The sequence below is a fragment of the Neobacillus pocheonensis genome (assembly GCF_050477905.1).
Taxonomy (GTDB): domain Bacteria; phylum Bacillota; class Bacilli; order Bacillales; family Cytobacillaceae; genus Neobacillus; species Neobacillus pocheonensis_A.
On record NZ_JBCNAD010000023.1, the window covers coordinates 115,343 to 173,013 of the forward strand.

General features: G+C 39.0%; 43 protein-coding genes and 3 pseudogenes (2 of these 46 running past the window's edge). 8 read left to right on the top strand and 38 right to left on the bottom strand.

Annotated elements, in window-relative coordinates:
• The 13 genes from ABES02_RS13765 to ABES02_RS13825 form a co-directional block, all read right to left on the bottom strand.
• On the bottom strand, positions 1–2,677 hold the 5' portion of the coding sequence (locus tag ABES02_RS13765) for an AAA family ATPase (RefSeq protein ID WP_430135613.1). The gene continues 536 nt to the left of window position 1, outside the view; 2,677 of the gene's 3,213 nt are visible here — the first part of the coding sequence; the start codon lies at positions 2,675–2,677; its stop codon lies beyond the left edge, outside the window.
• On the bottom strand, positions 2,674–3,327 hold the full coding sequence (locus tag ABES02_RS13770) for a hypothetical protein (RefSeq protein ID WP_430135727.1): 654 nt from the start codon (positions 3,325–3,327) through the stop codon (positions 2,674–2,676). The genes ABES02_RS13765 and ABES02_RS13770 overlap by 4 nt, the downstream gene beginning before the upstream one ends.
• 4 nt (positions 3,328–3,331) lie before the next feature.
• The gene (locus ABES02_RS13775; protein ID WP_430135616.1) at positions 3,332–4,765 is read right to left on the bottom strand and encodes a hypothetical protein; all 1,434 of its coding nucleotides are present in this window, start codon (positions 4,763–4,765) and stop codon (positions 3,332–3,334) included.
• Positions 4,741–6,036 carry a DUF7281 domain-containing protein gene (locus tag ABES02_RS13780; protein WP_430135619.1) on the bottom strand — a complete coding sequence of 432 codons (1,296 nt, stop codon included), beginning with the start codon at positions 6,034–6,036 and terminating at the stop codon, positions 4,741–4,743. Before ABES02_RS13780 ends, ABES02_RS13775 begins: the two co-directional genes overlap by 25 nt.
• 951 nt (positions 6,037–6,987) lie before the next feature.
• On the bottom strand, positions 6,988–8,097 hold the full coding sequence (locus ABES02_RS13785; protein ID WP_430135622.1) for a CapA family protein: 1,110 nt from the start codon (positions 8,095–8,097) through the stop codon (positions 6,988–6,990).
• A 38-nt stretch (positions 8,098–8,135) separates the two neighbouring features.
• Positions 8,136–9,500 (bottom strand): amidase, encoded by a 1,365-nt coding sequence (locus ABES02_RS13790; protein ID WP_430135624.1) that lies wholly within the window; start codon positions 9,498–9,500, stop codon positions 8,136–8,138.
• A gap of 114 nt (positions 9,501–9,614) precedes the next feature.
• Positions 9,615–11,378, bottom strand: a complete 1,764-nt coding sequence (locus ABES02_RS13795; RefSeq protein ID WP_430135627.1) for a M28 family peptidase — start codon at positions 11,376–11,378, stop codon at positions 9,615–9,617.
• 154 nt (positions 11,379–11,532) lie between these two features.
• Positions 11,533–13,593 carry a sigma-54 interaction domain-containing protein gene (locus ABES02_RS13800; RefSeq protein WP_430135630.1) on the bottom strand — a complete coding sequence of 687 codons (2,061 nt, stop codon included), beginning with the start codon at positions 13,591–13,593 and terminating at the stop codon, positions 11,533–11,535.
• A gap of 130 nt (positions 13,594–13,723) precedes the next feature.
• Positions 13,724–15,085: an amidase gene (locus ABES02_RS13805; RefSeq protein WP_430135632.1), complete on the bottom strand. Its 1,362-nt coding sequence runs from the start codon at positions 15,083–15,085 to the stop codon at positions 13,724–13,726.
• Positions 15,086–15,102: 17 nt separating this feature from the next.
• A complete protein-coding gene (locus ABES02_RS13810) occupies positions 15,103–16,554 on the bottom strand; it encodes a sodium:solute symporter family protein (protein WP_430135635.1) in 1,452 nt (483 codons plus the stop codon).
• A gap of 175 nt (positions 16,555–16,729) precedes the next feature.
• Positions 16,730–17,974, bottom strand: a complete 1,245-nt coding sequence (locus ABES02_RS13815; protein ID WP_430135637.1) for a M20 family metallopeptidase — start codon at positions 17,972–17,974, stop codon at positions 16,730–16,732.
• A 413-nt stretch (positions 17,975–18,387) separates the two neighbouring features.
• The gene (locus tag ABES02_RS13820) at positions 18,388–19,590 is read right to left on the bottom strand and encodes an MFS transporter (RefSeq protein ID WP_430135640.1); all 1,203 of its coding nucleotides are present in this window, start codon (positions 19,588–19,590) and stop codon (positions 18,388–18,390) included.
• 220 nt (positions 19,591–19,810) lie between these two features.
• Positions 19,811–20,593 (bottom strand): aspartate/glutamate racemase family protein, encoded by a 783-nt coding sequence (locus ABES02_RS13825; RefSeq protein ID WP_430135643.1) that lies wholly within the window; start codon positions 20,591–20,593, stop codon positions 19,811–19,813.
• 131 nt (positions 20,594–20,724) lie between these two features.
• Between ABES02_RS13825 and ABES02_RS13830 the strand changes: the two genes are divergently transcribed.
• Positions 20,725–21,942: an MFS transporter gene (locus ABES02_RS13830; RefSeq protein ID WP_430135646.1), complete on the top strand. Its 1,218-nt coding sequence runs from the start codon at positions 20,725–20,727 to the stop codon at positions 21,940–21,942.
• A 67-nt stretch (positions 21,943–22,009) separates the two neighbouring features.
• Here ABES02_RS13830 and ABES02_RS13835 read toward each other — a convergent pair whose 3' ends face one another.
• The 3 genes from ABES02_RS13835 to ABES02_RS13845 are packed head-to-tail and all read right to left on the bottom strand — an operon-like array spanning position 22,010 to position 25,444.
• On the bottom strand, positions 22,010–23,758 hold the full coding sequence (locus tag ABES02_RS13835) for a M28 family peptidase (RefSeq protein WP_430135649.1): 1,749 nt from the start codon (positions 23,756–23,758) through the stop codon (positions 22,010–22,012).
• Positions 23,759–23,776: 18 nt separating this feature from the next.
• Positions 23,777–24,919: a M20 family metallopeptidase gene (locus ABES02_RS13840; RefSeq protein WP_430135651.1), complete on the bottom strand. Its 1,143-nt coding sequence runs from the start codon at positions 24,917–24,919 to the stop codon at positions 23,777–23,779.
• Positions 24,920–24,958: 39 nt separating this feature from the next.
• Positions 24,959–25,444: an Lrp/AsnC family transcriptional regulator gene (locus ABES02_RS13845; protein WP_430135653.1), complete on the bottom strand. Its 486-nt coding sequence runs from the start codon at positions 25,442–25,444 to the stop codon at positions 24,959–24,961.
• A 152-nt stretch (positions 25,445–25,596) separates the two neighbouring features.
• Here ABES02_RS13845 and ABES02_RS13850 point away from each other — a divergent pair.
• Positions 25,597–25,758: pseudogene (locus tag ABES02_RS13850) on the top strand (site-specific integrase); the annotation flags it as partial.
• A gap of 500 nt (positions 25,759–26,258) precedes the next feature.
• Here the strand turns inward: ABES02_RS13850 and ABES02_RS13855 are convergent.
• The 7 genes from ABES02_RS13855 to ABES02_RS13885 all read right to left on the bottom strand — a co-directional run bounded on the left by ABES02_RS13855 (position 26,259) and on the right by ABES02_RS13885 (position 33,579).
• The gene (locus tag ABES02_RS13855; RefSeq protein ID WP_430135655.1) at positions 26,259–27,047 is read right to left on the bottom strand and encodes an N-acyl homoserine lactonase family protein; all 789 of its coding nucleotides are present in this window, start codon (positions 27,045–27,047) and stop codon (positions 26,259–26,261) included.
• Positions 27,048–27,113: 66 nt separating this feature from the next.
• Entirely contained in the window at positions 27,114–28,730 is a 1,617-nt protein-coding gene (locus tag ABES02_RS13860) for a class I adenylate-forming enzyme family protein (protein ID WP_430135658.1), read from the bottom strand.
• Positions 28,731–28,819: 89 nt separating this feature from the next.
• The gene (locus tag ABES02_RS13865; RefSeq protein WP_430135661.1) at positions 28,820–29,587 is read right to left on the bottom strand and encodes an enoyl-CoA hydratase-related protein; all 768 of its coding nucleotides are present in this window, start codon (positions 29,585–29,587) and stop codon (positions 28,820–28,822) included.
• Positions 29,588–29,620: 33 nt separating this feature from the next.
• Entirely contained in the window at positions 29,621–30,796 is a 1,176-nt protein-coding gene (locus ABES02_RS13870) for an acyl-CoA dehydrogenase family protein (RefSeq protein ID WP_430135662.1), read from the bottom strand.
• Positions 30,797–30,835: 39 nt separating this feature from the next.
• The gene (locus tag ABES02_RS13875) at positions 30,836–31,429 is read right to left on the bottom strand and encodes a TetR/AcrR family transcriptional regulator (RefSeq protein ID WP_430135664.1); all 594 of its coding nucleotides are present in this window, start codon (positions 31,427–31,429) and stop codon (positions 30,836–30,838) included.
• Positions 31,430–31,623: 194 nt separating this feature from the next.
• Positions 31,624–31,824, bottom strand: coding sequence for a tautomerase family protein (locus ABES02_RS13880; RefSeq protein WP_430135667.1), 201 nt, complete (start codon positions 31,822–31,824; stop codon positions 31,624–31,626).
• A 63-nt stretch (positions 31,825–31,887) separates the two neighbouring features.
• The gene (locus tag ABES02_RS13885) at positions 31,888–33,579 is read right to left on the bottom strand and encodes a flavin-containing monooxygenase (RefSeq protein WP_430135670.1); all 1,692 of its coding nucleotides are present in this window, start codon (positions 33,577–33,579) and stop codon (positions 31,888–31,890) included.
• 494 nt (positions 33,580–34,073) lie between these two features.
• Between ABES02_RS13885 and ABES02_RS13890 the strand changes: the two genes are divergently transcribed.
• Positions 34,074–34,553 carry a LysR family transcriptional regulator gene (locus tag ABES02_RS13890; protein ID WP_430135673.1) on the top strand — a complete coding sequence of 160 codons (480 nt, stop codon included), beginning with the start codon at positions 34,074–34,076 and terminating at the stop codon, positions 34,551–34,553.
• Positions 34,554–35,394: 841 nt separating this feature from the next.
• Here ABES02_RS13890 and ABES02_RS13895 read toward each other — a convergent pair.
• The 13 genes and pseudogenes from ABES02_RS13895 to ABES02_RS13955 form a co-directional block, all read right to left on the bottom strand.
• Positions 35,395–36,579, bottom strand: a complete 1,185-nt coding sequence (locus ABES02_RS13895) for an ROK family protein (protein ID WP_430135675.1) — start codon at positions 36,577–36,579, stop codon at positions 35,395–35,397.
• Between the two features lie 174 nt (positions 36,580–36,753).
• A pseudogene (locus ABES02_RS13900) lies at positions 36,754–37,166 on the bottom strand (Gfo/Idh/MocA family oxidoreductase); the annotation flags it as partial.
• A 224-nt stretch (positions 37,167–37,390) separates the two neighbouring features.
• Positions 37,391–38,050, bottom strand: coding sequence for a YesL family protein (locus ABES02_RS13905; RefSeq protein ID WP_430135678.1), 660 nt, complete (start codon positions 38,048–38,050; stop codon positions 37,391–37,393).
• 25 nt (positions 38,051–38,075) lie between these two features.
• Positions 38,076–38,606, bottom strand: coding sequence for a hypothetical protein (locus ABES02_RS13910; RefSeq protein WP_430135680.1), 531 nt, complete (start codon positions 38,604–38,606; stop codon positions 38,076–38,078).
• A 168-nt stretch (positions 38,607–38,774) separates the two neighbouring features.
• Positions 38,775–40,073: an ABC transporter substrate-binding protein gene (locus tag ABES02_RS13915; RefSeq protein ID WP_430135683.1), complete on the bottom strand. Its 1,299-nt coding sequence runs from the start codon at positions 40,071–40,073 to the stop codon at positions 38,775–38,777.
• Between the two features lie 294 nt (positions 40,074–40,367).
• Positions 40,368–41,666 (bottom strand): ABC transporter substrate-binding protein, encoded by a 1,299-nt coding sequence (locus tag ABES02_RS13920; protein WP_430135686.1) that lies wholly within the window; start codon positions 41,664–41,666, stop codon positions 40,368–40,370.
• A gap of 120 nt (positions 41,667–41,786) precedes the next feature.
• Positions 41,787–43,418 carry a response regulator transcription factor gene (locus ABES02_RS13925; protein ID WP_430135689.1) on the bottom strand — a complete coding sequence of 544 codons (1,632 nt, stop codon included), beginning with the start codon at positions 43,416–43,418 and terminating at the stop codon, positions 41,787–41,789.
• Positions 43,419–43,420: 2 nt separating this feature from the next.
• Positions 43,421–45,160 (bottom strand): sensor histidine kinase, encoded by a 1,740-nt coding sequence (locus ABES02_RS13930; RefSeq protein ID WP_430135692.1) that lies wholly within the window; start codon positions 45,158–45,160, stop codon positions 43,421–43,423.
• A 69-nt stretch (positions 45,161–45,229) separates the two neighbouring features.
• On the bottom strand, positions 45,230–46,078 hold the full coding sequence (locus tag ABES02_RS13935) for a carbohydrate ABC transporter permease (RefSeq protein ID WP_430135695.1): 849 nt from the start codon (positions 46,076–46,078) through the stop codon (positions 45,230–45,232).
• On the bottom strand, positions 46,075–46,968 hold the full coding sequence (locus ABES02_RS13940; RefSeq protein ID WP_430135730.1) for a carbohydrate ABC transporter permease: 894 nt from the start codon (positions 46,966–46,968) through the stop codon (positions 46,075–46,077). The genes ABES02_RS13935 and ABES02_RS13940 overlap by 4 nt, the downstream gene beginning before the upstream one ends.
• Positions 46,969–47,186: 218 nt before the next feature.
• Entirely contained in the window at positions 47,187–48,287 is a 1,101-nt protein-coding gene (locus ABES02_RS13945) for a Gfo/Idh/MocA family protein (protein ID WP_430135698.1), read from the bottom strand.
• Between the two features lie 111 nt (positions 48,288–48,398).
• Positions 48,399–49,235, bottom strand: a pseudogene (locus tag ABES02_RS13950) (Gfo/Idh/MocA family protein); the annotation flags it as partial.
• Between the two features lie 15 nt (positions 49,236–49,250).
• Entirely contained in the window at positions 49,251–50,318 is a 1,068-nt protein-coding gene (locus ABES02_RS13955; protein WP_430135701.1) for a Gfo/Idh/MocA family protein, read from the bottom strand.
• A gap of 1,334 nt (positions 50,319–51,652) precedes the next feature.
• Here ABES02_RS13955 and ABES02_RS13960 point away from each other — a divergent pair.
• From ABES02_RS13960 to ABES02_RS13970, 3 genes are read left to right on the top strand one after another with little or no spacing between them, the layout of a single operon-like run.
• Positions 51,653–51,973 carry a PadR family transcriptional regulator gene (locus ABES02_RS13960; RefSeq protein WP_430135703.1) on the top strand — a complete coding sequence of 107 codons (321 nt, stop codon included), beginning with the start codon at positions 51,653–51,655 and terminating at the stop codon, positions 51,971–51,973.
• Positions 51,974–51,986: 13 nt separating this feature from the next.
• Positions 51,987–52,469: a hypothetical protein gene (locus ABES02_RS13965; protein ID WP_430135706.1), complete on the top strand. Its 483-nt coding sequence runs from the start codon at positions 51,987–51,989 to the stop codon at positions 52,467–52,469.
• A complete protein-coding gene (locus tag ABES02_RS13970; RefSeq protein WP_218351406.1) occupies positions 52,466–52,993 on the top strand; it encodes a permease in 528 nt (175 codons plus the stop codon). The genes ABES02_RS13965 and ABES02_RS13970 overlap by 4 nt, the downstream gene beginning before the upstream one ends.
• A gap of 418 nt (positions 52,994–53,411) precedes the next feature.
• Here ABES02_RS13970 and ABES02_RS13975 read toward each other — a convergent pair whose 3' ends face one another.
• Positions 53,412–54,299 (bottom strand): TetR/AcrR family transcriptional regulator, encoded by an 888-nt coding sequence (locus ABES02_RS13975; protein ID WP_218351407.1) that lies wholly within the window; start codon positions 54,297–54,299, stop codon positions 53,412–53,414.
• 150 nt (positions 54,300–54,449) lie between these two features.
• On the opposite strand from ABES02_RS13975, the gene ABES02_RS13980 reads away from it, so the two are divergent.
• Both ABES02_RS13980 and ABES02_RS13985 read left to right on the top strand, forming a co-directional pair.
• Positions 54,450–55,883, top strand: a complete 1,434-nt coding sequence (locus tag ABES02_RS13980; RefSeq protein WP_430135710.1) for a DHA2 family efflux MFS transporter permease subunit — start codon at positions 54,450–54,452, stop codon at positions 55,881–55,883.
• A gap of 99 nt (positions 55,884–55,982) precedes the next feature.
• Positions 55,983–56,843 (top strand): SDR family oxidoreductase, encoded by an 861-nt coding sequence (locus ABES02_RS13985; protein ID WP_098935216.1) that lies wholly within the window; start codon positions 55,983–55,985, stop codon positions 56,841–56,843.
• 797 nt (positions 56,844–57,640) lie between these two features.
• Here the strand turns inward: ABES02_RS13985 and ABES02_RS13990 are convergent.
• Positions 57,641–57,671, bottom strand: partial view of an NADH:flavin oxidoreductase gene (locus ABES02_RS13990; RefSeq protein ID WP_098935215.1) — the 3' portion only. 1,082 nt of this gene lie beyond the right edge of the window; the window shows 31 of its 1,113 coding nt (coding positions 1,083–1,113); the start codon falls outside the window, past its right edge; its stop codon occupies positions 57,641–57,643.

The window sequence follows — 57,671 nt, forward strand, 5'->3', positions numbered from 1 at the left end:
TTTCCATTCGCTCGATATCCTGTTCAAGCAAAATTTTTGTCCGTTTGTATTCATTGTCCAGCCGCTCATATTCAAGTTTCACGGTTTGATAATTTTCTTCGGCTGCGGGATCGATGCCTGATTCTGTTCGGGCGTTATGAAACTCTATTTTTCCGTTTTCGCGGCTTTGTTTTATTTTTGCGACGGATGGCAACTGTTCAACTAAAGTTTCAGCAGCTGTTGTGGTGTAAATATCTGGGACTAAATTCTTCAGATCTTCCAGTTCTTTAATAGTTTGAACAAGCTCTAATTGTGCTGCTTCCTTATCATCGAAATTGTTTTTCTGTTGTTTTTCAAGAGAAGAGATTTTCCGCTTAGCATCCTCAAGATGATCAATCCAGTTTCGAATATCCCGCTCCATCTTTGTAATTTTTCGGTCCAACTCATTAAAATCTTCTTCAAGGATTTCGATCATATTCTTTTGTTTTTTCAAAAACTCTTTTTCCTCGTCGGCCTTCTTTTGCAAACTATTACGCTCTTCGTATTTATCCTTCATTTTTCCAAGCTCTACATATACAGCCATTTCATCTTCTAAAACACTTTTAAAATAGGATTGGCGTGAAATCAGATGTAAGAGTTCACTTTCCACTTCCTTTAATTTTGTGATTTCCTCATCAAGTGTTTTTTGAGCAGCTATTTCTTCTTCATATTTCTGATTTCGCAATCCCCTCTCGTGTTCGGCAATCATGAACGCTTCCGATTCTTTCACCTGATGAATGACACTATTCAACTCTTGGATAGATTTCGTCTCCTCGGATATTTCTGTTCCGATTAATGCCAGCTGAGAATTCAAATCGGTTAACAGCTTCTCTACTTCCTGTTTTCGAAGTTTTAAGGCTTTTACACTTAAAATATATTGATTTTTCTCCTGGGAACCCCGGATTCCCATTGGGTCGATTAATACCCCATTTTTTATCGTGAACAGACCGTCTTTGAAAAATTTTTCCACCCACCACAATACTTTCATGGCCTGCGGAAGGTCTTGTTCCAATAGGTTTTCCTTTACCTTTAAATGTAGTGCCGGCAGATTGGTGATTACACGCTCGGGTCTAATCGTCATTAATGGCACATGATATAAATCATTTGGCGGTGTGCATTGCTTACCGTCAAAAAATATTGAATATTTGATACTATTGAACAAATGCTCATCCTTTACCTGTGCCGCTTCGTCCAGCTCAATTAATTCACGGAGAGGATAGGCCTTGATTTGCCGCTCACGAAAATAACGCATTGATTCCAGCTGCCGGGCTGATAAATTGCGCTCATCCACTAGCAAATTGTACTCCTCTCGTAGCTCATCCCTTTTTCTCGATAAGCGATACTTGAGATTTTTATTACGTTCCACTCTTATGTCCAGCTCATCTATTTTCTCTTGAACTTTATAGCTGCTTCCATATTGCTGCAGTCTCTCAAGATGGATCACATTTAATTTTTCATCCGATTCTATTTCTTGTTTAAGGCGTGTTGTCAGTACTACCTTCTCTTTCCAGAGAGTATTTTTCAATTCTAATGCCGATTTGTTCTGCCCCAACTCTTGGCTGGTTTGCTCAATCTCGACTGAAACAGTTTCTAGCGCTGCTTTTACTTCTTCTTCTGTTCTCGTAATCTGGTTTTTTCGTACCGTAACCGCTTCTAGCTCCACATTAAGCTCATTAATTCTTACTTGAATCTGCTTAAGTTCCACGCCTGTGTCCTTTGCTTTTTGCTGTTCCTCTTGTATCTTCAAATCCAGATTTTCTTGTTCTGTTTTAAAAGCTTCCAACTGTTTCTCATTGTTTTCTTTTAGGCCATTTTTTACAATCAGATTATCTTTTGCCTCACTTATATCATCATCATATTGTGCCACTAATTCCACGAACCTGGAGATATCATTCTTGTAATGGGCTTCCAAAAGGAATAATGATTCAATATATAGTTTTCCACCCTCATGAAGCCGCTTTTGATTATTTAAAAAGCGGTCCAATGCACTCTTCTTCATTGATAGCTCTGATTTCATCAACTTTACGTTTGTTTCAGCACTACGGACCGTTTCTTCTGTATCCTTCACCATTTCCATGCTTTCTTCCCAATCCCGCTGTACCTTATCAATTCCATGCATTTCGCTAAAAATACGGAAACGCTCCTCGGGATGCATGACGGCAAATTGATTCACTTCCTGTTGATACCATATTAAATAGAAGAGATCAGGGTCTACCTTGTATTTATATTGCAAATCACGTTTGTAGGCAGAAAAATTAAACGTCCGATCCCCGGAGGTGTAACGAACCACTTCTTCCCATTCATCAATCCTTTCCCCGGTGGAAATGCTATATTCTTTCTTCACAGGCTGCCCCGGTTCCTGGACAATTTTCAACGTAAATTCAATGTAATCTGGGGCATCAATCTTCATCAAGCCGGCATTATTAAAAAGAAAGGATATTCTCGCCTTCCAGGTTTGGTCTATAGGCAAATTTCGAGATTTTAACCCTTCAACATCTACCTTCGCAGAATATAAAACCGCTCCCATGCAAAACGTAATCGTAGATTTCCCGGCACCATTCGGGCCGGTAATCATAATATGGTCATCGGCACCTGACAAATCGATCATAGTTGGTGCATAATCGCGAATCCCTGAAAATTGAAAGCGCCACGGAATCATTCGTTTTCTCCTTTCTGATATAAGTTATAGCGTTTGAAAAATTTCAATACTTCTTCTTTGTTTAATTGATTGGATTGGCTGAACTCCGTCATTCTTCTTAAAAAAGAGTCTGAAAACATATGAACGCCGATGGCCGTTAGCTGATAGGCCTTTTCCTGAGAGTTCGTATCGTAGTCTTCAATTGCACCGATTTTTTTTAGTAGGTCAAGATTAATCAATATCCGTTGATTAGCTTTTGTTGTTTCATGGCCAAAAGCATCGAGCAGCTGATCAAAAAGTGTGAACTCCTGCTGTAAAACTTCTTGCTGATAAAACATATACAAAAGAATGGCCAGGCTTTCTTTTGTCAGTGTATTACGGGCTGCCCTTGCCGGCACTCTCATCATAGCGATTACCTGGTCGCGTCGTTCATCATATATGACCCTCATATAGCGGCTAAGAGCTTGATTGACTCTTGTTAAAAAAGAATGGAATTTTTCTTCGTCCCCTTGGATTATCAGCTGTTTCTCTACTTCTTTTCTTGAAAGCCCAAAGTTACCTGAACGGATCGATGCGGAGGATGAAAATAAAATATTCATAAAGGTCAATTCCTCTTCCTCCGTTAAAATTCCTTTTAATGAATGCATCACATTTAGCGGATTGACATTCATTTCATCATTCTTTGTTTTTATCCGATTCGGTTCGTTTATCTCGTTTCCTGATAATACTGGATCCATCGTCACGGTTCAACCACTCCCACTTGCGTTTAAATTTTGGCAGATTGATCGTTTCTTTCGAATTCATAATTGTAACTTTTTTATTCCCCACTAAAGCTGAGATGGCGGTTATGGCATTAATCGCATCTCCCCATTCGGTTGAAGTCGCTTCAATGACGACCTGCTCCATCGGCGCTTCTTCATGAGTCTCAAAAAACCCTTCAATTGCTTCCGTATTGATCATCGCTTTCGTCAGCAGCCAATTGGATTTTCCCATCAGCTCGTCCAATTCCTCTTCTGATATCTCCTCTGCCGTAAAATCAATCTCTTCATCCGTTTCATCTATTGGTGAGACATATGGTTCATACGTTTCTAAATAGTTAACAGCTTCATCAATCGCTGCGGGTGACAGGGGAGCTGCAAATTTAACCGGAAACCACAAGCCGTCTGCCGCCTCGTCCTCATACTGATTTTGCTCCATAAAGCTGAATAATTGATAAACATTCGGGATTTCTGATTCAAGTGGAGGATTGTACATCTGAATGATAAATTGTCGCACTTTTTCCGGCTGAATGGTAAAAGATAATGGTGTTTTTTGCATATGAGTAAATTTCAAATACTTGTTAATCATTCCCAAGCTTAAATTCGTTCCCTCAGCAAGTATGGCTGTTCCTTTTTGCATCAAATCGGAAAGGACCAAGCTTTCTTCAAGTGTTTGAAACTGGCGGAAGCGCTCCTGTAGCTTCCTTTCAAGCTCCTGCATTAATTGGTGAATCACTTCAAGCTGCGGAAGCGCATTGCGGTCGGCCAGCAATTCCAGCTCCCGTTCTTTGATTAACTGAAGGGCATTTTCCACATTTCGGACCATGCTTGCGATTTTATTTCCTCCGGAAATGCCGTGATCATCATAGGCTTCACTCAATTCCGCATCGCGTCTAGCCTGAAATAACGCCCGGTCAATGTCATCGTGTAGATAGTAGGCTAAGGAGTCATTCGCCAAACGAATCAAGGCATCCATCATTCTTTTTCCAGTATCACGCATTTTCAAAAGCCGAGATTGCTTTGAAATCCAGTTATATTTAAGCAAGACATTGATAATCTGTTCGACCTTCTTTTTGCTGGGCGGTTCCGGGTCGGAATAGCGGTTCCTGTAGCGATAATAAACGGTCTCCGCATTTTCAATCGGGTCATCCAATCCCAGTGCTTCCTCATTGATTAATTGGATGATACGCAGAAAACGTAATATTTCCACGGGCGATTGAAAAGTATTCTGTGACGTTAAATCTCCCAATACACCTGATAAGGAGGCAATATCCCACATCGTCTGCATGACTTCCGGAGCATTTTCCTCTGCTTTAAAAATAGAAATCAATGATGGATCCACTTTTTCCATTCTGCTGCACCTCCTAATACCTCTTCTTGTTCCATCCTATTATTTTTTAGGAATGCCTGCATATAATTTTCATATTTCTCCCAGCTTTTCATCGTCTCACCATCGGCAGTAATCCATTTTATTGGCAGCTGAGGAGATATAACGTTGTACAATTCTTTTGCAATTTGCAGCCCGTCCGGGTCATAATCACTCCAGACAAGAACCTGCTCCACACTACTGTTTTTTAGCAGCTGTTCAATACATAGCCTATGAGAAGAACGGACATGGCCGTCTACACAGATTACAAGCGAATGATTTTCTTTTAAAAAGCCCTTTTCAGCGGCCATCCTAGTTAATACTGCCCGATTTTCAACGAGCCAGATGTTCAATGCATTAGTTGCATAATTTTCTTCCGAGATTGATAGATCCGTCAACGCGTGCACCGTGCCATATTGGTAGGCAGAGTATTGCCCTGTTATTTGTCCTGAAAAATAAAGCGGCGTGATTTTTCCGAGACTAATCATACCCATTAAGGCAGCTGGGCATTGCGTGATGCTTTCCAGTTGATCAAGAAATTCTTCCTTATACGCGTCGAATTGCTTCGAACCACCAATTTCTTTGTAATAAAGAGCACCGATTTCCTTCCAATCGAACTCTTCTTTTTGTAAGCATAGCTCCATAAAGGCGGATATAAAATGAAGAAATTTTAGTTTCTTAGAAACCGGCCAAGTGGCAGAAAAGTAGTCTTTAAGATTAGCAAGTTGGAGTCCGCATAGTTCATGAATAAACGCTTGGCAGACCTGGATAGCACGGTTTCTTCTTTCCTGTTTGAATTTGGGATAAAGCTCTGACAGCATGAGTGAGTTATTTTTCCAGTTGAAAAATTCCTTTTCCAGCTTCTCTTCTTTTGCACGAAGCTGTTCCTGAAAATAGCAGTATAATCGAAATCCCATCCTATAGCTTTGAGAATCAGGTGTTTTACCGTCCTTTTTAAAACGTATTTCTTTCATGATCCAGCCTTGTTCAAACCACTTTATGGTGTTTGGGTGATGGTCTTCCAACTTCAGCTTCTTCATCGGTGTTAGGCTGAGCTTTAATATATCTTCATCGACCGTTTCAAGTTCTTCACTATTGATTTGCGATAAAGTTAATAATCCAGTTAATCGGAAGGTTCTTTCCGTCCGCTTGATTATTTTCACATCAATAAAAGAATATTCATTAATCGAAAAATCGAGCTGTTCCCCGCTTTTTAACATATAGTTTTGAATATAATTAATTTCATCGTTTTTCAACATATTTCTTCCTCATTTTCATTCTCTTACAATAATATTAACAAATTCCAATGATGATGTGGATTGTAAATATTTTGGAAACGGAAAGAATCCAATAAAAAAACATAAATAAATATTCAATCGGTAAAAAATAAAAACCGCACTCGTGATTAAATCACTGTGCGGTTAGATATGTAATAATATCAAATTTTGGCGGGACTGCGTGGGAATAGAACCGTCGAGACCTGGCCCGCAGGTCACAAGCAGTTTTGAAGAAGCCACGTCGTGATTGCTTCTGGGGGGGCACGCTACATCCCTAGTGAATTCGTTTTGGATTTGACTGCCGGGGAGGACTGGTGACCAGGTCACGGAAAAACCAAAACCATGGGTAAATCAACAATCATGGAACGGTTTTGATGGCCTCCAAATAACTGTGCCAATTACTTTCTTGCTCACACTATTGTTTCACTGTTTAGTCAAGATACAAATATATTAAAGGTTTGGGCTTTTAGCATATTGCATTGCTTGAAGCCCGAACCTCTTATTATCTTCAATTTATAGACAACAGCTTAATGAGTCATTTTATTCGATTAACAAATTAAGTGCCCATCCAATTGGAAAGATGCCACCGGGTTAGTAGTTTAGTCCCCCACCACATTAAAGCATTAATTCATTGGGGGACTGACCCTAGATTCCATTACGCTGGCGTAGCCTGGTAAATTCCTTGGCAAACAGTGGTAAAAAACATGGCGAGGATGGTAAAATCTCATGGCCGTAATCAATAAATTAAGTAGTGTAATAGTGTTTATAATGGTATACCTTTAAAAACACTATGCAGAAAGAAACAACTAAGTAGTTATTAATATAAAAAAAAATAAACCACTTCTAGTTTTAGAAATGGTTTATTTTGAACACACCCCTATTAAGGTGGACATGTGTATCTGATTATAAAGAGTGTTTTTGAAACTAGGTTTATTTTTTACTGTTCCACACAACTTTATTATCTTCAATCACCGTTGCTGTCCCACGCTTATTATTAAACTCATTCAACCGATTGGCGATCACGAAGCATTCTTCTTTACTTGTTTCAATTGCTTCCCCGATATCACTTACTACCGCTGGATGAATCTTAACCTGTTCAACTATAAGTCGATTAATTGAAGGGATTAGCGTGATGTCGGCAATACAGCTTTGACGGTTTTCAGGAAGTTTTGGCGGGAATTTAATGGTACATGATGACATATCCAGTCCCACTCCTGAATATTCGTAATGAGAAATATAATTTCCAAGGCTGTATAGCACCGGTACCTCTTTTCCATCTTTTCCTTTGAATGATTCCATGCCATACGGGGCATGGGCATGGTGCCCAAGAATAAGGTCGACGCCTGCATTGGCTGCACGTTGCGCGATGATAGGCTGATATTCAGCAATTACGCCATTGAAAGGAACACACCACTGTGGAGGGACTCCCCAATGAAGAGCTAATATTACAAAATCGGCATTTTGATAAGCCTGCTCAATCGACTTTTCAAGCAATAATAAATCTTCTTCCATCGGAGCAGATTTAATATAAGGCGCTGTTCCAGGCTGCTCCAACTCAAGGCTTGGCCCTAATTCGTAGTGGGATGTCACTCTAATACCCGCTACACCAGGTCTATTTTGCATTGCCTGAAAGCCTGGTGCCAGTGTAGTGGACCAAGATAGGAAGGCAATTTTGTGATTGTCTGCATGAAAATATACAGGCTGTACGGCTTCTTTCAGGTTTCGCCCCGCACCTGCATGTTTTACACCAATTCGATCCAGTTCTTCTTGTGTTTGGTATAATCCCTCTGGGCCCCAATCCATCGTGTGATTATTGGCAATAGATACCGCAGTGGGATTCAATTCTTTTAGCCATTCCCCTGCTTCAATCGGCTGTTGCAATCGAAATTGCTTATCAGCAGGAGCACCTGGTGTATGAAGAATCGGAGACTCTAAATTTCCAATGCGGACATCTGCTTCATCCCAGACATCCCTGAACAATTCTTTTCCAATTTTTTGAGAAAGAGTGATATCACCTACGGCAGCAATGCGGATTGTCATTTTTTCTACCCCCAAAAAGTAATTTTTTAAAATTTGCCTTAAATGAGCGGACGTTTGTATCCTCCATTAGATACTTGGAAGGCATCGGCAGCACGATAAATCGCGGTTTCATCAAAGTGGCGCCCGATAAACTGAAGCCCTGCTGGCAGGTTTTGAGATGCCGTGAGCCCTGCGGAAACCGTTAATGCAGGATTTCCAGCAACGTTAAACGGAATGGTTCGTTGAAGATAATCATAAGTCGTATCCTCAAAGGAAGGATCACGCTCGGTTGCAGGACTCGGTGAGGTGGGACATACAAGTACGTCAAAACGATCAAAAAGACGATCAACTTTTTCAGCAAACTCTCTTTTTCTTTCAAGAGCTTCCACATAACTTACTGCTGAAACCTTAAATCCTTCTGCCAAAACTACCCTGGTCCCTTCGGCATAATCAGCTGCTCGTTCTGGATACCACTGCTTATGATGGTAAGACCCTTCGGACATCAGAATTGGAAAAGCTATTTCGCTTATTGTTTCAAGTTCCGGTATTTCGACATCCACAACTTCAGCACCTAATTCAACCAGTTGTTTGATCGCGGAATTCACCAATTCTCTTACTTCTGGATGTATGACGGCGGAGTCGATCAATGAACGGATGACACCTATTTTCATGCCTTTTATCGAACCGGTAAAAGTAGTGTCAAAGTTTACTGGTTTGGAAGAAATACTCTCCAATACAATGGCATTGTCACGAACCGTTCTTGTCAACGGTCCAATGTGATCCAATGAATGAGATAAATGGAATAGGCCTTGCCGTGAAACTCGATCGTAAGTAGGCTTTAAGCCGACAATCCCGCAAAATGAGGATGGAAGACGAATGGAGCCTCCTGTATCCGTTCCAATCGAAGCAAACCCAATCCCGGCTGCAACAGATGAGGCCGAGCCTGTACTTGAGCCTCCGGAAGTTCTGTTTACGTCCCAAGGGTTATTGCATTGGCCATAATCTGGATGAACCGAACCATAAGCGAACTCAAGCATGTTGTTTTTACCGAAAATAATCGCTCCGGAGGATTGAAGTGCTGTATAGAGGTAGGAATCCTTTTCCGGAACATGATTTTGTAATATCCTTGATCCTAATGTAGTTCTAATCCCTTTTGTGTTAAAAATATCTTTGATGGAAACAGGAATTCCAAACAATTTGCCTACTGCTTCTTCTTTCATAAACGCTGCTTCCACTTGCTTGGCTTTAACAAGTGCTTCCTCAGCCATTACTGTAATAAAGGCATTCAATTTCGGCTCGAGTTCAGCAAGGCAGCCCAATGTTGCTTCTGTTACCTCAACTGGTGATACCTCTTTACGGCGGTACAACGTTCCAATTTCGTCAATCGATTTAAATAATAAATCCCTGCCACTTTTTATAGCCATTGGGGTTTCTCCTCCATGTAGTTAAGCTGGTAGTCGATCCGCTTTTCGCCTAAATTCTTCATTAGGGAACAAGGAGTGTCAGAAAACTCTAGACACTCCAAGCAGGTCTCTCTATTAAGATAGTAATTCGCGAGCTTGTTGCAGGGCCCAAATAACACGGTTTTGGCCGCGAGTTAAATGCGTTTTTAGCACTTTATATCCATGTGAACCTTCTTGTACTTCATTAAAGTTTACTGCCGGTGCAATGTCTGGAAGTGCTGGAACATTAAGTGCAGCATCATGCCAGAACTTGCCACGCTTCGTAAAATTGATTGGAACCAGGATTCTTGCTAATTTTTCAATGATTTCATTGGCTTGTTTCACTTGAGGATGGTTGATTTCTAATCCTTTTAATCCATTGGCTTTTTCATAGAATGCAAGTAGGTCTTCACGAAGTGCTGAAACTTCCTTTAGTGCAGGCGTGAAATCAAAATGGGATCCTGCTGCATCCTGGTATGATTGAATGGTTTTATCAAACTCTTCCGCTGTCATCACAAAATTAAATGGATGAACAGTTGTATTGGCTGCACGAAGCACCCCTGTTATATAGATTTTGATGTCCTTTACAAGAATATCCAAATCAGCCACATGCATTAAATCTTCTTCCGTGTGCCATTCAATGTTTGCTCCACAGCCGCCTACTGGATAGTAGCCTTTTTCTTTTAGGACATCTTCTGGAATGCTGGATGAAAGCATAAAGAATGAAGTGATGCCAATATTGTTAAAAGAATAATCTCCTGCACGAAGAGGTCTTGATCCTTTTGAAGGAAGATCGACAGCATCCTTAATAACATCCGTACAGAATTCATCGACTTCGCTCATCCACATCATATACTCATAAGACGTGGCCCAGCGGCAGCCTGGAGAGTCACAGTTTACCTGTGCAACGCAATTTTTTTCAAGATCTAAGCCGAATTGATCAACGAACCAGCTTGAACCTGCATATCTTCCCGTTGAATGACCGGTCCAAACTGCAATTCTGATACTTCTCTTTAGCTTGTCGCGGTGTTTGTAAAAAATTCGGGCCATTTCCAATAATGCCGCATTACCTGTGGCGTTATCTCCGATTCCTTCATGCCAAGAATCTAAATGGCCATGCAGAAGAACGTATTTTTCTGGTTCTTCTGTACCTTCGATGAAGATATCGATAACCGGACATTCCATCCAGCCTTTTTCAAGGTATGTCTTGAATTCAATGGTAACGGTTTCTTTTTCAATCAATGCTTTTAACTCATCACCATCGAATTTATTCATCGCAAGGACCGGTATTGTAGGTTCATTATTCATGTTATCTAAATCGGGCGCTCCCCAGATTGGAGTACAAATGCCCTCGTGAATGTTTTTACCAGGGTTGATGAAAATCATCGCACTAACGCCCTTTTCGGCGAATTCCCGTACCTTTCCCGGCATTGCATACCCTTCTGTAAGGACGATTTTTCCTTGTAAATCTCCTAAGTCCCCTTCGACTGCCGTGCCGAAAATATCATTAATACCTTTGGCATATCCAGTAGATATGTAAACTAGCTCACCACTGACGGAATTATCACCGGTTGCTACTGAAAATGAAGGTGTTTTAACACGAATTTCTTTTTCAATGGGAGCAATTACTTTTAGATAAGCTTTTTTTGGGACGCTTAAATATAATTCAGGCTGATGCACCGTATGCGGTACACCCCATTCTTGTAAAAAATTCGCTAAAAAGGCAGCAGCGATTTTTTCATCCTCACTTCCAGATTCACGAATTAATGTGCTGAATCTTTCCAGGACCGCTTTAGGTACCTCCGTACTAATTTCATTAAGTAAACTTTTCTCTACAGCCGTGTTAGTTAGTGTAGTCATTAATTTGTTCCCCTTTCTTGAATTCAAACTTACATTTACTATTAATGCAAGTATTGTGCCACTTTATCAAATACTAAGAATAGTAGAAAAACAGAGAACTCTACCAATAAGAGGGAGAGTTTTTAGGGTTTAATAGGTTAAAAAGGCTGTCCTATTAGGACAGCCTTTGCAATGCCATATGGTTTTCCTTTATCATTCTTTCCATTACTTTCATGGTATTCATACCCATTTGAGAAATTCTGCTTCCCTGCCCTTTTGTTCCAGATTGAATAAATCCAAGATCCCTTAACGTTTCCATTCTCCTACGAACCTGTTGTTCAGTTAAAAGGACCCCTTTTTCTTTAGCAAAGGAAACAATTTTCCCTCTGCCTATACTCTTGCGATCGTGCATGGCTTCAAGTAAACAAGATAGAATGGTATGAAAATCAACCAAGTCTCCCTCTTTGGTCAACTTCAATAGGTTATCGTCCATTTTTATAGTGGGCTCCATTCTATGAAATTGTTCTGGTAAATCATGAAGCGTTATGAAGTTATTTTCCATTACCGTAACCATGTATTGCACAACACTTGCCAGTTCCCTTACGTTTCCAGGCCAATCGTAGGTTACTAGCACATCCATGACATCATCCGAAATGATAGGTATGTCCGGACAAAACTGTTGAAGAAAATGGTTGATTAATTCCGGAATATCTTCTTTTCGATCTCTAAGCGGTGGTACTCTTAATGGTAAGACAAACAACCGATAATAGAGATCTTCCCGAAAACTTCCTTCTTCCACCATCTTTTTTAAATCCTTATTTGTTGCTGCAATGACACGGACATTGATTGGGATGATGCTTCTTCCTCCGACTCGCATCACTTGTTTCTCCTGCAGGACTCTTAAGAGCAACGTCTGTAGGTTTTTGGGGGCATCCCCGATTTCATCCAGGAAGATGGTCCCATTATGAGCTAATTCAAAAAGACCTTGTTTGCCTCCTTTTATTGCTCCTGTAAATGTCCCATCTTCATATCCGAACAGTTCGCTTTCGGCCAAGGAATCTGGCAAACCTGCAAAATTTACGGGGATGAAAGGGCCATTTTTACGGGAAGATAATTGATGAACAGAATGAGCGAACAATTCTTTTCCTGTTCCGTTTTCCCCTAAAATTAAGACAGTTCTATCTGTTTTTGCTAATTTTTCCATAATATGCAAAATATCGTTAATTCGCGGACTCTTGCCAATGATATCTTTAATCGAATACTTTGAGGAAAAACCTTTTTTTTGGATTTTTTTTCTGATTTCCTGCTCTAAAGCCTGAATTCGCGTTACATCCTGGAAGGCAGTGACATCTCCAATACTTTCTTGATTCACGACAATAGAACTATTGCTGATAATTAATTTTCTATCATTATAGGATATCACATCATTATTTGGTGATAGATCATCATTTACAAGGTTTTCCAATGGTAATTTCGGGAGTATCTCTGAAACTTTCTTTCCGATAATCTCATTCTCTGAACTATTAATTCCCAGCATGGACTTTGCGGAACGATTAATTTTAATAATGTTTTTTTCGTCATCCGTTGCAAGGATTCCATCATGAACAGTGTTTAGAATAGCATCTAATTGGTGATTTAGATGGGCAACCTCTTTAAAGGAATGAGAAAGTTTTCTGCTTAATTTAATAATTTCCTGGACGTACCTTGCAGACTGAATATTTGCTCGATCTATATTGATGTTTAATTTAAGTGAGAGTTCAATGAGGGTTGAAAAGTCTAATGGGCGTAGCCCGATATCGATCATTCTCTTAATCCCTTTTGGAACCATTTCAAGAGCCTCAGGAATAATCGCCACTTCTACTTTTTGATACGTTTTGATTCCAGGATAATAGGGGTAGAACTTCAATTCAAACCCGAAGTTTTCTAAAATATCGATTGTTTCAGCGGCAGTTGAGGCTAAGTTATTCACCACTAGGCATTCTGTTCCTGCAGGCAATGCGATTAATTCTTCAAGTTTTGCAATGTTAATGGTCCTTCTGGCAATTAAGACTTTTTCTTCAGGATAATAATCATTATGCAGTTCTTTGTTAGACAACAAGATGACATCTATTGGTCCATAATCCATACATTGCTCGCTCGATACAATCGTCACTTTCCCATTAAAAAAGTCTGTTATTTGTTTTTCAAACAAGTTAAAGGTACGTTTATCTTTTGTGACCGCTAAAATCTTAGGCAACCTAATCCCCCCAAAAACAACCTATCTTAAAGGGTATTGTAATGTTTTTTGACTTTTTGGTCAATGTAGAATTTTCCAAAAATAAAAACAGCCGAGCGGCTGTTTTTTACTTATGTCTTCCTTTTCACCTTTATAGCGGGGGCTGCTGGTAGCCGCCTTTAGATTGTTGGAAGGCATCGGCTACACGATAAACCGTTCCTTCATCATAATAGCTTCCAATGATTTGAAGTCCAATCGGCAGATTTTCCGAAGCTGTATTTCCTGCCGACACAGTTAAAGCAGGATGTCCACTAACATTAAATGGAATCGTACGCTGAGAAATATCGATATTTCCATCCTCAAAGGAAGGGTCCTTTTCCGTAGCTGGATATGGTACAGTAGGACAAATCAGCACATCTACCTGTTTTAACACTTCATCCACTGCTTTTGTAAACCGTTTTTTCTGTTCCAACGCATCCAAATAAGTTACTGCTGTCACCTTATAGCCTTCCCTTAAGTTGGCATAGGTGTTCGGTGCATAATCCTTTTCCATCAAAGCAAACCATTGTTGATGATTAGCCGAAGCTTCTGCCAGGACAATAGGCATTGCCGCTCCTTCAATCGATTCAATTCCTGGTATCTCCACATCGTAAAGGTGAGCACCTAATTCCTTAAGCTGCTGAATGGCAGAAACAATTAACCTGGAAACCTCCGGATTTGTGATGGTATCGGTTAATGACCTAATCACACCTACTTTAACTCCGCGAATTTCACCCGAGAACAGGGACTCGAAGTCAAAACGGCGGGAAGAAATTTGTTCCAGAACAATCGCATTATCACGGACAGTCCTTGTCAGAGGCCCAATATGGTCCAAAGATTGAGATAAAGGAAACAAACCTTGTTTTGAAACTGTATCATAGGTTGGTTTCAGTCCAACAACCCCGCAAAAGGAAGCTGGAACACGGATGGAGCCTCCAGTATCCGTTCCGATAGAAGCATATCCAATACCGGCAGAAACAGATGCGCCAGATCCTGTACTTGATCCTCCTGCTGTACGGTTGACATTCCATGGATTATTGCATTGTCCATAATCAGGGTGTACGGATCCGTATGCAAATTCAAGCATATTGTTTTTCCCTATAATAATCGCACCCGTATCCTGTAATGCCTGATAGACAAATGCATCTTCATCCGGAACAAAATCTTGTAAAATACGGGATCCGAGAGATGTTCGAATCCCCTTTGTCATAAAAATATCCTTTAGCGATACGGGAATGCCAAATAACTTACTAACCTTTTCCCCTTTTATGAAAGCTGACTCGGCCATTTTCGCTTTCACTAAGGCTTGTTCAGCGAGAACCGTAACAAATGCATTCAGCTTTGGCTCTAATTTCTGTAAACGCTCTAATGTTGCTTCCGTAATCTCGACAGGAGACACTTCTTTTTTTCTATATAAATTACTAATTTCTTCAATTGATTTAAAAAGCAATTGCTTCAAATCTGTGGTAGGCAAAACAAGTTCCTCCTTATTTATAATGCGATGGTTTTTTCAGATTCTGAAGCTTGGATATCTTTAAAAAATGGCTTTAATGCTTGTTTTGAAACCGGCTTCGTCAATAAACTTACTAACACCATTCCTAATAGACTTACTGGTACGCTAATATAAACCGCATCCAAGCCAAATGGATTGCCTAACGATAACCAAAGAACGGCGCTTCCAATACCGCCAACCATGGATGTAATCGCCCCAGCCGTCGTCGCCCGCTTCCAGTACAACCCTAGGAAAATGGAGACGGCGAAGGACGAACCAATCAGGGCAGCCGCATTAATCCAAATTTGCTGAATTAATGGCAGCGGATGTAGAGCAAACGGAATTGGTAAAATCCCCATTATCAAAACGACAATTCTTGTTATCTTTAAATTCTGTTTTTCACTTAAGTCTTTTTTCATTACTTGTTTAATAATATCATGGGAAATTCCGCTTCCCAGCATTAGTAAAGTTGCACTAACTGTTGACTGAATGGCTGCTAGAATGGCTGCCAATAATAAACCGCCAAGTACTGGAGGAAGCAATTTCATCGCCATAGTTGAACTTGCAAGGTCTGCTGAGGCTAAATCTGGAAAAATCACTCGGGCACTAACGCCGAGCAAAGTTACCGATACCGCAACAATGGCTTGAAAAATAAACGAAACTCCAACAGCACGACGAATCGTTTTATTATCTTTAATGGAATAAAAACGGATCGCAATTAATGGATAACCCAACATCATGATAAAGAATGAAATCGCCACTGCTGTTAACGCTCCTGGTGGCATGCCGTTGGCAATAAGATGAGGATCAATGGATGCTAATGTTTCGTTTAATTTATTAAATCCGCCAGCCTTAGATATAGCAAAAGGAACGGCAATCGCAAATCCGATGGCAAATACGCACATTTGAAGTACATCCGTATAGGCAATGGCAAATAATCCGCCCATGACCGTGTAAGCAATAAATACTGCAGCAATAATTAAAACTCCCCATGCCGTTGGTAAGTCAAAAACGACATTTAGTAAATAAGACCCACCCACCAGCTCCGCTACAATCGTCATCCCAAAACAAACAAGTAAAATAATAACAGAAATCACTCGGATCGCATTACTTTCATAGCGGGTACCTAATAGGTCAGGAATCGTTAAAGCTTTATTTGTATTAAAGAATGCTTTCATTTTAGGTGCAATAAAGAGCGCCATGATGACCCATGAAGCCCAAATGGCCAGCCAAATCCATGCAAAGTTGTAGCCTACTTGATAATGAAAACCAACGGTACCAATCGCGGTACCTGCACTCATTTGGGTGGCAGCAAGTGTTGCGCCTCCAACCCCAACTCCCAATTTACCGCCAGCCGCTAAATAATCCATTTCATTTTGAATCTTGGATTTCATGTAATATCCAATCGCAATAACGGCCAGCAAATATAATACCAGAACTGTTATAACCATTATTCTCTATCCTCCTTTTTATTTAACGCTTCTGATACGATGAAATAAGCAAGAATAAAAACAGCCATTGACACCCAGATCATCCAATTGGATATTCCTAATCCCAAAAATGTACTCATTCTTCTCCAACCCCTTATAATTATTGATTATTCTGAATAATTGTAGTGAAATTTTCCTATTCCTTGACCAATTCCTTCGTTCCACAAAAATTTTTTGCCAGAACCGTTAGAATTTTTGTGGTCTGAATTAAATCTTCGATATCCATGAACTCATCATAACCATGGATATTATTGTTATTGGTGCCAGGACCAAAATTAATACCCGGAATCCCATTTTGAATAAACCAGCGTGTATCGGATTGCCCTAACATGCCAACTACAGGCAGCGTTGTTCCTGTTACCTCTTGAATCGCCGCTTGCAATTCTTCAATTAAAGGTGAACTCGCTTCTGTTACTGTTGGATTGGTTTGAAAGTCCGGAACTCGCTCTACATGAATGTTCATTTCTGGATCTTCAAGCTGAAGCTTTTCAATCATGGTATATACTCGATTATAGGTATCATCAAGGGAATGCTCAGGAATTACCCGAAAATCAACCTCTATCTCGCAAGACCCTGGGACAACATTTACCTTTGTTCCCCCATTTATTACTCCAACATTGACGTTTGTACAGTTCATTCCATCAATCTTTGATGGCTCATTCTTTAGTTGTTCCTGAAGGATAGTTAACCCTTGAATGACCTTTGCCATTTTTTCAACGGCATTAATTCCCTTCCATTTAAAAGCTGCATGAGCAGGACGGCCTATTGATTTGATTCTTAGTTGAAGAACTCCAGCCATGGCCCTAACGATTTTATTACTATAGCCTTCCACTACTACCATTTCACCCGACACCAATTGTTGATCCGTCACATAGCCTGCTCCTAATACTCCGCCTGTTTCTTCATCACAGGTAGCTGCAATGATGATATCCCCGTTAAAAGGAATCCCGGACCTCTTCAATGCTACGGCCGCCATTATGTAGGCTGTCAACCGGCCCTTCGAGTCAGTGGCTCCTCTACCATATACCTTACCATTGGCTATGGCTCCTGAAAATGGAGGGTAATTCCATTGTTCAAAATCTCCAGCTGGAACGGTATCAAGATGAGAATTAAAAATTAAATTTTTTCCTCCCTCATCCCCTTTCATTACAGCAATCACATTTTTTCGCGGCGTTGGCAGATTTGCCTTCCTAGTCTCCTCATCAGGTACATTGACAACCTGTACCTCAAAACCTAAAGTAGCTAGTTCTGTTTCCAGAAAGTCACAAATTTCCTGGTAGTTTCCTGGTGGATTTTCACTAGGAATTTGAATCAGCTTTTGTAAAAGCGACACAATTTCCTCCTCCATCGAATCTACAACTTTTTCAATTGTTTCATTCATGGTTGCACCCCTTTCTCTTTACCTAATCAATAATGCAAGTTTTATGCCAATCTATTAACTAGCTTTTTTTTTAATATTCAAATCATTTCGGTGTTAATTAGGTTAAGTTAGGCGTTTGTACTTCACCTACTTCTTCATTTTTGACCCTAATTTTAAAGCCCGTCCAATTTTGCAATTCTCAGGCAATGAAATTCCCTTTCATTTACCGTGAGAGCTCTCTTTTTTGGATCATTTACAAGGAATCATTTCCATATAAAAAGGGGAAGGAATCCTCCTTCCCCCTATCCTTTATTTCACATCCTCAAAGAATGGTTGAAGCGATTCTTTAGGGACAGGTTTGGTGTCTGAAGGTTTGTTTTCTTTACTGTCAAATTCTGTTAGTTTTGGATGTCTGAAAATTCGGTTAAAAAAAATTATACACTGATTTCTGTTTTATCTGATTCTATTACTCGATGATTTTCAAGTTCTCCGAAAGTAAACAAAATCCGCAGCAGACAAGCAAGAAAACTAACCAACCAGATCATTTGGAAACTTCCAAACGTATCATAGAGCATGCCAAATACATATCCAGAAATCGCTGACCCTATTTGGCCAACTGTGTTCATAATACTGATAACCGACCCTGCGATATTAACATGAACCATTTCAGTGGCGATTGTAAGCATCGGGGCCAAAGACCAGGAAATTGCCGTGCCAATAACAAAGGCTGTAAAATATATCCACTGGTCGTTTAGAAAAATTAGCCATAATGAGCTTCCTGCCGCTAATAGGGATCCAATCATTAGAGTGGATTTTCGTTCCCCCAACAAATCAGAAAGCTTGCCTGAAAGCGGGGCTCCAATGGTTTGAGCGACCAACATGATGGCCATAATCAGACCGGTCTGTTGTTTCGTATATCCCATAGCCGTTTCCAAATAGGTGGGCATCCAGGCAAGAAAACCGTATAGTCCAAATAACCCAAAAAAGGAAATTCCTAAGAGACGAAGAATTTTTTTATCTTTAAACAAATTCCAGAAAACCTTTAGCGTGATTCCGTTCATTTCCTTCATTTCTGAAGTGCTTTTACCCTTTGTGATTTTTAGGAATAACAGTAATGTTGGCAAAAGGAGAATGGATAAAATCAGGAATAATTTATTCCATGCTACGTAGGCAGAGAGAATCGGAAAAACAGTTAAAGTTAATAACGATCCCATACCTGCCGCACCTTCCAGTATGCCGATACTAATGCCCCGTTTTTCTTCAGGGCTATGAGTTGATATCATCTTTATTGCTGGAGAAAATATCATTGCTGCTGAAGCCCCCATAATAAACCTTAGAAAAAATGCCAGATAAAGTGAATGTGTAACCGAAAAGATGATTGACGAAATCATCATCACAGATAATCCAATTACAATTAACCCTATAGGTGAATATCGGTCTGCAAGAGTTCCTGCAGGGATTTGGAAAACGGCGTACCCAAGCAAAAAGGCGGATAAAAGCCCTCCTACTTCGGTATATCCTACATGATACACATCTTTTAAATCGACCAGGAAAGGAACCACTTCCATTCGATGAGAAAGAGCTAGAAAATGAATAAAGCTGACAAAACAAACGATGAACCATTGAAATCTATTCATGTTACTGCCCCTCGTTTATCTCATCGAAAAAGTTTCCTATCCTGAACAAATCCTTTAATATGTGAGCACTTTCATCCTCGTACAAAACACTTCCTCCTTAAAAAAATTAATAAAGTAAAAATTAAATTCTATTCTATTATTCTTAATATTTAGGTTGTTTTAGGGTTATTTAGACTTTGATAGAATTACCCTATTTGAGTGGAAAGAAAAAGGTATCCAGTTATTGCACGATTTTGTTCTTTTTCACAAGCAATTCTTTGGAAGTGCTAACCGTTCCTGATGAAATCTTTGGCGGTGTCAGATAAGCAAGTTTAGAGTGTGACACCCCTGCTCCAACTAATGCTTCCGTGATTTTTAAGGCGGTCTTGCCTGGATTTATCACAGGGACACCTAATTCTTTGGACAATTCTTCGGCTACATTTAGGAAGCCCATTGACATACAGCCTAATACCAGCGTATCTGCCCGATCTTCTCGAATCGCTTTTTTTCCTTCTTCAACAAGCTTTTGAATCGTTCCGGTTCGATCATTGGCAAGTTCAAGAACAGGAATTTCAACGGCGCGAACCGATGCCAATTTCTTGCCAACCCCTGCTTTTTCGACTAAATGATGAAGCGGATTGATCATGCTATTTGTAACCGTGATGATGGAAAATCGGTAACCGCACATTGCGGCTGCCATTACACCAGCTTCACCAGGTCCCACGACAACCATTTTTTCCGTTACTTCTCTTACCGCGTCCAAACCTGGGTCTCCGTAACAGCCTAAAATGGCGGCATCATACCCTTTTTTCTCCATTTCTAGCATGAGATCTACTGTATTTGGTATGCTTAGATATTCCTCATATAATGATTCAATTGATGCAGGACCTTCATCAACATCGACAATATCTACATGAGTACCTGGTGCTGCATAAGAGCGCAAGACTTCTAATCTCCTCTGCATTTCTTGACGACCCTGTTCTGTGCGGCTTATAGGTCCAGGAAGTACATAAACAATTTTCATATTCATTCCTCCTTTTCGTTATCGCTAATCATTCTTGCAAGTTCTATGCCAGTTTAAGATCAACAAAATGATTGGCATAAAAATTGCATTTTCATTTACTAAAGATTAGAAAATAAAGGTCGTGAAGTTTCATGCAAAATACAAATACATTTATTAAGGAACGAACCTGCAAATTCTGGAAAGCAACCCTTGCTCTTAGTTTTGGGTCTTTCCTCGTATTTTCAAATTTGCATTTCACACAGCCGTTACTTCCGTTAATATCTAAAGAATTTAAGGTTTCTCCTGCTATGGCAAGCTTAACCGTTTCACTTGTTACCTTGTCATTAAGTTTGTTTTTACTAATAGCTGGTCCTATTTCAGACCATATTGGCCGTAAAAACTTAATGTCGTTTGGACTTTTGACCTCCTCTTTAATTTCGATTGCGATTTTTTTTGTTTCCGATTTCTGGTTCCTTCTCTTTTTACGAACACTCCAGGGGATTACCCTGGCTTGTTTACCTGCTATTGCTTATGCATATATTGCGGAAGAATTTGAAAAAAAAGCCATAGGCGTAGCCATCGGGCTATATATTAGCGGAAACACCATTGGGGGAATGGGCGGGAGAATCATTGGCGGGTTCACTTCGGATTTATGGGGGTGGCGATACGCCTATTTAACAATGGGTGCGATTGGGTTCCTCTGCTTTCTGTTCTTTGTTTTTTCATTGCCGAAATCAAGACACTTTTCTCCAAACGCGTTGCAACTTAGAGTGGTTTCAGGGCATTTTATCGGCCATCTAAAAAATCGTGAACTAAGATCGGCGTATTTTCTTGCAGGCATCATCTTTTTTATTTTTATGGGATTGTTTAATTATCTATCCTACCATCTGCATGGGGCACCATATCATCTGTCATCTAGCATTATCGGTCTTTTGTATCTATCCTACCTTGCAGGAACATTTAGTTCGACATTATCAGGTAAACTAGACTCCATTATGAGTATACCCAATCGGATGTGTACAGGGCTTCTTATTATGTTAATCGGTGTGTTGCTTACTCTTTTTACATCGCTGCCATTGATTTTAATTGGCCTTATCCTTCTTTGTTTTGGATTTTTCTTCGTGCACGCGGCTGCAACAAACTGGGTAAGCATCCTCGCGACAGAAGCAAAAGGCAGTTCCTCCTCTCTCTATTTATTTTTCTATTATGCAGGAGGAAGTCTGGGGAGCTTTCTTTTAGGGTTTGTTTGGGAGTATTTTGGGTGGTATACGACTGTTGGAGTGACAACCTTGTTACTAGTCGTTGGAATGAAAATAACCCTGGGGATGGCTATAGGACAAAAGAAAGAAAAATTAAAAATGACAGTGTAACCTAACAGATCTAATATAAAAAGGGAGAAATGGATGAACCCATCTCTCCCTTTTCCTATCTTATTAATTATTTTCTAACCTGCTCAACAACAAACTTAACGGTCCGGATTGCTTCTAAAAATAAGTAGTTTACTTTATTGAGATTCCGTTTTAATTCTGTTAAAACGAGATGATATTCATGACTTCCTGCTTTCAAGTCTGCTAATCTCTCACAATTAGCCAGAAGTGGAATTGGCAGCTGTTTCATGGCAGTATCATGCTGAAATCTGTCCCCTTTTACATAATTAAGGGTGACTAAAATATTAGAAAGGTCCTTTATTGTTTTGTTTACTTGGCTAATTTGTTCATTTGAAAGCGGCGAGTCTAGTAAACTGCCAAACTCTGTCAACCATTTTTTCAATTCCTCGATTCGGTTAACCGTTACACTAAAATTCAGCTTGCCATTCGTTTTTCTTTGATAGTCCTTAATATATGTTTCTAGTTCTTCGACTGCTGCCAATTGGCTTACAGGAAGAATCTCAGAGGAACAGGCATCATAAACGATGGATAAATATATTTTGCAATCACGGGCAAGGTTTTCTGGGGAAATCTTGTCCAGTGTATCCTCGGTCGTATGCCACCACCAGCCAAATCCGCCGGCTTTTCCAGCTCCAAATAATTGGGAAAACGCTTCAGATGCTGGATTATTGGACTGCGGCTGTTCGGATAACCCCATAAAAAGTGACGGAACGCCAGGACCCCAGAAGGATTGATCTCCGGCTCTTCCAAATCGAGAACCCTCAAAATCATCTCCGGTTAATTCCTTAATGGACCTTTTGGCCAAATCTCTAGTTTCTGCCATACAATTGGCTTCCGTTAAAATCGTCGCTCCTGTGCCGCCAACTGAATCAATATTAATATGAAGCACACAATTTTCGTGCAGGTCTTCCCAATGTTCATCACAATATAAGGCGGATCCGGCATAACGTCCATGCGAGTGGCCTGACCAGAAGGCAAGCTTTAGGCACCGACGAAGATTGCCTTTGTTATTAGAAAGAATCCGCGCAACCTCCAACATCGTGGCATTTGCTGTTCCGTTATCCATTACACCATAATGCCAAGAATCAATATGACCGCTAAATAAGACATACTGTTTCTGATCCGTATTGGATGGTATGTCAGCAGTAAGAGTTGGAATTTTTCTCCATCCCGTATCCACCTGCGTTTTTAGCCATCCTTGACAATTGGCCTGATTTTTTACAATCTCTTTAATCTTTTGACCATCATGAAAATTGACAGATACAACCGGAATCACAGGCAAATTCTTATAAGTGTCTCGTGTTGGATTTCCCCATACAGGTGAAACAATCATTTCGTGAGTATATTCAGCGTTAATAAAGATGATTGCTTTTGCACCTGCTTGCTGCGCCTGAAGTACCGCACCTGGAATAGCAAGACCATCCAATAAGACTATTTTTCCCCTTACTGGCTGATTTTCATAGTTTGCTGCTACTGCCTTGCCTGCATAAACAATCTCCCCTTCTAACCCTGTTTCATCTGTGGAAACAGCCATTGAATGGGTAATGGATGGGAAGATTTGTCCGTTAACCATTAGTTCAGCTTGTCCAGGAAGGCTAATGTAGGCATCGTTAAAAGTTAACTCCGTTTCTAAGCCAAATTCCTCTAGCTTAGCTTTCACATAATAAAATGCACGGAGCTCTTCATCCGTTCCTGATAGACGAACCTCTGAAGCAATGTTTTGAGTATATTCCATTAATAGCTCCTGATTTACGTCCTGAATTAGTTGGCCTTTAAAAGATTCTAAATTGGTCTTCATCTAAATCCCCCTATTTCCTTAATTAGCTAACTCTTTAATCAACAATGCGAGCAATGCACTTCTTTTAGGCATTTCCGAAATAATAATGTGTTCATTAAGAGCATGAGCGCCGTCCCCTACTGCACCTAAACCATCCAGTGTTGGAGCGAATGGTGCCGTAAAGTTACCATCACTTCCACCACCTGTTTCTTTTTCTTCCAAATTAATACCAAGGTGATCCCTAGCTATTTTTTTTGCGATATTAAATAGGGAAATGACTTGATCTGTTCGTTCAAATGGCGGACGATTAATGCCGCCGGCAACTTTTACATCGACACCAGCAGTTTTAGGTTTAAGATTTTTGATGATAGGAATGATACGTTCAAATTCAGCTTTCGTTTTTACACGTAAATCTATATCTGCTTCAGCCTCTGCCGCAATGACATTAACAGTTGTCCCGCCAGAGATTTTTCCAACATTGACGGTTGTTCCTTTGCTGTAATCGGTTAATTCATGTAAATAAGTAACTTGCTTACTTAATTCTAGAATAGCACTAATTCCTTTTTCAGGCTCCACTCCGGCATGAGCCGCTCTGCCTTTAATATGCAGCTTGAATATTCCCACGCCTTTTCTGGCAGTCTTTAAGGCGCCCTGTTTTGATATCGGCGGCTCTAAAACTAGTACGTATTTACTTTTTTTCGCTTCTTCCTCGATTAGTTTTTGAGATGATGGGCTTCCCAGCTCTTCATCCGATGTACATAAGAAGACGACCTTTTTGTTTAAGAATTGATTTGTTTCTTTCAGTGCTTGCAATGCATATAACCCCTGGACTATGCCGCCTTTCATATCAAAGACCCCTGGTCCATAGAGGATGTCTCCTTCTATTTTAAAAGGAATTTTTTCCTTTATATCACCTTTTTGCCAAACCGTATCATAATGTGTCAGGAGGAGAATCTGTTCTTCACCGCTTCCAAATTCCCCTCTGATATGATTACCATAAAGATCATTTTGAATAATGGATGCTTTCCCGGAAGTTAAATCTTCAAATAAATTAGCAATAAACGATGCAAGTTGATCTGTTAATTCTTTATCCAGTGTAGGTGATTCTTTTTCTACAATTTGTTTTAACGTTTCAAGCATGTCCGCTAGTTTTCCCTTTAGAATTTCTACGATGCCTTGCATGGCGCCCCCTCTTTTCTTGACTCAAATTGTTTGGAAAGCTTATGATCCAACTCCCCAATCATATGTTTGCTTGTAGATTTCCAGAAGCAAGGAAGAATCGATGGATTCAATCCCATCAATTTGGCTTATTTTATTCTTAATAACCCGATAAAGTTCCTCATTGGATGAAGTAATGACTTCTACATATAAATCATAGACACCTGTTGCTGCCGCGACGAAACGCACTTCTGGGATAGCAACAAGTTTTTTTATGATATTGTCTAAACAATTAAGTCGAACCTTCATTCCAAAAATAGTAACACTAGGGCTTCCGGTCTTAAACGGATTAACTACACCTACAATTTTTAGAACTTCGTTTTCTATTAGTCTTTGAACTCGATTTCTCACTGTCCCCACAGTAATGCCCAGTTCTTCTGAAATTTCTGTATAGGAGGTTCTGCCATCGGTTTGTAACCGCTTAATAATCTCAAAATCAAGATCATCCAAATTCGGCGGGGCTTCTTCTACCTTTTTTATGGAACTCACCCTCTTTTGTATAATTTTAAAAATTTCATTTATTTAAATAATAATTTATATATTTTTCAATATCAATAATTAATTTTTAAACTTTTTTAATAATCAGTATGTCATTTTTAAAATACAACCACCAAACGAATCCGCAAACACTTCCATTCCCCAATACACATGCTACCTTATTATTGCAACAAGGAGTACATCCTAAAGTGGTCTCTGAAAGATTAGGTCATTCAACAATCGGCATAACAATGGACACCTATACACACGTTTTACCAAACATGCAAAAAGAAGCCGCTCACCAATTCGAGCAGCTTATAAAATAAGTATATATACCATTTATAAATTCATGTGACCAATTTGTGATCACAGACAATAATTCTACTTTTAACTATACTAAAATTCCCTTACTAACTTCATGAAAATTCCTCAAAAATCCTTATATATCAAGGTTGGCGGTCCTGCGTGGGAATCGAACCCACCAGACCTGGCACGCAGGTCTCAAGCAGTTTTGAAGTTTGCTAGCATCTGTTTTTCTAGTACCTTGTTGTAGCCTAAAGTACTGATAAATCAGGGTTTCTTGCTTTTTGATGTTTCCTTGTGATTTCTAATTTTAAAAATTTGGGCACCAAACATGTCACCAAAAGCACCTAATATTCTTCCATATCGCATCAAAAAATGATCTTAATAAAATCCATAATAAAAGGCCCTGCATTATTTACAGAGCCACTACTTCATTTATTTTTAATACCACACAAAAAAGTCATGTGACTGTTATCAATGTAATATTTATGTGTTGGCTACTCTTCAACTAAAAAATGTTCTATTAATCAGCCCACTCACCATTACTCGGAAATTCTGCAAAATCCTTAGGATCATGGGAAAAATATACAGGTACACCTGCGTTTTCCAGCACGCGAATTCGCGTATACGAGTCTGATAGAATTTCTGTATTCCAATCATACGGCATTGGTGCCATATTTTGATAGGCTTCTTTTAGATGTGCGGTATCTGCCGCAAAACATACAGGACCTCGATTTTCTAATCTGACAATCATGGCTTGATGTCCAGGTGTATGACCAGGGGTCGAAATCAGTTTGATGGTACCATCATGAAATAAATCGACATCTCCATTTACCTGTAAGAAATTAAATCCTCTAGTATCCTTATAATCATTAAAACAATAAACTAAACCTGGCCATGCATCAGGCCACCAAGCATAGCGGAGTTCGTTTTTTTGCACGACAAAGGTTGCGTTTGGAAAATGGCACATTCCTCCTGCGTGATCCAAGTGCAAATGTGATTGAATGACATACTTGACATCATCTAACTTATAACCTAAATTTATTAACTGACGATCAATGGCATCTTCTCGTGTCATTTTGACGCCGAATGCCTCACGCATTCCAGGACCCCAGTACTTTGCTGCTGCCTCGGGATCAGCAACATTAAAATTGATTCCCGTATCGTATAGAATGACACCCTGCTTTGGGTGTTCCAAGATATACACACTGGACGGGACATCGATTTTTCCAGTAGCCCCTGTCATTAATATTCCTTTCTCAACATTTAAAGGACCACAATCAACCGCCGTAACTCTTACTCCTTTAGTCATGATACGACCTCCAAATAAAATGATTTTTTAAAAAAATTATTTTAATAACGTTTTCAAGTCGATCTTCTACTTGGTACTGCTACTAATTTGTTCGATCCTTTTCCTTAACTCTACCTTGAGCACTTTTCCCATTGGGTTTCTTGGTAGAGAGTCAATGAATTCGACGTCTCTCGGAACCTTAAAATCGGCCAATCGTTCCTGGCAAAATAGGATAAGTTCTTCAATGGTGGCATTTGTTCCGGTACGAAGTACGACAAAAGCCTTGATGTCTTCACCTAAATTCTTATGTGGCTTTGCCACAACCGCGACTTCGAGGACAGCGGGATGCTGGTACAGGCAATTTTCAACTTCCAAACTGGAAATGTTAAATCCTCCTCGAATGACGATATCCTTTTTTCGATCCACATGAAAGATGAATCCATCTTCATCCCGAAAAACTAAATCCCCACTATGAACCCAATTATCACGAAGTGTTTCTTGGGTTGCCTTATCGTTCTTAAGATAGCCCCTCATATTAGCAGGAGAACGATAACAAATCTCTCCCACCACATGTGGACCTACTTCTTGAACGTGCTCATCGACAATTTTTACTTCAACCAATGGCATCGGTTTTCCGACAGAACCCAATTTTCCAAGTGCATATTCACCCGACAAATAGGTTCCAGTAGGACCTGCTTCCGTTAAACCATAAGTTTGCCGTAATTCTATCGATGGAAAAACCTTATATAAGTCCATGATGACCTGCTTCGGCATAGGAGCACCGCCATAATCCAGTAATCGCAAAGAATTCAACTGATAATGGCGGATCTTACCAGATTCCAATAAAAAGGTATAAACGGCTGGTACCCCTACATATACAGTGGTTTTTTCTTCTTCCATCGTTCGTAAGGTTTCTTCCACATCAAATTTTCGGTCCATCACCATGGTGGCACCCTTAACAAGGACGGAAAATAAATTAAAATGACATCCCGAACTAGTAAAGAACGGAAAGGCACTCTGGTAAACATCCGAATCTGTTAAGCCTAGTGCTTCTCCTACTGAGAAACCAGTCGCTACTGCACTAGCATGGGTATGTATAACCCCTTTTGGATGTGCGGTTGTTCCAGAAGTATAAAGTATACTCGCATCATCTTCTTCATTCACCAATATAGCAGAAAAGGTACGAACGTCTTCTATCAGTTTATGAAAAGATAATAATTGAAAATCTTCATATGAAGAGAAAGACTCTGATGATGCATCATCAATAACAATGATACGGCGAAGTTGAGGACATTTGCTTGCGATTCTTTCAATCTTGGAAACAAGATTAGCTGAGGTAATAATGGTGGGTGCTTCGCAGTTCTCTAAGATGTATTGAAGTTCTGGCTCAGAATATCTTGTGTTGATGGGGACAATGACACCGCCTATTTTTTGAGCAGCATACAAACTAAGGATACATTCCATTCCGGACTCGTTGTCGAGAAGTATGGCAATGGGATCACCTTTTCGAATGTTCACCTTTTGAAATGCGGCCGCCAAACTGTCAGTTAGTTGGTTGAGTTCCGCATAGCTCAGTCGCATTTTCTCTCTTTTCCTTCCACTCCAGGCTACCACGGCGGTTTTATCTGGTTGTTTTTGTGCGTGGTATCTCAAAATGTTCGGAATGGTTCGATGCTGAAAAGAAGATGGCAGCGGCAGGCTCATCTACACTCCTCCTTCAATTAAAAGCTTATATATAGAACCTATTTTACAATTGTGATATTCCTATTTAAACTCAACATCACACGCTTTTTCTATTTACCAATAAAGACTGGATCTCTTTTTTCAAAAAAGGCACGAACGGCTTCTTTTGAATCTTCGTAGCCTGATAGTTCACCGGACAATCCCTGCTCAAATTTATACCCCTCTTTCAAGTCCATATATTCAATCGTATTGAGACTCTTTTTAGCCATTTTGATGGCAATCGGGCTCTTTTTCGAAATTTTTCTAGCAATCGCTAGGGCTGTATCGAACAACTGCTCTTTTGGTACTACCTCCAGCACCGCTCCATACTCCTTCATTTTCTGAGCAGACATCGGCTCCCCTGTATAATGCATGTAGCGAACAACCATTTGCGGGACCAATCTGGAAAGATGTTTCGCTCCCCCCATCACGCCTACATTGATCTCCGGCAAACTAAAGGAAGCATTTTCTGATGCCACGAGAATGTCACAAACAGAAGCATAAGCAAGTCCAGTTCCAGGAGCAAACCCATTAATGGCGCCAATAACGGGGACTCTGCAATCATAAACGGACCAAAAACTCTCACGAACCTGTTTCATTCTTTCCGCTGCATTCTCTGGTTTCATCGTTAAAAATTCATTTAAATCATTTCCGGCAATAAAGGCTTTTTCACCTTCTGCTCGAAAGATGACCACTCTGATATCATCTCTTTGATTAATAGAATGAAAAGTATCCGTGATTTCCTGGTAGGCTTGTGCATTAATCGCATTGACCGGCGGACGGTTAATGGTAACGACCCCAATATGTTCTTCTTTTACTTCCAACGTAACAAATTCCATTTGTAATACCTCCTTCACCTTATACACTCTTCGTTATTGTAATAGTTGTTGAGAAATGACAATCCGCTGAATTTGATTCGTTCCTTCAACAATTTGTAAAAGCTTTGCCTGCCTAAAATAACGTTCTGTTGGGAACTCTTTCATGTAGCCAACTCCTCCAAGCAGCTGGATCGCATCTGTAGTGACTTTCATGGCGGTATCAGTAGCAAAGCATTTGGCCATGGCGCCATACAACGGACCACCTGGTTCACCGTTATCAATGACAGACGCTGCCTTATACACCAACTGCCGTGCCGCTTCAATCTGCATCGCCATATCGGCCATCATCCATTGAAGACCTTGGAATTGAGAGATGGGTTTACCGAACTGTTTTCTATCCTTTGTATAAGCGATGGCTGCATCCAGTGCTCCTTGTGCCAACCCAACCCCGATCACGCCAACAAGCGGTCGTGTTTTGTCCAATGTCTTCATGGCAATCTTGAAGCCATCTCCCTCATTACCCAGTCTGTTTTCAACCGGAATAACCACGTTTTCAAAATACACTTCGCAGGAAGTAAGAGCCCGAAAACCCATTTTGTTTTCTTTTTTACCGATGATCACCCCTGGTGAATGTCTATCAACAACAAAAGCGCTGACACCTTTCGCCCCTTTTGAAGGATCAGTTTTGGCAAAGACGCAGATTAAATCGGCGACATCCGCATAAGAGATAAATCTTTTCGATCCATTAAGGATATAGTTCTCTCCATCAAAAATCGCTTTTGTTTGCATCCCTGCCACATCTGAACCGGCATCTGGTTCCGTTAAGGCAAAGGATACTCTTGCGGCACCACTTGCGATTTGAGGAAGAAAGCGTCGCTTTTGCTCTTCATTACCACCAACCACAATCGGCATCGCTCCCAATTCCTGGGTTGTAGGAACCATTGCAGTATTGGCGCAAACTTTAGCCAGCTCTTCGATGGCCACACACATGGTAAGCAAGCTTCCTCCTCCCCCATTATAGGCCGTGTCATAGGGAAGACCTGTAATTCCTTGTTGATTCATCATGCGGATCAACTCATCAGGGTAATGACCACTTTCTTCTATTTCTCCAGCCAATGGTGCAACCTTCTCCTCAGCAAATCGGCGAACACTCTGCCTAATCATTTCTTGTTCTTCGGTCAAAGAATAACTGTGCCTAATGTCATGTTCCTCTGAAACTTGATTGCCCATCCTGCTACCTCCTGTAAATAAAGAAATATTATGAATCGATCAAGACTTTCCTATCCCATCCTTAATGAAGGAAATTAATTCATCGATGAACTCATCCGAAATTTCTTGTTGTTCCCATAAAACCCACTTCATACCAACATAATCCACAATCCCCATCAGGCTATACACAAGAAGCTCTGGATTGAAGGTCTTGATTTCGCCTTTTTCCATTGATTCTCGTAACCCACTAATATAGCCTTTTGAAAACGTTTCGAAATAACTTCGATGAAGTTCCACATCTACAAATTCCGCTTGACGGAAAATTCGGAATAAGTATTTATGTTCCTGCAAAAAGCGAAAGAAGATCTTAAAACCGGCTCTTTCCAATTCGATGCGGTCTGTGATCCCGATCGTTCCTTTTTTGATTTCTCTTCTCATATTTCGCTGCATGCTCATGACTAAGTCTCTGAATATTGCTTCTTTCGATTCAAAATAAGTATAAAAAGTTCCCATGGCCACTTTTGCATGCTGAGTGATGTCAACAATACCTGCTTGATGAAATCCTTTTTCTCCGAAGACGATTTCCGCTGCATCAAGAAGTTTTTGTTTGGTTTTCATGCCCCTTTTAGTTTTGGGTTCCAAATTTTTATCCATGATGTCACTCTTTTCATAAAACTTGAAAGTTGAATCAAGTTTTATTTCAATTTTAACAATCATCTGAATTTGCGTCAATTAATTGTCTGAATCTTTCTGCTATTATCTTGGTTATAGAAAAACCAATCCCAGAAATTGCGAGATTATGAATTTTTGGGATTGGTACTTTTGATCAGTTATTTTCTCTCAAACTATTATTTCGCATTTTGGAGGATACTTTGAATGGACTTACCTCCAATCCCCCAGTTCTCCCGTTCTACTTCCTGAACCACGACAAAAGTGGACTCTGGCTTACTCCCAAGCACTTCCTGTACGACTTTTGTGACTCCACTAATCAACTTTTCCTTTTGTTCATTAGACGTACCGCTTAAAATTTGGACATTTAAATATGGCATACGAAAATCCCTCCAATTAAATAATTTTTATTTATATTTTTCCTATATTAAAGTCTCGGTATGTTATTGTAAAAGACTTAAAGCTGTCGTTTTTGTCTGGTCAGTTAAGGTAAACCCTTTGTAGCCTAGTACAGCCGAAGTATTACATTGTCTGCTATAGTTTGGAAAACCACCGATATACATCAAACTAACACGCGGTTTACCTTCAATGTTTGCACCCATATACCAACTGTCGGCCTTAGGTAATAGCGTTCGATTCGCCATCTCCGCACTGTGCTCGACCCACTCACTCTCTGCCTCAATCGTTGGCTCAATACAGGTAAGATTCTTTTGTTCCATATGTTCAAAACAGTCACCGAGCCATTTTACCTGATACTCGGATAGCAGAATCGGTTGGTAGAACGCTCCAGGGCTTCCTGGTCCGTCTAGCATGAAAAGATTTGGAAACTCAGCGACCATCAGGCCCAGATAATTTCTTGGTCCGTTTACCCAATGATCGTTGAGAGATTTACCGTTTCTTCCGCGGATATCGATCCTTGTCATCGCTCCGGTGACCGCGTCAAATCCGGTAGCAAACACAAGACTATCAAACTCATATTCTTTTCCATCTACGACAACACCATTAGGAGTAATTTCTTCGATCGGCGTTTCTTTGACGTCTACCAAGGCAACGTTATCACGATTAAACGTCTCTAAATAGCCATTGTCCGCAACCAAACGTTTCATTAGGATCGGATAGCTCTTTGGTATTAGTTTTTCTGCAACGGCAGGATCATTTATTCGTTCACGCATCTTTTCCTGGAAGAATTCGATAAGCGTATCATTTGCCTCTTTAGTGGTAAAGATGTCTGGGAAGGTATTATAGTAGCTTAACCCGCCTGATTGATAGCGTCGCTCAAAATCTGCTCTACGCTCCTCAGGTGATACCTCTAAGGCTAACTTCTTATTTGGCTCTGCCGGACTAAAATCAAGGGCGATATACCCACCAAAGGCTTTACGCTCTGTCCTTCGCCATTTACCATAATTCCCCTTTACTGATTTCCGATATTCTGGTGTCATTGGACAGTTTCTTAATGGCACAATATAGCCAGGAGTGCGCTGAAACACGACCAGCTGCGCTGCCTGTTTAGCAATAAATGGAATCGATTGAACACCTGAAGAACCTGTTCCGATTACTCCTACTTTTTGACCGGTAAAGTCTACACCTTCTTGAGGCCATTTGGCGGTATGATACTGCTTCCCCTTAAACGTTTCGAGACCTTTAAAGTTTGGTTTGTTAGGTGCTGACACAAAACCCGTTGCCATAATACAGTACCTTGCCCTGACTTGATCACCACGATCCGTTTGGATGACCCATTGGTTTGTTTCTTCATCAAAAATGGTTGAATTTACTCTCGTATTTAGTTGGATATCTTTGTTCAAGTCAAATCTATCAGCAACATGGTTGAGGTAACGCAAAACCTCTGCCTGGGAAGGATATCTCTCCGTCCATTCCCATTCCTGCTGGAGCTCATAAGAAAAAGAGTAAGAGTATTCCACACTTTCAATATCAACCCTTGCCCCTGGATAACGGTTCCAATACCAAGTGCCCCCTACACCACCGGCTGCATCATATACTCGTACTGAAAAACCCCGCTCGTTGCGAAAATGATGAAGCGCATACAAGCCGGCAAATCCAGCTCCCACGACCACAACATCGAAATCTGGATTCTGGGCATTGTTCTTTAATTGCTCATGTGAATGATTAAGTGTCATTTTTACGTCCTCCTTTTGTTAGATAAACATCTTTTACAAAAAAATTTCCAATTAGTTCTAAAATGTAAGCACTTACATTTTTCTAAGTAGTAAATTCCAAAGTAACTCCCTCCTATAGGTATTGGAATAAAAACTAACTAGGTTCAAAAAAACTTCTGCAAATGATGGAATCTGACACTTTTTTAATGATCTTCGGTCCAGGTTTGGAAAATGAGGGAAATCAGGATGTCTTTTAAGTTGAAAGGTGATTCAAGTTTTACTTTTTTTCATTTTAACAATGGTTCTTTATTTCGTCAACTAGTTTTCTTATTTTTTTAAAAATTCAGATTTGTATATTATTGTGGTATAATTAAAGATAAACAATTTTTAAGAAAAGTCTAATATAATAGATAATAAAGATAAAGTTAATGATACCTACATATCTGTAAGTTTTAATTACATAAAAAGGATAAGGAAAGAGTGAAATGAATTTTAAATAGGAGATGAAAAATAAAATGCACATTGAGCAGCTTGAATATGTTATTGAGGTGGCAAAAAAAGGAACAATCTCTAAAGCAGCTGAAAGCTTACATGTATCTCATTCTGCTATAGGTCAAGCTATTACAAACTTCGAGTCTGAACTTGGAATACCTATTTTTAAACGCTCTCGTTCAGGAAGCATTTGTACAGAGGCAGGAGAAACTGTACTAAAATTGTCCTATGAAATTATGAATAAAATTACTGAGCTGAAAGAAATTGGACAACATTCAAATCAGGTAAAAGGCAATTTGTCTATAGCTTCCTCTCCTATTTTTTTCTCAACGTTTCTCCCTGAAACTTTGAACACTTTTAAAAAGGATTTTCCTCATGTTCAAGTTGAAATTAACGAAAATAGCACTGAAGCTATTATAGAAAGTGTAAAAAATCACCAAATTGATCTTGGTTTAATTTTCGGATCTGCGGAAACTCTTAGTGAGGTTTCTCGCTTATTTTGATTATTCGAAATGAAAAATTCGCCAAAAAAGTTTGGGAGGATATTTTTTTCAATTACGAGAAAGGAGAGATCTTATTCTATTCCAATAACGATGATGTAATTAAAAATGTACTATCAAATAATTTAGCAGTGGGTTTCTTCACAGATTTAATGGAACAAGACCCTATGGTATTAAAAGGAGACATTCGCCTGATTCCTTATATGGACAAAATAAACATGCCAACGCTACATTTGATTTGTATACAACCCAAAAATAAATATTCCACTGTTGTAGAAAGAGAATTCATTAAGTACACAATGATGAATTTAGATTCTTATAAGTCGAACCCTTAAGATTTGTTTTTTGCAATGGATATATAATCCACCAGATGGATTTCATTGAGGGATTTGTGGAAGACACCTTAGATAATGTATTTTAATAGGATTCCATGAAGCATGAAAAGAAGAATAGTACTTAAAGTGGACCGGACAATAAAAAAGACCGAGTGCCCTCTGGTCTATGTAAGAAAGGAATTCGTCAGAATCCTTGATATAACTGAGTTGGCGGGACTGCGTGGGAATCGAACCCACCAGACCTGGCACGCAGGTCTCAGGCAGTTTTGAAGACTGCTGGAACCTGTTTTTCTAGTATCTTAATGTACTCTCAAGTACTGATATATTAAGCTTTCTCACTCTCTAGTGTTTTCTTGTGATTTGTAATTTTAAAAATTTGGGCACCAAGCATGGCACCAAATCCAAAAAGAATAACCCGACAGGACTAACATCTGTCGGTTTTCTTCGGACATTTTTAATTTATATCGGGTTTCCACCAGGAGGAATCACAATAGACTTTTTAAATCTTTTTAAATACTTGGTACCAACACATCCTGTTTAATTGTCAAACTTAACTCCGGAATATCTAAAAAATTCTTTATTGCTAGAGCATACGCGCCCATTACACATGCATTTGTACCGAAATCGGAAATGAATATTTCTTTATAATTACTAATCGAAGTTTTTAAATTTGATTCAATTATACTCATTGATTCAGGAAACAGTTTTAATAATTCACTATTTAACACCAGTGTTTCAGGATTTAGTATATTAATAATATTATTTAGGCCGATAGTTACATACTTTGTAAACTCATCCATTTCAGTTATAACTGCTGGGTTTCTTACCATAACAAGATTTTTGATATCCTCGTAGGTCAAATTTGGTTTATCAATTTTTTTAGATAGATTTTTAAAAAAGCTAACTTCAGAAGCATATAGCTCCCAACAACCGGATTTACCGCAATTACAAGGTTTTCCATCAGGAGAAATAATCATGTGGCCCATTTCTCCTGCGAATCCATGATACCCTTTTACCAGTTCTCCGTGGATTAAAAATCCTAGGCCTATTCCGGAATACATATTAATACTAATTAGGTTCCTACTTTGATGGAAATTAAATACTTTTTCTGCAAATGCACATAAATTTGCATTATTTTCAACATAAACGACTGTATTTAAATTTTTCTCGAGGTCACCCTTTAAGTCCTTGTTATACCACGTATGTTGTGGAACAAAAGAGATGGTTTCGTCATTCGTCACCGTTCCATGAATTCCAATAGCAACACCAACAATTCCAAAACGACTATGAGAAAATTTTTCTTGGTATCCTCTAATTTTGATGATTAAGATATGAAGAATCTCATCATAGTTCGAATCCTTTATTTCTACATAATCAGAATAAACCGGGGTCCCCTTTAAATCAGATACAGTAAATGTAATATTCCGATAATCCAGATCAATTCCTAAAGCGTAACCAGCATACTGATTAAGTGAAAGCATAATCGGCTTTCTTCCAACATTGTTATACTCTTGGTGAGATTCTATAATTAACTCTTCCTCTAATAAATCTGCTACCTGTGCAGAAATTGTTGCCTTTGTTAATTTAGTAATATTTGCTAAATCAGACCTCGAGATTATCCCTTGTTTAATAATTTTACTTAATATCAAGCTTTTATTTACCTTCTTAAGATAAGCAGCAACACCAATTTCCATAAACGCTCACCCTACTTTTCAAATAAAATATCCAACCTTCAAATTCTTTTAAAACACTTCCAAATTTTGATCCAGTCCATACTGCTAAAGCTAGTATAGGCAAAAGCCGCTAAAACATAATGACACCCAATGTCTATCCAGGGTGGCATTTTCAACTAACTAATTTTTGAGGGTACCATTTTGGAAAAGACCATGGATTTTACGAAAGTTTGGATCAAAACGGCGGTTAAATCCAACTTGAATCTTTACTCCCGCTTTCTCAACAGCCTCAAGTGCTTCTTCCGTTTCTCTATTGAGAAGCTCACTGGTTTTTCACAGAAAAAATGTTTTTCTGCTGCAGCAGCTTCTTTAATAATCGTTGTGTGTGTATTTGTTGGTGAACAAATAAATACGGCATCAATTTCGGGATCATTTAATATTACGTAATAATCTATCGTTTACACTTCGATATGTTTTTATTTTGCCCAAGCATCAAGATGATAAACTACAACATCTGATACACTTTTTACCCGGATCTCTGGAACAACTCGTAAATTATCTACGTGAAATTTGCCAATCCGTCCAACTCCTTTTATCCCTGCAGTTATGTCACGTGAGTGTCCTCTTCTAGTAATCTAGTATTGTTAAAGCTGTCAAAATGTATAGTTAAACGCTTTCCTATGTTTTAATATTACGATTTTCCCTACTAAACTCACCAATTCCCCCAAAAACACCAGTTAACACAGAGCGTGATAGTTTTTTGTTTTTACAAACAGAAGGCATTAATAAGTCCCCTCCTCACCATACCTCGTGAATGTAATTCCTTTTAAAATCATGAAACAATACGATTAGATGGTGCTGCCACACGTAAACGAAATTTCTTGCTCTCTAGTTTGCTGAAAGCCTTGTGGGCTCCCCAAGTTAAAAACAATGAAAAACTGCTACCACTGAAAAACAACATTAAACCCGGAACTTTCAGAAAAACAAATCCAATCCCAACCATCCCCAACACTAGGAAAAGAGTGAAAACAGGATGCAAAAAGCCTATATAAAAGGATTGCTTCAAATATTGGAGCAGCTTTAAATCAAAATGGCAAAATACCGGGAATATATAAATTAACATCACGCCATATACTATTGCTAAATTAACGGTGAGAATCTTGGCGATTTGCAAGAGCGGTACATCACCCTTTGTAAAAAACATTAAGTTTGCAAGTAACAGTGCACCAACGGAAAAGAGAATCGCAGATAAATAAAATATCTTCCTGAAATCGGAACGAAATTGAGTCAGAAAGGTACGAAATACAGGGATATTATCTTCACCAATTATCCATTTACGAGAAATGGAAAACATGGCGGAGGTAGCTGGGCCAAGCCCAAATATCAAGAGGCCTAGAAGTGTAAACGCAATCCATAAAACATTTAGATACGCCAATCTCATGATCCAAACACATGCTTTGTATATCAATCCATAAAATCCAGAAAGTTCCATATAATTCCCTCCATTATAATTACTTCTAGTTTTTGTCAGCTAAATACTTCAATACTCGAATGGCATTCTTTTTATTTTTGCTGTACTCGGGAAGAATCGCCAGCAATTTGAAATTGGGAGGTACCTTATGTTTTGAGTAGAAATCTTTTCTTATCGGAACAGCATACAAGTGAACCTCTCCGGATTCCTGATTGGTTACCTGATACGATTTTGCTCCATTAGGAAGCTTCTTTCCTTGGTACACCGTCTCCAAAGGTGTTAACCCCTTTTTGTGTAACATTCGGGTGATAGTCTCCTCATTAGCTACATAAATATCACCGTTCCTGGAAGAAAGTTCTCCGATCAATTTCTCCATAGTAAAGGGATAAAGCTGTAAATCAACTGGACTGCTATCTTCAAATACATTACTGATATCTTCCTTTAATCTGGCTTCCTCTGTTGGAAGAACGCTAGAAAAAAATAAGATTGTTAATGGTTTTTCTCTCTTTTCATTACAACCAACCAAAACAATCAGCAAAAAGACAAACAAAGTTCCCATCCGTAAGACTCGTTTCATCTTGCAACACCTTCATATGAAAGATTTACCCTAATTATAAAACGCTTACAAACGAAGACATATACGAAGGATGTATAAATTCTTTCAAAATTCACTGAAAAATAAAGTGTGTTGTATCAATAAAAAGAAAAAAGAGACCGCGTTTATCATCGCGATCTTTTTCTCCTTTTAATTTTTTATTGTTTCTTTCCATTTGTTCAATAGTTCTTGATATGCTTGATTTGCTTTTATCCGTCCGAAAATGTATTCCTGTCCTACCCTTTCAAATTCTTTAGTGAAGTTTCCAAAACCTTGAGGTCCACCGTTGAATGGGTTTGCATCTGGTGCCGTTTCTTTAATCAAATCTACTTGCTTTGTATCCTGTTGAGAGAATTTTGGTGTTAAATTATCAAGTACCTGTTTAGAAACAGGGATTCCTCGGGTGGTTCCTAAAATTTCCCCAGCTTCTTTATCGTTAATAAAGAAATCAATAAACTTTTTTGCTTCTTCTACGTTTTTGGATTGAGAACTAACAGACCAAAACATGGATGGCTTCAGATATCCACTTGCTTGCTTTCCTCTAGGTGATTTCGCAAGTTCATAGGCTCCTGGAGAGACACTGTCAAAGGCAGGGTACTCTGCGGCAAATGCTCTTTTCATTAAAACTGTTCCACTTAGTAGTAAATCTTGCTTTGGATCAAACAATTTTTCCGACACGCTGACTTCAGGAGGAGGGACAACCCCTTCTTTTCTTAAATCAGAAAAGATCTTGCACCATGATAACCATGTCTCTTTGTCAATATTGGCTTTGCCTTCAGGTGTAGACAGAGAACCCTTTCCTTGTCCGAACTGATACTCCTCATACACGCCTCGATCATACGTCAAATCCTTAAGGGCATATTTCCCTTTAGGAAGCTTTGGTTGAATTTCTCTTGCCATTTTAAACAATTCATCCCAGGTCCAGTCCGACTTAGGAAGCGGAAGTCCCAACTTTTCTAAAGCCTGCTTATTGTAAATAATCCCAGTCGCGTTATTCCCTAATGGAACCGCATACAATTTATCCTTATATTTTCCTGTATCTAGTAAGTTTTTGTCCATGTCACTTACTTTAATCCCAGAAGATAAATCGGCTAATTGATTGCGTCCCGCATATTCCTGTAAATATTGCGCATCCATTTGGATAATATCCGGTGCATTCTTACCCGCAGCCTGGGTGGCTAGTTTATCCCAATAACCATCCCATCCCGAAAATTCAGATACAAAAGTGACATTGGGATGTTTTTTCGTATAAAGATCTAACACCTTTTTCGTCGCATCATGTCGATTTTGCGCTCCCCACCAAACTATTCTCAATTTCACAGCATCAGACTGGGTACCTTCGGCAGACGACTCTTTTATTGATGAGCCGGAGCTGCAAGCCGTGAGCAATGTCATAGATAGCGCCGCAAGAGTTATCCCTATTTTTTTCCAATATTTCCTGGTTTTCATTAACTAATTCCCCCTTGTAGAATTTAATGAATCTACCTAAATTATAAAACGCTTTCATCAAGGGATATATAAGAAGGATGCACAATTCCTTTCAATAATCACCAAAATTGAATACGATTACATTTTAATAAATCTATTGGATTTGGACCTGTATGCTTTTTAAATAGAGTGCTAAAATAGGGAACATTTTTGAATTCTACTTTTTCTGCTATTTCATAAATTGAGTGTTTTCCACAGGCTGATCAAAGCAAAATTAAATGGCATGAATCCAGTTCAATACCGGACTCATGCCTTTTAATTTTTTATCGTTTCTTCCCATTTGTTTAATAATTCTTGATAAGCTTGATTTGCTGGTATTTTTCCAAACATGTCTTCTTGTCCAACTTTAATAAATTCTTTATCGAAGTTTCCGAATCCCTTCGGTCCACCGTTGAATGGGTTTGCATCTAGTACTGTTAATTTAATCAAATTTACTTGCTCTAGATCCGCTTGAGAGAATTTTGGTGTTAACTCGTCGAGTACCGGTTTAGAAACAGGGATTCCTCTCGTGGTACCTAAGATTTCCCCAGCTTCTTTATCGTTAATAAAAAAATCAATAACCTTTTTTGCTTCTTCTATATTTTTGGATTGAGAACTAACAGACCACAACATGGAAGGCTTCAGATATCCACTAGCTTGCTTTCCACTTGGTAATTTCGTAAGTTCATAGGCTCCTGGAGTGACACTTTCATAGGCAGGGTACTCTGCCGCCAATGCTGTTTTCATTATTACGGTTCCATTTAATAGGAAATCTTGTTTTGGATCAAACTGCTTTTCCGAGACGCTTATTTCAGCAGGAGGAACAACCCCCTCTTTTCTTAAGTCAGAAAAGATTTTACTCCATGCTAACCAAGTCTCCTTGTCAATATTGACCTTACCATCCAATGAAGTTAGATTACCCTTTCCTTGACCTAACTGATACGTCTCATAGAAAACGCGAGAAGAAGTCAAATCTGCAAGAGCATATTTCCCTTTAGGAAGCTTTGGCTGAATTTCTCTTGCCATTTTAAACAATTCATCCCATGTCCAATCCGACTTAGGAAGCGGAAGTCCTAGCTTTTCTAAAGCTTGTTTATTAAAGATAATTCCAGTTGCATTATTACCTGCTGGAATCGCATACAACTTATCGTTATATTTTCCTGTATCAAGTAAGTTTTTATCTAAGTCACCCACTTCAATCCCGGATGATAGATCGGCTAATTGATTGCGCCCCGCATATTCTTGTAAATATTGCGTATCCATTTGGATAATATCCGGTGTATTCTTACCCGCTGCCTGGGTAGCCAGTTTATCCCAATAACCATCCCATCCCGAAAACTCAGATACAAAATTGACATTGGGATGTTTTTGCGTATAAAGATCTAACACCCTTTTTGTAGCATCATGCCGTGTTTGCGCTCCCCACCAAACAACTCTCAATTTTACAGCATCAGACTGAGAACCTGCATTATCTAGTTCTTTTGTTGATGAACTGGATCCGCAAGCCGTGAGCAATGTCATAGATAGCGCTGCAAAAGTAATCCGCCACTTTTTCCAAGAGCTTTTTGTTTTCATCTACTCACTCCTCCTAGTAAAAATAAATGAATCCGCCCAGATTATAAAACGCTTTTATCGAGGGAGATATAAGAAGTATGTACAATTCCTTTTAATAATTAATAAAATTGAACTCTTATTTTACTTTACCAGGTCAGTTGGATTTAGACCGGTATGCTTTTTAAATAGGGTGCTAAAATAGGGAACATTTTTGAATCCTACTTTTTCTGCTATTTCATAAATCAAGTATTGTCCTTCTAGTATCATGGCCTTGGCTTTCTCCATCCGAACTTGCGTAAGATACTGATTAAAAGAGATTCCTGTTGCTTTTTTAAATATCTGGCTAAGGTAATTTCTTGAAATATAAACTTGATTAGCTAAATCGTTCAAGGTGATATTCTCACTAAAGTGCTCATGAATATATTGAATCATAAAATCAACGGCTTGCTTATGCTTTAAATTTTCATTCCATTGCCGATTTCCGCAAATCTCTTCGATTTTATTCATCAGCCATTTTTTAAAATCATCTTGTGTTTGTATCACTGTCATTTCTTTTTTGAGATCGATTTCCGGAAATATTTCATCTAGAAAAATACCCACATCATATAGCGAGTACGATAAAATCCCCCAGATTTCTGTCCCTAAACGATGCAGCAATGAAGGCGAAATACCACCATGGAGCTGCATTCGGTCCATATACTCCTGAATCTTTTCATAAGCGACCTTCTTTTGTGAATGACGAATCGCTTCTACAAGTTGCTGATAAAATTGAATCGGGCGAATTAACTGATTTTGGTTCTTCAACCGGTCTATATCTTCACCTCTATTTTTAAATTCAAACAGGTTGAAGCCCGAAAGCTCAACAGAACCTTGGGTTGATAAGCTATAGAAGGCTTCCTCTGTGGAATCCGCTATTTCCTGCCAATGGTTCTTTACGGTTCCAATGCCAACGTAAACGGTTAGGTTAAACTCGGCTTCCATTTGTTGAATTATCTTCTTTCCAAACATCCGAAAACGTGAGGTAGTCTCCTCATGAATTGCACTAGGGTCTACATGAATCCATAAAATCATTTGATGGCTGTGAAGTTCGATGACTTCACATTCCAGACTTTCCTCCTTAATCAACTCATGAATCATCCGTTGGATAGAAAACCTTCTTCCATTGGAATCATTCAGTTTCACATCACGCTCAGCTGCCTTTTCAATCATTTGCAGACCAATCACGACATGTTTATTGTTTTCCCATTTAAACTTATAATTTGTAATTTGCGGCATATTCTCAAAAGATAAATCACCCACACCAGTTGCTACTGACTTCATCCATTCTTTTACCACAAATGGCTCATATAGCATAAGTTTTTTTTCCAGCTCCCCAAGCTCGAATCTTTTCATATTTTCCTGTTCTACTGTTGAAATCACAGATTGCAAAACTTCTTTAATTGTCTGGACAGTGACCGGCTTGGAGAGATAGTCTTGTACATTCAGACGAAGAGCATGTCTTGCATATTCAAAATCAGAGTATCCACTCAAAATAATAATCTTCCCCTCAAACTGCTCATGCCTCAACTTCTCAATCATGTCTAATCCATTCATGACAGGCATATAAATATCAGTCAGGACAATATCCGGCTGTGTCTCTCGAATCAATTCCAGCCCTTGTTCTCCATCCATCGCTTCCCCGGCCCATTCCGCCTCAAGCTCCTCCCAAGGTATAACTCGTTTCATCCCCTGAAGAACTTGGCGGTCGTCATCAATGATTACAATTTTGTACATCGCTATTCTCCCTCCTTGATAGTTTTTTCTCTTAGCTTTGGAATTCGAATAGATATAGTAGTTCCCTTTCCTTCTTCACTATCAACCTCTATACCATACGGATACCCAAAATATGACTCCATCCGCTCCCTTACATTGCGCATTCCATAACCGCCTGTTTTTCTTTTCTTATTCATCTCTGCATCAGCTCGAATACCTACGCCATTATCCGAAATGGTAAAGAGCAGCTCGTCCTCGATCTCATAAGCTACAATATTAATCGAACCGGCACTTCTTCCATGAAATCCATGCATAAGAGCATTCTCAACAAAGGGTTGGAGGGTTAATTTAGGAATATAGTATTCTTTTACATGATTAGGTATCTCGATTGTAAAAGTTAATCCTTCCCCCCAACGGATTTGTTGGATTTCCATATAACACTCTAAGTGAACGATTTCCTCCTCAATTCGAATCATACTTTCACCATTGGATAACCCAATCCGAAACATTTTTCCCATGAGTTCAAGTACACGGCTTATTTGTTCTTGACCAGCCTCAATAGCCATCCAATTCACTTGATCTAAGGTATTGTAGAGAAAATGGGGGTTAATCATCGCCTGCAGGGCTAGAATTTCTGCTTCCCGTTGGCGGCGGTGCTGTTGCTCTAAAGAACGATACAGCTCCTCAATCCGATTCATCAGTCGACGGTATCCTTGAAACAATAATCCAAATTCATTATGGTAGTCGGATGGCAGCTGATCCTCCCGAAACGTTGCAGGGTAATCATTCATTCCCTTCGTCAAAACAAGAATAGGTTTTGTAAACTGTTTTGATAGATAGAGAGTAATTAAGAGAGCGATTATAATTGCAATCATCCCAATAGACAGAAGGATCGTTGCCATCTTTCGGCTTTCCTTAGTAAGGTCATTCCATGGTGTAACCTGCAGTATATGCCAATCTGAATTAAATGGTTTCGACCATACGATGAAGGAATCTGCATACTTCATTGACCAATGCTTATTCACTCCACCAGATAGCAGACCAATTTTTTCTATCAGCTGTGAATAATCCCTTACTGATAGATCACCAGTCGAAATGATGGGTCTTCCTCCTGAGTCCAGGAGGATCCGATTTGTAGTTGGATCCTCACCTTGAATAATTATTTTTAAATCTGAAGCCTTTATATTAAATACTAGCAGGGCTTTGAATTGACCATTCGAATCATAAATTTTTCTCGCAAAGCTGACCACAGAAATATCCCCTCTAAAGGTTTGAATCGTATGCTCTCCAACCCATGAAGAATCGGAATCTCTTACAGACATATACCATTTCTCCTTTGGCAAGTTTTGAAGATTACCGTAGGTTACCGTCCCTTGCATTTCGGAGGGAGGAGGATTATCCAGGTACATCTGAACAGAATAGATAATTGGGATACTATAGGCCAGATTGGATAAATCTGATGTCATATCCGTCGCCGTGCGGAAGCGAGTATAGTCATCATCTATCCCTGTAGTATATTTTTGAATACCATTATTTCGGGAAGCAGCTAATGAAATCTCTTGTATATCCTTTGATTGGATGGTCATTTGTTTATTTAATCCATTTAAGATGCTTTCCTGATAAAAGGATGTTTTATTTACCATCTCCTTTACAGAGTAATGGTAGCTAATCCAAATAACGATACTAAACAAAATGATAATTAAACCGGCAAAACTTCCAAAAAACAAGAAGCCTATACGATAATTTTTAAAAGGGTGTTGCATCATCCTCTTCACCTTTCCCTAGAAACAAAAGAAAGCTGCGAAGTCGCAGCCTTCTATTTACTGAAAATTCTACCCTTTCACGCCACTCGTTGCAACACCTTCTACAATATGGCGTTGTGCGATAAAGAAGATGATGGCTGCAGGGATAACGGAAACAAGCGACATCGCAAACACTTGTCCCCATGGAGTAGAAGAGTTCGCATCAACAAACATTTTTAAAGCTAATCCAACCGTATATTTGTCAATTGAATTGATATAGAGAAGATGTCCGAAAAAGTCGTCCCAATTCCATAAAAAACAATAAATCGCTACCGTTACAAGCGGTGGTTTCAATAAAGGAAGTATGATACGATAATAAATTCCAAACCACGAACATCCATCGATTTTTGCAGCTTCATCTAATTCTTGCGGAATGCCTCTAATAAACTGAACAAGAAGGAAGATAAAGAACGAACCTCCAATTCCTCCCGCTAAAGAGTGAGGAACGATAAAAGGCAAGTATGTATCCACCCATCCAAATGCATTAAACATCGCGTATTGCGGTATTAAGGTAACCTGACTCGGCAACATTAACGTAACCAAAACAATCGAAAACCAGAAGTTGCGTAACGGAAAATCTAACCTGGCAAATCCAAAGGCGACTAAACTACAAGAAATAATGGTTGTAAACAAAACACTTAAAATCAGCTCAAAGGTATTCGCATAAAAATGGGTAAAGGAAAATCCAGATATCGCATTCCAACCATCCGTAAAGTTACTCCATGTCGGATGTGCTGGAAATAGATTAGCAGAGTTTAACTCACTATTTGATTTGAATGCAGCTCCTATCCACCAAAAAATAGGATACATCATAATAAAGCTAAAAACGGCTAATAACAGATGTTTCCATATCTGACTTGTTTTTAGATAACCTTTCATCCTTTTCGTCCCCCTTCTGCATAGAATACCCAATACCTAGATGAAGCAAAAATAATAGCGGTTACAATCCCGATAATGATCAACAGAATCCATGCCAATGCTGAAGCATATCCCATTTCCATTCTCCCAAATGCCTTTTCGTAGAGATATAGAGCAAACATGTAGGTAGAATTAATCGGTCCTCCTTTCGTAATGACGAAGGCTTGCGTAAACATCTGGAAGGAACCGATAACTTGTAAAACGAGATTAAAAAGAATTACTGGAGAGAGCATTGGTAGTGTAATTGAGAAAAACTGTCTAACTTTAGAGGCGCCATCTACTGATGCAGCTTCGTATAATTCTGCTGAGATTTGTTTGAGTCCAGCTAAAAAAATAACCATGGAAGAACCAAATTGCCAAATAACCAAAAGAACCAACGTTCCTAATGCTGTCTTTGGACTGCCAATCCAATTGGGACCTGTTATACCTATAAAGCTAAGAATATGGTTAATTAATCCGTTTCCTCCAAAGATATTGCTCCATAAAATCGCAACCGCTATGCTGGACCCTATTAATGAAGGAAAATATATCATTGTCCGGTATATGGACAGCCCTTTTATCTTTTGATTGAGAAACATAGCCACAAGCAAGGCAACTGCTAATTTCAACGGAACCGAGAAAGCAACAAACCATAACGTTACACCTAATGATTTAAAAAATAGATTGTCTTCATTAAAAATTTTTTCATAGTTAGCAGCTCCTACCCAATGCGGGGCTTCTAACAGGGAATAATCTGTAAAAGAATAGTACACAGATTGAATCATCGGCCAGAGTGTCAAAATCAAAAACCCTACTAACCACGGAGAAATAAAAAGATAACCAGCTATTGGAGACTCCCATCTTTTCCTCATCGTTTTCTTTTGTGCTTGAGAGCGTACTCCTGTATTTAAAGATGTTTCAACTACACTTTCATCTAACTGATTCATACTACCTACCACCTCCAAATAGATTATTAGTATAAAAGAGACCGCCACCCCCAATTATAAGAAGTGTGCTTTTTATAAATTTTGGGTGGCTGAACATGTTTTTCTACCAGGCTTACATCAACTATAGTATCGCCTCGAAAATTTTATAAAGATTGATCTACTAGTTGTCCATCCTCTACACGAATCGCCTCTTTTTGGGCAATGAGACATAATTCAGCCGCTTTAAACGTGTGCTCTTGTGTCATTGCCTTTTCTGTTCCATGCAGACAGTCTAAAATCAGTTGACCGAAGTAAGGAAAACCAACCTGTCCGTGCAGTGAGAAATACTTTTCCCCCTCATGATTGACTAAAAATAGATGATCTCCTGATGTATCCCTTGCGACATCTATATATTTTCTAAGCTCTATATACCCATCTGTACCTAAAATGAGCGTTCTGCCGTCTCCCCATGTACGCAGCCCATCTGGAGTCAGCCAATCTACCCGAAAATAACCGGCAGCTCCATTGTCCGCAATCAGATTTGCGTCACCAAAATCCTCTAATTCAGGATACTCTTTATGCTTGTAGGTGCCCACTTTGCTGTGTACGACCTTTGCATCCTTAGCACCAGTAAAATACAAAAATTGCTCAATTTGATGACTTCCGATATCACATAAAATACCAGCGTAATATTCCTTTTTAAAAAACCAGTCTGGTCTGCTCTTCGCATTAAGACGATGCGGACCTGTTCCTATTACTTGAACAACACGGCCAATAGCCCCTTGTTCAAGTAATTGCCCGGCATACACCGCACTTTCCACATGCAGTCTTTCGCTATAATATACCGCCCACTTCAAGCCTGTCTTCGCTGTTTTTTGTCTAGCTGCCTTCAGTTGCTCTAGTGAAGTAAATGGTGCCTTATCAGTAAAATAATGTTTCCCATAATCTAGTACTTTCAGACCCAACTCACAACGCTTATAAGGGATAGCAGCACCTGCTACAAGACTCACTGAAGGATCCTGTAAGATTTCCTCTTCCGATTGAGCAGCCTTTACTTGAGGATATGTTTTTAAAAATGCATCTACTTTTTCCTGATCAGGATCATAAACCCATTTTAGCGTAGCTCCGGCCTCAATCAGACCATTGCACATTCCATAAATATGCCCATGATCAAGACTGATAGCAGCAAATATAAACTCTCCTTCCTCTACTACTGGACTTGGTTTTCCTTTTGGTGCATAATTCATTCCATTGTTCTTTTGCATATGAATCACTTTCCTTCTCTATGGATTTCTAAATTATTTACATGGCGGTTCATCTGATATAGCTCATCAATAAGCCGTAATGGCCGTATCCCTTCTTCACCTGAAACTTTAGGGTCTCGTCCTTCTCTGATGGATTGAATCACATCTAAAAATTGAATTCCATGCAAGGATAAATATGGATAGGATTGAAGAGACTCTTGTACAACATTCATCTTACATTTAGCCTTCCATTGAATAACATCGTTGTCCTCCAGCACCACACTGCCATCACTTCCAAAAATCTCAATCCGAACATGAAAACCCGGATACGCACAGGTAGTACTGCTAAAAACACCAAGCGCTCCATTTTCAAACTTCATGGCACATGAAGCAACATCTTCAACCTCGTCCCTGATTTATGACCGCCCCTCCCCCATCCATAGCCCAAGTGCCGCGCCAAGGGGAGATATCATAATACGCTTGAGAACGGTACCAATTTACGGAGGCATTAATCAGCAATGGCTGCCCCAACCGCCCTTGTTCCAAGGCGCTTTTCACTTGTTGTACAGCCGGTGCGAACCGATTCTGCATAATGACTGAAAGGGTCACTCTCGCATTATTGCATTCCTGAATCATGCTCTCTGCTTTTGCCAAAGAAATATCCATCGGCTTTTCCACAATCACATGCTTTCCCGAACGTGCAGCTTCAATGGTTACATCACTATGCAAACCGCTGGGTACGCAAATATTGATTACATCAATATCCTTTCGCTTTAATAGCTCCCGATAATTTGGATAATAATCGCATTGATACACTGCAGCAGCAAGCTTTCCTTTTTCTTCATCTAGATCGGTGACCGCTACAATTTTTGCTTCTCCCAGTACCATTAGTTTCCTCAGTTCTTCCAAATGGGTACTAGTTATTCCGCTTGTTCCTATTACACCAAAATGCAATGGAGAAGATTTCATAGGTATCTTCACCCTCTATCCTATAGTGATCGTCTCTCTATTTTGTGCAGAATTGTAGACTGCAAGAATAATTTCTAAGGGCTTTACACCTTCCTCACCATTAACCAATGGTTCTCTGTCTTCACGAATTGCATCCATCATATCAAGTATCTGCATCCGATGTGCATAGCCGCTAATAGCTGCAGGATCAGCAGCCCCAATTCCATCAATTGCTGACTCCTGTCTAGCTAAATTGACAGAATCTCCGCCTCCGTACATCGCTCCCTGCTCATCAGCAGCACGTAAATAATGATGTGTTAACTGATCATTATCAATTACTGCTGTTCCATGCGTACCAAAAACCTCGAGTCGTGCAGATAAACCCGGATAAGAGCTAGTTGTGCCTACAATTGTACCCAACGCGCCATTTTTGAATCGAATGGATGCAACAGCCACATCCTCTACCTCAATCCGTTCATGGGCCAATGTTGCAGTATAGGCTTGGATGCTTTCCACAGGACCCATGAAGTATTGAAGCAAATCAATAGTATGGATAGACTGATTCATAAGAGCACCGCCGCCATCTAAAGCCCAAGTACCGCGCCAATCTCCGCTGTCATAATAACCTTGCGTTCTGTACCAATTCACAGCTGCCTGGCCTAATACCATATCCCCAAACTTTCCAGCCTCCACATCAGCTTTCACCCTTACAGTTGAGGGATCAAAACGATGCTGAGAGATAACAGCGAGCTTAACACCCGCTTGTCGGCATTCTTGTATCATTACTTTTGCCTTTTCCAAATTGATATCCATCGGTTTTTCAACAATCACATGCTTTCCAGCCCTTGCCGCTTCAATAGCCATTTCGGCATGCACGCCACTAGGTGTTAAGATATTGACAATATCGATATCCTCTTGTTTCAACATTTCGCGATAATCCAGGTACCAGTCTGCTCCAGTCTTTTCTGCCATTCTTCTGGCTTTTTCTTCATTGATATCTGAAACCGCTACTAAAGAAGCACCCTCAATTTCAGCAATTTGCTCTTGATGAGTTTGGCTAATTACTCCACAGCCGATGATGGCAAATTTAAATTCACGATTCATTTGATTGTTCCCCTCTCATTTCAATTATTAGCTAAATCTAGATTCCAAGTGGTTCTAGCCTACACTGATGACTAAAAGGAATCTTTATTACGGCCCTTTTAGTCATGTATGATTGTCTGTTTAATCAGATTATAAAACGCTTACAATCTGTTTTATATAAGAGTAATGCACAAATCCTTTCAAAATATAATGAGAATGTACAGGTTATTTAGGGAATAAAGACATAATAAATTACATGTAAAGTGAAGAACTGAAGTTCCCTCACAGTCGAGGCTCATCCTTTATAGGTGATTCTAATGCAATTTGATTTTAATATGTAAAACATAAAAAAGTGCAGCTGTTAATTAAGCTGCACTTTTGATAACCGTAAATTAACTTTTTAGATACTACCCTTTATTATTGTTTGGACCTCTGTCGGCAACGAATTCTTGATATAACTGGGTTGGCGGGACTGCGTGGGAATCGAACCCACCAGACCTGGCACGCAGGTCTCAAGCAGTTTTGAAGTTAGAGGGAGGATATCTTTTTTAATTCCATTAAGTTATATTTAATGCTGTATAGTCTTGATTTAATGCACTTTCTAAAAAGTCATATACCATTTAATTTTATCTAATTATATATATAAACATCTAATCTGTGACCAAGTTGTGACCAAAAGTATGATCATTTTTCTTATTTTATTAAAGGGGATTAAATAAGTAATTGAGGAGGTTTAAACAAACCTCCTCTTTTCCATTTGTCACCAAAAGGGAGAATGAGCTTATTGGACCAGTGACCCCAACCCTGTCAATGATGAATATACTTTATGATTATAACAGTTTAATTAAGAAAGTATTGTTGTAACAAGGATTTTAATAAGTCTTATTATGATTGATTTTTGTTATTGGAAACAGTTAGCTCAAATTTGTCCCCAAAGTATCCCCAATTGTCCCCCGTAAAACAGTAAGAAAAATGCGGGTCGGAACAGCGTCCTTCTTAAACTCTAGCACCCGTTAGTTTAAGTGCAATCCTTCACATTCTAATTTCTTGTTAAATCAGTAAAAGACAAAATTCTTAAACCATCAATATGTTTCTGTCATTCTAAATTATAAGGGAGTCATAGGTGATAACTATGGATTCCTCTTAAACAATATCCCCGCTTGTTCTGCCATCACACGAGATGGAACTGTAATTCCATTCTTAAGCTACCATCCAACTAACCCTACGAAAGCTGAACTGAAAAATTGAACAAAAAATTTTTAAAAAAGGACATACTGTCAGTGACATATTACTGTTATTAACAGTAAGGTATTGCCAAAAAAATTTTACATTTAAATTAGGAGGTTATATATTTCATGAAACATACAGGGAGACATACAGGTGCATTTCTTCTGCTGTTTTTAACAGAGGGAGATAGCTATGGAGGGAAACTCCTGCAGAAATGTGAAGAAGAGCTTCCCATCAACCCAATTGATAGTGCCATTCTTTATCGCACATTAAAAACATTAGAGAAAGAAGGTGCTGTTGAGTCTTATTTGGACACATCTAATCAAGATAAGCTGATAAAAATGTACAAAATTACTACAGTTGGAAAAAGAAAATTAGAAGATTTTCAAATAGATATAGAAGAAAAAATGAAGAACTTATCATTTTTCTTAAATAAATACAAAGAATAGAAGGAGTCTAATCATGATTAATGGTGCTATCCTTTACGCTATGGCTATCATTCTTCTCAGTATTTCTTTTATAAAAGATCGAAATAAAACAAGAGATGCTCTATTAAAGTCATGGAAAAGCTTTCGTAATATTATACCTGACATGTTATCAATTATGCTTTTCGTTGGGCTATCACTATCTATATTAACTCCATCCTTAATTTTTTCAATCATTGGAGAAAAATCTGGATTGACAGGTATTGTTTATTCAGCATTAATTGGTTCTATTGCACTAGTTCCAAGCTTTGTTGTATTTCCTCTTGGACACACATTAGTCCAAAATGGTGCAGGACTCCCTCAAGTAGCTGTATTAATGTCTACATTAATGTCCGTAGGAATCACAACTTTACCTATGGAACAAAAGATATTTGGGCGAAGTTTTGCCTATTCTCGCAACGTATCTGCAGTGGTAATGTCTCTAATATTTTCATATATTATTTGGGTGGTGATGGGATGAATGAATTAAAAAGGTATCGTTTCTTTTTCATTTTATTATTTGGGCTCATTATCCTTACCTTTATAAACCAATCGGTGGGATGGAACGCATTTCAATTAACAGGAAAAAGCATTTTAGATATGCTGTTTCTACTCCCTCCTGTCTTAATATTCGTAGGTTTGCTTGACAAATGGGTGGAGAAAGAAACACTTATAAGATATATGGGAGAAAAATCCGGCATCTATGGCATTTTGTTCTCCCTATTATTAGGAGTAATTGCAGCTGGTCCCCTTTACGTAGCTTTTCCAATTGCGGCACTATTATTAAAAAAAGGAGCAAGCATACGCTATATTGTATTTTTTTTAGGAGTTTGGACAACTGCAAAATTACCGGTTATTGTATATGAATTTGCTTCATTTGGAGTTAAATTTACACTCATTCACATTTGTTTTGGTTTGTTATTTTTCTATTTAATGGGTATTATTTTTGAGAAATTTTATAAGCATCGACAATTGTTAAAGTATGATATAACTAAAGACGTTTAGATTTAGATCGATAAATCTTTAACCACTCAATCCCAGATTATTTTGTAGCTGAACCTACAACGGACTATACTGCGTGCAGCAAAAGATTAGAGGATACAGTTTCCACTGCATCCTCTTTTTAATTCCCTTCTTCAACTAACCGCCCCGTCGAATAAGAAAAAGCCACCAATATGGTAGCTCTGATCTTTAACTCTTGCACCCGTTTGTTTAAGTGTATTTTTTCACAATATTGTCGAGCGCATCGGACCAGCAGTCGTACACGTACTGATCGCCGGGGTGACCGGCGAATCCTCGTAGATGGAAAATTTTAACTGGTGGGGTGGCGGCTACACGAAAGCCTGCTCCGACACTTAATCTGTTGGACATATCCCAAAACCAGATATTTAGCTGTTCTTCACATTAGCAACTTAAAAAATAATTACTCATCCAAATTGAAGCACAGTTTTCTCAATTGTTCAATGATGCTTTTAAGCTCATGCTCTTTCTTCAAAAACTGAAGCATGGCAAGGATTAGTGCAGATCTAGGCTGTTCTCGCTCTACTTCCTCCTGGAGTATAACGAGCGCTTCATGCAGTTCTGTTTTGTTATAATTCGTTATCGCCAATTCTTTTAGGGTAGAGAAAAGAAGCTCGAACAGCTTACGTCTTTGTTCAGCTACAGAAACAGTGTTGCCTTTATAAGCTGATTCCACATAATTATCCATCATGTTATTTTGTAAAATTGCTTTTGGTTTTTTATTCAGGACTCCGCCAACGACTTCCTCTAAGAGATCCACAATAAACATAGAAACATCTCTTATATTTAACGGCCTGTTATCAAATATTATTAAGAAAAGATACTCTTTAACGATCCCATTATAAACCGATACAAGGTCCCATATATTAAGTTCTATTTCTTTACCAAACCTACGAATCAAGGCATCTTTATTCATATTGAGAATATTTGCTCGTTGACTAAGCAGAATAGAGGCAATTTTCCCTTCACTACCTTGCATTTCAAAAGTATTCTTCATTATAAAATTATTCTCAATAAAAAAATAAAATTGACATTCGGTTTCACGAATGAAAATTTCTCTTAAGGTAAGTGTCGTGTCCGATCTAATCTCTTCCATTTTTTCGAAAAGGCTTTCCTGCTTTGAGTGATGCACCTCTACGAATAGATCCTCTTTAGAAGGAAAAAATTTATATAATGACCCTTTTGCGATTTTGCAATCATCAGCGATATCCTGAATCGATGTTGCAAGATAGCCTTTTTCTGAAAAAAAACGTTCAGCGGAATCCATGATGTTTTGTTTGACAATACTCAATCTACTTCCTCTTTTCAAAAAAGAATTGACATTCTTAAAAAATTAGATAAAATTAAGCACGTAATGACCGATTGGTTTTTCCGGAAAACCACAAGTCAAATATATATGATGTTTGCTAGGCATCAAGCCACAGAAGAGAGGAACGTTTAAATGTCTACACAAGCAGCTGAGAAATTAACATCATCTCAAGAGTTCTCGGTCAAAACTATTATCGCTCCACTTCTTGCCGTTATGATTGGTATGTTTATGGTTCTTCTTGATACTACAATTATGAATGTTGCTATCCCTAGTTTACAAAAATATTTTAACAGTTCATTGGAAACAATTCAATGGACCGTAACCGGTTATACACTTGCGCTAGCTACGATTATTCCTTTAGCTGGTTGGATGACAGATAAATTTGGAGCCAAGCGAATTTTCCTCATTACGATTACTTTGTTTACTATTGGTTCAGTCCTTTGCGCCTTCGCCCAAACTCCTGAACTGCTGATTTTATTCCGTATAATACAAGGCCTTGGTGGTGGAATGGTAACTCCCATCGGTATGGCAATATCTTTTAAAATGGCCCCCCCCGATAAAAGGGGAGCCGTTATGGGGATGCTTGGTATACCTATGCTAATTGCCCCCGCTACAGGTCCTTTGCTATCTGGATGGTTAATTGGGGTAGCATCTTGGCATTGGATTTTCCTAATCAATTTACCAATTGGAATAGCTGCCGTGATTGTTGGTCTAAAGCTTCTGCCCAATCAGCAGCGTGGTAAAACACCTGCCCTCGATATTCTAGGAATGATTCTTGCCCCGATCGCCTTTTCCATGCTAACTTATGGTGTCAGTGAGGGAGGAAGGGGCTGGAGTTCCACTGGCGCATTAACGGGATTGATTGTTGGGGGTGTCACACTTCTCATTTTCATTTTCGTAGAGCTACGTCATAAGCAACCATTGCTGGAGCTGCGTGCATTTAAATCATTAGATTTTACTCGCGGTATTATCATAACTTGGGCTTTACAAGCCTCCATGATCGGGACTATTCTCTTGAATCCTTTATTCCAACAAGGCGTATTAGGTCGAACACCTCTCGTGAGTGCGGCAATCTCCCTCCCTATTTCCTTGGGAGGTCTAATATTTACGCCATTCGCGGGGAAATTATCCGATAAAATAGGCGCCCGACCTCTTGTCTTTACCGGTTTGAGCCTTATGTCAATTGCTTTATTTTTGCTTTCTGGGGTAAATCTAAATACCGGAGTAATTGCGTTAATGATTATACTTTTTATGGTGGGATGTGGCATGGCCATATCAATGATGCCATTAAATGCACATGTTTTAAAGTCTGCTCCTCGTGAACTGGTAAGCCGAGTAACACCTTTAACATCAGCTACTATACAGGTTGTGAATTCATTTGCCGTAGCCGCTTTAACGGGACACTTATCTTCACAAATAAGAGAGCGTATGGCGGACGCTGGCGAACACGCCGTAAATTTAAAAATCAATGCCTTAGCTTTTGGTGACACATTCTTAATTATAGCCTGCATTGCCACGGTTGGTGCGATTTTAAGTTTATTTCTTCGCAAACCTCACATCAAATAAAAAGAATTACCATTAGCATAAGGAAAGAGTGACAAATATTAAATTTTGAAATTTTGATCATAATTAAAATGTAATTGACCAACGAGAGGAGTTTTTAGTATGAGCGCAGCTATATTAGTGATAGGAGCTACCGGAACAACAGGCAAAGAATTGGTGAAACTTCTGGCGAAGAACGGACATAAAACGCGTGTTACTGTTCGTCCCACAAGCAAAACAAGCGAACTGCAAGCATTGGGAGTCGAGTTGGTTCAAGCCGATCTAAACGACTTCGACTCACTGGTAAATGCCATGAACGGTATCCAAAAAGTATATTTTGCAACACCTCTTCTTCCGAATATGGTGGAACTTTCTTCTTCGATTGTTCGTGCAGCTAAAAAAGCCGGTGTGAAGCATCTTGTGAAGTTATCGGGCGGCGGGGCTGAATTGGATACATTGGCAAAGTGGCATAATGCAGTCGAAAAAGAAATAGAGCAGTCCGGCATGGCGTATACATTCTTGCGCCCAAATACATTTATGCAAAACTTAGTTAAATTTAACTCGCATACCATTCGTGAACATGGAGCCTTCTATGCGCCGCATGGCGACGGAAAAGCGGCTTACATTGATTCCCGCGATATAGCCCAGGTTGCCTATCGGGTCTTAACGGAAGAAGACCATGAGAACAAAGCATATTACTTGTCGGGACCAGAAGCACTTTCCAGCGCCGAAATTGCGGAAATTCTTTCTTCAGTAACCGGAAAATCAATTAAGTACGTAGACGTACCTGTTGAAGCTGCTCGCGCTTCTATGCAAAAAACAGGCATGCCTACTGAAATCGTTGAAGGCTTGTTAGAACATTATCAGATTATGAAGTTAGGTCACACAGCAAATGTCTCCAATACGGTAGAAGAAATAACCGGACATAAAGCAACCTCTTTTGAGACTTTTGCTAAAGCAAATAAGGAAGCATTTATCGGTTAATATATAGTTCAAAGTAAAAAGGGCTGTCTAAAAAAGTCTATAAAGACCATACGGATAGCCCTTTGTTTTTTCGATTTAGTTATCCTAGCATTATCACTTGATTTTCTGCTTTGATAAACTAAAATATAAACTCTGGAGCCAGGATATGTATCAAGGCTCCGTTTGTGGTGACAAGAACAACAGCTCTTAAATTGCATTTAAAATCGTAAAGTTACGACAATCTTGCACATTCTAAGAGTTGTGGAACGGGTTCTACTTAAACTAATGCATGCGTTAGTTCAATAAAGATATTACAATTAAATCCCTAAAATAGTTATATACTCTTGATTTTTTAGTTGGTCTGTTATCCATTTTTTAAATTCATTTATTAAAAAAGTTAAACTTAAAATATTTTGCTCGTAGTTTTTTCTAAAATTTTTTCTGTTTCTCCCACAAACAAAAACCCTATCCTATTCTTTAATTCACTCTCAGTAGGGTTATTTGTTAAATATCGATTCAATCCCTCAAGATCGTTAAGGATTCGTTCCCAAATATCTTTATTAATTTCACTCATACCCCATAAACTATAATTTTTATAATTCTTTTCAATACATTTAGAAAGATATGTAAAAGTCTCATCTGTAAAATATTGGTAAATTCATAACAATGTGCGATGGTAAAACTCCAATAGCAGATGCTTTAAATAATTTATAAGAATTCTTTTCACATAAGAGTATATAAAATTTTCAAAAAAAGGCGGCTTATCATTTTTAGCAAGCTGCCTGTTTTTTATCAAAGAGAATAGTAACTCCTTGTATTTATTTCAAAATATTTAAAGCTTCCTTCGTA

Excerpts from the sequence above, each read along its gene's own strand:
- ABES02_RS13770 (WP_430135727.1), bottom strand. The coding sequence starts at position 3,327 with ATGAATGTCAATCCGCTAAATGTGATGCATTCATTAAAAGGAATTTTA.
- ABES02_RS13775 (WP_430135616.1), bottom strand. The coding sequence starts at position 4,765 with ATGGAAAAAGTGGATCCATCATTGATTTCTATTTTTAAAGCAGAGGAA.
- ABES02_RS13785 (WP_430135622.1), bottom strand. The coding sequence starts at position 8,097 with ATGACAATCCGCATTGCTGCCGTAGGTGATATCACTCTTTCTCAAAAA.
- ABES02_RS13790 (WP_430135624.1), bottom strand. The coding sequence starts at position 9,500 with ATGGCTATAAAAAGTGGCAGGGATTTATTATTTAAATCGATTGACGAA.
- ABES02_RS13795 (WP_430135627.1), bottom strand. The coding sequence starts at position 11,378 with ATGACTACACTAACTAACACGGCTGTAGAGAAAAGTTTACTTAATGAA.
- ABES02_RS13810 (WP_430135635.1), bottom strand. The coding sequence starts at position 16,554 with ATGGTTATAACAGTTCTGGTATTATATTTGCTGGCCGTTATTGCGATT.
- ABES02_RS13815 (WP_430135637.1), bottom strand. The coding sequence starts at position 17,974 with ATGAATGAAACAATTGAAAAAGTTGTAGATTCGATGGAGGAGGAAATT.
- ABES02_RS13820 (WP_430135640.1), bottom strand. The coding sequence starts at position 19,590 with ATGAATAGATTTCAATGGTTCATCGTTTGTTTTGTCAGCTTTATTCAT.
- ABES02_RS13825 (WP_430135643.1), bottom strand. The coding sequence starts at position 20,593 with ATGAAAATTGTTTATGTACTTCCTGGACCTATAAGCCGCACAGAACAG.
- ABES02_RS13830 (WP_430135646.1), top strand. The coding sequence starts at position 20,725 with ATGCAAAATACAAATACATTTATTAAGGAACGAACCTGCAAATTCTGG.
- ABES02_RS13835 (WP_430135649.1), bottom strand. The coding sequence starts at position 23,758 with ATGAAGACCAATTTAGAATCTTTTAAAGGCCAACTAATTCAGGACGTA.
- ABES02_RS13840 (WP_430135651.1), bottom strand. The coding sequence starts at position 24,919 with ATGCAAGGCATCGTAGAAATTCTAAAGGGAAAACTAGCGGACATGCTT.
- ABES02_RS13855 (WP_430135655.1), bottom strand. The coding sequence starts at position 27,047 with ATGACTAAAGGAGTAAGAGTTACGGCGGTTGATTGTGGTCCTTTAAAT.
- ABES02_RS13860 (WP_430135658.1), bottom strand. The coding sequence starts at position 28,730 with ATGAGCCTGCCGCTGCCATCTTCTTTTCAGCATCGAACCATTCCGAAC.
- ABES02_RS13865 (WP_430135661.1), bottom strand. The coding sequence starts at position 29,587 with ATGGAATTTGTTACGTTGGAAGTAAAAGAAGAACATATTGGGGTCGTT.
- ABES02_RS13870 (WP_430135662.1), bottom strand. The coding sequence starts at position 30,796 with ATGGGCAATCAAGTTTCAGAGGAACATGACATTAGGCACAGTTATTCT.
- ABES02_RS13875 (WP_430135664.1), bottom strand. The coding sequence starts at position 31,429 with ATGGATAAAAATTTGGAACCCAAAACTAAAAGGGGCATGAAAACCAAA.
- ABES02_RS13880 (WP_430135667.1), bottom strand. The coding sequence starts at position 31,824 with ATGCCATATTTAAATGTCCAAATTTTAAGCGGTACGTCTAATGAACAA.
- ABES02_RS13885 (WP_430135670.1), bottom strand. The coding sequence starts at position 33,579 with ATGACACTTAATCATTCACATGAGCAATTAAAGAACAATGCCCAGAAT.
- ABES02_RS13890 (WP_430135673.1), top strand. The coding sequence starts at position 34,074 with ATGCACATTGAGCAGCTTGAATATGTTATTGAGGTGGCAAAAAAAGGA.
- ABES02_RS13895 (WP_430135675.1), bottom strand. The coding sequence starts at position 36,579 with ATGGAAATTGGTGTTGCTGCTTATCTTAAGAAGGTAAATAAAAGCTTG.
- ABES02_RS13905 (WP_430135678.1), bottom strand. The coding sequence starts at position 38,050 with ATGGAACTTTCTGGATTTTATGGATTGATATACAAAGCATGTGTTTGG.
- ABES02_RS13910 (WP_430135680.1), bottom strand. The coding sequence starts at position 38,606 with ATGAAACGAGTCTTACGGATGGGAACTTTGTTTGTCTTTTTGCTGATT.
- ABES02_RS13915 (WP_430135683.1), bottom strand. The coding sequence starts at position 40,073 with ATGAAAACCAGGAAATATTGGAAAAAAATAGGGATAACTCTTGCGGCG.
- ABES02_RS13920 (WP_430135686.1), bottom strand. The coding sequence starts at position 41,666 with ATGAAAACAAAAAGCTCTTGGAAAAAGTGGCGGATTACTTTTGCAGCG.
- ABES02_RS13925 (WP_430135689.1), bottom strand. The coding sequence starts at position 43,418 with ATGTACAAAATTGTAATCATTGATGACGACCGCCAAGTTCTTCAGGGG.
- ABES02_RS13930 (WP_430135692.1), bottom strand. The coding sequence starts at position 45,160 with ATGCAACACCCTTTTAAAAATTATCGTATAGGCTTCTTGTTTTTTGGA.
- ABES02_RS13935 (WP_430135695.1), bottom strand. The coding sequence starts at position 46,078 with ATGAAAGGTTATCTAAAAACAAGTCAGATATGGAAACATCTGTTATTA.
- ABES02_RS13940 (WP_430135730.1), bottom strand. The coding sequence starts at position 46,968 with ATGAGGAAAAGATGGGAGTCTCCAATAGCTGGTTATCTTTTTATTTCT.
- ABES02_RS13945 (WP_430135698.1), bottom strand. The coding sequence starts at position 48,287 with ATGCAAAAGAACAATGGAATGAATTATGCACCAAAAGGAAAACCAAGT.
- ABES02_RS13955 (WP_430135701.1), bottom strand. The coding sequence starts at position 50,318 with ATGAATCGTGAATTTAAATTTGCCATCATCGGCTGTGGAGTAATTAGC.
- ABES02_RS13960 (WP_430135703.1), top strand. The coding sequence starts at position 51,653 with ATGAAACATACAGGGAGACATACAGGTGCATTTCTTCTGCTGTTTTTA.
- ABES02_RS13965 (WP_430135706.1), top strand. The coding sequence starts at position 51,987 with ATGATTAATGGTGCTATCCTTTACGCTATGGCTATCATTCTTCTCAGT.
- ABES02_RS13970 (WP_218351406.1), top strand. The coding sequence starts at position 52,466 with ATGAATGAATTAAAAAGGTATCGTTTCTTTTTCATTTTATTATTTGGG.
- ABES02_RS13980 (WP_430135710.1), top strand. The coding sequence starts at position 54,450 with ATGTCTACACAAGCAGCTGAGAAATTAACATCATCTCAAGAGTTCTCG.
- ABES02_RS13985 (WP_098935216.1), top strand. The coding sequence starts at position 55,983 with ATGAGCGCAGCTATATTAGTGATAGGAGCTACCGGAACAACAGGCAAA.